The organism is Mangrovibacter sp. MFB070 (assembly GCF_000705335.1).
GTDB classification, from domain to species: domain Bacteria; phylum Pseudomonadota; class Gammaproteobacteria; order Enterobacterales; family Enterobacteriaceae; genus Mangrovibacter; species Mangrovibacter plantisponsor.
This window is the reverse complement of sequence record NZ_JJMI01000051.1, coordinates 1-57,671: the sequence shown is the minus strand read 5'-3', so window position 1 is coordinate 57,671 and position 57,671 is coordinate 1. Positions and strand designations below refer to the sequence as shown.

The window sequence follows — 57,671 nt, the reverse complement described above, 5'->3', positions numbered from 1 at the left end:
CGAATAACAATGCCAAACATCGGGGCGCATAACACGGCGGCATCACAGGCCTGTGGGTTTTGGCTTAAGAACAGCGCCGTTATCGCGCCTCCCATAGAGTGCGCCAGAACAAAACGTTTTTTCCACGGACCCGGAGCGACTTCCTGCTGCCAGAATGACGTTAAATCATCGACATAATCACTGAAATTCACCACATGGCCACGATGGGGATCGTCCAGCATCCGCCCGGATCGCCCCTGCCCGCGATGATCAATGATTAATACGTCAAACCCGCAATGAAACAGATCCCAAGCAACTTCAGCGTATTTCACGTAACTTTCAATACGCCCGGGGCAAATAACCACCACCTGGTGATGTTTTTTGCTACGGAAACGAACATAACGAATGGGCACGCCGCCAACACCTGCGAGCTCGCATTCTTCACGCTGTTGCCAGAAATCATTCAGCGGACCCACAGCAAAAGCAGCAAAAGCTTTTTCCCTTTCGGTCCACTCATTTTTGTGCTTTTTCATAGCAAGCATCAGCACCTTTCAGTAGTGGAATAGCACTTTTTTTGTGAGCCATAGCGCAACACCAGACAATGGCGTATTGTGACATAAAAGTGTGCAGATCAGGAATCCAGGATGAGTCTCGAGTGGTGGTTTACCTATTTTATTACAACGATCATTTTAAGTTTATCGCCAGGGTCTGGCGCAATTAATACCATGAGTACCGCCATGAGCCATGGTTACCGTGGTGCCGCAGCATCTATAGCGGGCCTGCAAACCGGGCTGGCGATTCATATTGTTCTGGTCGGCGTGGGTTTAGGGACGTTGTTCTCTCACTCGCTACTGGCGTTCGAAATTCTCAAATGGGCTGGTGCCGCTTACCTGGTGTGGTTGGGGATTCAGCAATGGCGGGCGGCAGGTGCGCTTGATCTGAAAACCCTGGCGCAACAACAACCACGGCGCAAATTGTTCCAGCGTGCGGTCTTTGTCAATCTGACCAACCCCAAAAGCATTGTCTTCCTGGCCGCACTGTTTCCACAATTTATTGTGCCGCACCAACCGCAGGTCATGCAGTATGTGGTGTTGGGTGTAACAACCGTCGCGGTGGATATTGTGGTGATGATTGGTTATGCCACACTGGCACAACGTATTGCAGGCTGGATTAAAGGGCCACGCCAGATGAAAGCGCTGAACAGAGTATTTGGTTCACTCTTTATGCTGGTGGGCGCACTGCTCGCCAGTGCGCGCCAGGCATAATTGCATGCTACACAGCGGGTGCTGGTTAGCGGGAAATAATCAGATGGATTCCGAACCCGGTAAACAAGGCACCTGCCATCCCGTCAATCCATTTAGCCAGCCGCTGGTAGCCTTGCCGCATTTTCGGTAACGCAAACAGGCTGGCGACCACAGCAAACCAGGCAAAGGTTTCTAACGCAATCAGGCAAAACAACCCAACGCGTTCTGGTGCGCCAACACTGTCACCAAGGAAGAGTGAGAAAACACTCCCGAAATAGATAATGGCTTTGGGGTTAGCCAGGTTGGTTAGCAGCCCTTTCAGGAAGCTACGACCAGCCTGAGCCAGCTCAACTTGCTGTGTTGGCTCATGCGCCACTGGTTTTTTAAATACACCCCGCAGCATCTGGAAACCCATCCAGCATAAATACAAACCACCACCCACCATAATAATGGTGTGCAACCAGGCCATTTTTTCCAGAATAAGATGCAGGCCAAGCAGCGCAACACCGGACCAGACCATTACGCCACAGGTAATACCCAGTACGCCCATAATGGCTTCACGGCGAGAGCGGCTGATAGCCGTTTGAGATACAAAAAAGAAATCCGGGCCAGGGCTTATCAGCGCTAAGAAATGCACCAGTGCCACTGTCAGAAAAAGCATTAACATAACTTGCTCGCAGGAGAATAATCGCAGGAGGTATTATCCTGGCACGTTTCTCTGCTGCCCGCTACCAGGTTTCCCGTTCGTCCAGATGTTCACGAATCAGGGTCATAAAAGGTTGCCCAAACCGTTCCAGTTTACGCATCCCCACGCCATTCACACTCAGCATTTCCCCCGGTGAAACGGGTAACTGTTCCGCCATTTCTATCAACGTTGCATCGTTAAAGACGACATACGGTGGAATATTTTCTTCATCGGCAATGGCTTTACGCAGCTTGCGTAATTTGGCAAACAACTTGCGGTCATAATTACCGCCAAAGGTTTTTTGGTGAGCACGCGGTTTCAGCACAGTAATACGAGGCACCGCCAGCATTAATGGCACCTCACCTCGCAATACTGGCCGGGCCGCTTCAGTCAGTTGCAGAGCAGAATGGTTGGCAATGTTTTGGGTGATAAACCCCATATGGATGAGCTGGCGAATTACGCTGACCCAATGTTCGTGGCTGTGTTCACGCCCAATACCATACACTGGCAGTTTATCGTGCTGCATATCGCGAATACGTTGATTGTTAGCGCCTCGCAATACTTCTACCACGTAACCCATCCCAAAACGCTGGTTAACACGATAAATGCAGGATAACGCTTTTTGCGCATCTACCAGGCCATCATAACGGCGTGGCGGATCCAGGCAAATGTCGCAGTTGCCACATGCTTCCTGGCGGCCTTCACCGAAATAGTTCAGCAGTACCAGGCGGCGGCAGGTTTGTGCCTCGGCAAAAGCTCCCATGGCGTTCAGCTTATGGCGTTCAATATCCTGCAACTGCCCGGCTGGTTTTTCATCCAGGCAACGGCGCAGCCAGGCCATATCTGCCGGGTCGTAAAACAGCATCGCTTCCGCAGGCAGCCCATCGCGCCCGGCACGCCCGGTTTCCTGGTAATACGACTCGATATTGCGCGGAATATCGAAATGGACAACAAACCGCACGTTGGGTTTATTAATCCCCATACCGAAGGCCACGGTAGCCACCACGATTTGCACATCATCGCGCTGGAACTTCTCCTGCACCTCTGCACGCACACTATTTTCCAGCCCGGCATGGTAGGCACGCGCGCTTATTCCCCGGCTTTGCAGGCGGGCTGCTGTGTCTTCCACTTTTGCCCGGCTGTTGCAGTAAATAATGCCTGACTTGCCCCGTTGTTCCTGGACATACCGCAGCAACTGGTCAAGAGGCTTGAACTTCTCCATTAACATGTAGCGGATATTCGGGCGGTCAAAACTGCTTACCTGGATGAGCGGGTCATCAAGCCCCAATAAACGCACAATATCAAGCCGGGTGGTGTCGTCTGCCGTGGCCGTCAACGCCATAAATGGCACACCAGGAAGACGCTGGCGCAGTTGCCCAAGGGCTGCATATTCCGGGCGGAAATCGTGCCCCCATTGGGAAATACAGTGGGCTTCATCAACTGCCAGCATGACTGGGTTCCAGCGAGCCAGCTGGTCGAGGAAGTTATCCATCATCAGGCGTTCTGGGGCGATATACAGCAGGCGTATTTGCCCGTTTCTGCACCCATCGATAACCTGTTGTTGGTCTTCACGGCTTAATGAGGAATTCAGGCAGGCGGCGGCAACCCCGTTGGCGCACAGCTGATCCACCTGATCTTTCATCAAAGAGATAAGCGGAGAAACAACCAGCGTCAACCCGCCAAGCACCAGCGCAGGGATTTGGTAACAGAGGGATTTTCCGCCGCCGGTCGGCATAACCACAAGACAATCGCGGCCCTGGAGTGCCGTATCAATAATGGTTTTCTGGCCCGGACGAAACTGTTGGTAGCCAAAGGTCTCCTGTAACACTTGTTGTGCCAGTGACTCCCGATTCATCATTTCCGCCTGCGCCACACTCACTCCATCCGGTTAAAATAAAACAGGCGCTATTTTCAGCGCCTGAGTGAGAAACTGCAATGCTTTAAAACAGATCATTGAGCATAACGCCCAAACCAACGCGTGTCTGGTTGAAGTTGTAGTCTATCAGGGATTCACCATAACCACTCCACACCTGAGCATAAGCCCGGACATGGCGGGTAATTGGGTAGCTCACGCCGAATTCAGCGCCACCATAACCGGTATTCCAGTTATATTGCCCTTTCACGCTCAAGACGGCATCGCCCCAGCTATATGCCACACGCGCCTGGTAGTAACCCATATATTTGGCGATATCCGGGTTATCATCAAGATTCCCCACCACATACCAGGGTTTCACTTCAACCATCCAGTCACCATTCTGCGCCATCAGGCGAGAATAAACGCGGTTCCAGCTGCGAGACGTAGGGTCTGAGCGCCCATTAGAATCATGGTTAAAACCCATTTCGACATCACGCAATGTCCAACCAGCAAATTGATAGTCTGTGGCAAAACCCAGGAACAATTGCGGTTCATAATTAGTTTCACGGAACGGTGAAGACTGGGACTGATTGGAAAGCTGCCACCAGGATTTCTGTGTATAAGATGCACCCAGCACAGAGTTATCACCAAGGATTCCGCGCCACAATGGGAAAGCCAGGCTCAACTGAAATTTCACTTCGTCTTTGCGGGCATGGTCGGCCCAGTCGTAGCTTTGTATCGCTTCTTTATTAATATCGCTGCTTTCTGTGTAGAGCACATAGTTGGTATCGTAAGGATACAGGGTAAATGGGTTATCATGTTCCTGTAACAGATTAGCAATAATACTGCCACGAACGGCTGGTGCATCATGCACCTCTTTCACCGTTGCTTCCTGTGCCCAGGCCGTGACCGGGAGCACACACATCATCATCAAAGCGGTAAAACTCTTGCGCATCAGCCTCATTCTCCTGAAGCAATTATTATTGGTGTGACCCATTCTACATATTTCATTGTCCGATACGCACTCTTCTGCTCTTAAACTGGTTTAAAACATAAACGATACATAAAATAAACATCTTGTTAACCAATGGTGAGCATCACTATGTCTGGCGTTATTCTTACCGCTGAAGAAGCATTGAAGTTGGTGGGTGATATTTTTGTATACCACATGCCATTTAACCGGGCTCTGGGGCTGGAGCTGGTAAAGTACGTACCTGATTATGCTGAACTTAGCTTTCAACACCAGGCTATGATGGTGGGGAACTGGGCACAAAATATTTTACATGGTGGCGTGATTGCATCCGCGCTGGACGTGGCCGCCGGTCTGGTCTGTGTCGGCAGTACACTCACACGGCATGACACCATCAGTGAGGAAGAGTTACGCCAGCGTCTGGGTAAAATGGGCACCATAGATTTACGTGTGGACTACCTGCGCCCGGGGCGTGGCACTCATTTTACCGCCAGCAGTTCACTACTGCGTGCAGGTAACAAAGTAGCGGTCGCCCGGGTTGAATTACATAACGAACAAAAAACCTATATTGCCAGTGCAACAGCGACTTACATGGTCGGGTAGCGGCTTTTTCTGATAAACTGCCTGTACACTTTTCCAACGCATATACACATTCACATGGACAGCAGGCAAGTACGCTTAGGGGTTATCCTCGCCCTGATCGCCTATTTTATTTGGGGGGTTGCCCCCGCATATTTCAAACTTATTCAGTTTGTCCCCGCCAATGAAATACTGACCCACCGTATCATTTGGTCTTTTTTCTTCATGGTAGCGTTGATTTCGCTGAGCCGTCAGTGGCGTCAAGTGCGAAAAATTATAGCTACGCCGCGGAAGATTTTTGGGCTTGCCGTTTCTGCCGTATTAATTGGTGGTAACTGGCTGCTATTTATTTGGGCGGTCAATAATAACCATATGCTGGAAGCCAGCCTGGGCTATTTTATTAACCCGCTGGTGAATATTCTGCTGGGTATGATCTTTCTCGGTGAGCGTTTTCGCCTGATGCAGTGGGTGGCCGTGTTACTGGCAGCCTGTGGCGTGCTGGTTCAACTTTGGACTTTCGGGTCGTTGCCCGTCATTGCGCTGGCGCTGGCGTTCAGTTTCGCGCTGTATGGCCTGGTGCGTAAGAAAATTGCCGTCGATGCCCAAACTGGCATGCTGATAGAAACCTTATGGCTGTTGCCGGTTGCCGCTATCTGGCTATTTGGTATTACAGATACGCCCACCAGCCATCTTGCCAACAACCCGTGGTCACTGAATTTATTGCTGATGGCTGCCGGTATTGTCACCACGGTGCCGTTATTATGCTTCACCGGGGCGGCCACCCGCCTGAGGTTATCCACCCTCGGCTTTTTTCAATATATTGGCCCAACACTCATGTTTTTATTAGCCGTAACATTCTATGGTGAAGTGCCCGGGAAAGATAAAATGGTTACTTTCGGATTTATCTGGATAGCCCTGTTTGTCTTTGTTCTGGATGCATTATATACCCAGAGAAAAGTCAGATAATCCTTATAAAACAAAATGCTGGCGTAGTATTCTTATTCATACATTACGCCAGCCATACACCAGCAATTCAATTCCCTCACCTACCTTTTTTAGTACAACCACTATCTTACTATCAGGCAACACTGTTTCTATAATCTCCATAAACTGAACTCACATGCACTATGCCAGGTAAGAATTAGCCTTTGCCGGTAAGAAAACAACTATGTCTTTCATCATCAATTTATTCAAACCGTCACATAGCACAACTATTCGGCGAATACCCTTTTTAATCATCAGTATTTTGTATTTCGTTCTTCAGGGCACACCGCTGATGTTTAATATGGGGAAATTCACCCTTATTTTTACGGCAGTATTACTGCTTTGGATTTATTGTAATACGGGTGCCATGCGCTGCCGGGATATTGGTATAAAAGGCCGCTACTTCGTGATTCTCTGGATGAGCATAGTCGTGATCGGGCAAGTTATGATTCGTATTTGGGGGGCAGATTGTGACTCTCCGGGTACCCGTTTTACTGCGGGTATGACTATTTTGACTGCATTCTTTCTGGCTCTTACTCCAGGCAAGATAACAACGAATTAACCAAACAATTAACCGCCATTTGGCAAGGGATAAAAGGTAATACGATGACTAACACAACATTGCCTGAAGAAAATTATGACTACCAGCAGGATCCGAAAGTAAAAGAAAAGTGGAAAAAACGCTTTGCATTTATTGATAAGTTAGGCGGAAAGTATAATGGCTTCCTGCAAACCAAAGAAAGTCGTGAGGAATTGAAAAAACTTCCGATTTGGCCACGAATTACAATGCAAATGAGTTTTCTGGCTTTTTTATTTGGACCAGTTTATCTGCTGATTTTAGGATTATGGAAAAAAGCCATAGTGTGTTTTCTAATCAGCTGTGTTGTTGCCATTATTGGTCTGATGATTCATTTCCGATTCCTTTCTTTCTTTTTCAACATGTATGTCGCATGCCAGACTATCTTCTGGTATTACGAATTCAAGGTAAAAAACAAGCACACCTGGAGTTTGTAACCATAAAAAAGCGCTGTTTTCACAGCGCTTTTTTTGCCTCTGAGCATTAACCGCTACAACCAGTTTTTCCGCTTAAAGTACAGGTACGGGGCCAGACCCGCCAGCATCATAAAGACGATGGCTCCAGGGTAACCAAAGCTCCAGTGCAATTCCGGCATAAACTCAAAGTTCATCCCATAACTGGAAGCAACCAGCGTGGGTGGCAGGAATACAACAGATACCACGGAGAAGATTTTGATTATCCGGTTCTGCTCGATATTGATAAACCCCATCGCAGCCTGCATCAGGAAGTTAACTTTCTGGAACAGGGATTCGTTGTGCGGCAACAGGGATTCGATATCGCGTAATACTTCCCGCGCCTGTTCAAGCTGCTCACCCGGTAAGCGAGCTTTACGTACCAGGAAATTCAGTGCCCGTTGGGTATCCATCAAGCACAGGCGAACTTTCCAGCCGGTATCTTCCAGCTCAGCCAGGGTGGAGAGCGCTTCGTCGTACTCATCACCCTGTTGCCCTTCCATAATCACACGGCTGAGCTTTTCCAGGTCGCTATAAATGTTTTCGATTTCATCAGCCAACTGCTCAATTTTGGTTTCGAACAAATCGAGCAACAACTCAAACGCATTGCCGTCAACCACTAACTGTGTACGGGCGCGCATGCGGTAGAGGCGAAATGCCGGTAACTCACGTTCACGTAGCGTAAACAGGCGGCCATTACGAATGGTAAAAGCCACGGTTGAGTTGCCCGCGTGATCGTCCGCATCTTCGTAGAAGAAAAATGAGTGGATATGTAAGCCATCTTCGTCTTCAAAAAAACGGGCAGATGCCTCAATATCTTCAAGCTCTGGTCGTGTCGCCAGGCTCTGGTCAAGTTCCGTTTGTACGCGTTGCCGCTCGTCTTCGTCCGGCTCAACCAGATCAACCCATATCGCGTTGCTCAGGTTTTCAGCCTCTTCCACTTCGAGACGGGACAACCGATTATTTTCCAGTTGAAATGCGCTCAACATGACCGGGACTCCCAATGCAAAAATATCGGACAGTTCGGTGGGCACACAGAAACGGGGGTTTCAAACCAAGAAACAGACTGGCTCAACGCGACGGGAAAAGATGTCGCTGACAACCGCGAAGGCTATCAGCAATGAGGATAGCCTTAGGAGTTGCACCCTGAAAACAGGTGAAAGAGCCAGCATCTACTGGGTGTGTCCAAGGCGAATGTCCTCTTAGCGTAATCGTGCGCGCATGTTACGCCAGCGAAAAAGCAGCGTCAACAAACAACAGAACACTCGCAATTAATTAATATCTGTTATTTGTTAAGGTTAGCAGACAGACCAGAAAATTTATTTTCCCACACGGAGTTACACCGTTTCTAGCCTGGCGTAAGCGGCGACCAGCCACTTAATGCCCTGCCCCTGGAATGCCACCTGCAGGCGGCTGTGCTCACCACTGCCTTCAAGGTTGACAATAGTGCCTTCACCAAATTTGGGATGGCGTACCCGCTGCCCCAGTTTATAGCCACTATCGTTTTGCTCAATGGGTGTACCCAGCCGCTGGTGGTTAACCGGGCGGGAAACCGTTGCCCGTAAACGCACTTCCTCCACGCAGTTTTCCGGCAGCTCGCCAATAAACCGGGAAGGGCGGTGATACACTTCTTTCCCGTACAGGCGGCGCGATTCTGCGTAAGTCAGCGTGAGCTTTTGCATGGCCCGCGTGACACCGACATAAGCCAGGCGGCGCTCTTCTTCCAGGCGGCCGCCTTCATCCAGCGACATCTGGCTGGGGAACATTCCTTCTTCCATCCCAACAATAAACACTTGTGGGAACTCCAGACCTTTCGCCGAATGCAGTGTCATCAGTTGTACTGCATCCTGCCAGGTGTCTGCCTGCCCTTCTCCTGCCTCCAGTGCGGCATGAGACAGGAAGGCCTGTAACGGCATTAGATCTTCGTCTTCGTCCTGGTAGCTGAACTGGCGTGTGGCTGTCACCAGTTCCTCAAGGTTTTCAATACGTGTCTGGCCTTTCTCGCCTTTTTCCTGCTCATACATCATCCACAAGCCAGAGTCTTTAATCACCCGGTCAGTCTGGACATGCAGGGGCATTTCTGCGGTATCGTGAGCCAGCGCATCAATCAGCTCCATAAAACGCTGCAGAGCGGATGCTGCACGCCCTGCCAGGGCTTTATCCTGCAACAGCTGGCGTGAAGCCTGCCATAGCGTGAGCTGGTTCTCTCTCGAAGTCTGGCGCACGACATCCAGCGTGCGGTCGCCTATTCCCCGGGTTGGTGTATTAACCACACGTTCAAATGCGGCATCATCATTGCGGTTACTCATCAGGCGCAGGTACGCCAGCGCATCTTTAATTTCCTGGCGTTCAAAGAAGCGCATCCCGCCATAAATCCGGTACGGCATACTGCCTTGCAGTAAAGCTTCTTCCAGTACACGTGACTGGGCGTTGCTACGATATAAGATGGCACACTGCTCCAGTGCGCCGCCATTGTCCTGCCAGGTTTTGATACGGTTAACAACAAACCGGGCTTCATCCAGTTCGTTGAAGGCACAGTACAGCGATATAGGTTCACCTTCGCTGCCATCAGTCCATAAATTTTTACCAAGCCGCCCGGTGTTATTATCAATCAGGGCGTTAGCTGCGTTCAGAATATTGCTGGTTGAACGGTAGTTTTGCTCAAGGCGAATGGTTTGCGCCCCCGGGAAATCCCGCAGAAAACGCTGAATATTTTCCACCTGAGCGCCACGCCAGCCATAAATTGACTGGTCGTCATCGCCCACAATCATCACATGGCTGGTATCACCCGCCAGCAGGCGAATCCAGGCATACTGAATGTTGTTGGTGTCCTGAAATTCGTCCACCAGAATATGCGTGAAGCGATCACGGTAGTGCTGGAGAATGTGGGGTTTGTTAAGCCAAAGTTCATGAGCGCGCAGCAGCAATTCAGCAAAATCCACCAGCCCGGCTCTGTCACAGGCTTCCTGGTAGGCCTGGTAAACTTTCAACCAGGTTTGCTCAACCGGGTTGCCATAGCTTTCTACGTGTTGTGGGCGCAGGCCTTCGTCTTTTTTACCGTTGATGTACCACATTGCCTGGCGGGCAGGCCACTGCTTTTCATCAAGGTTCATGGCTTTGATCAGGCGTTTGAGCAGGCGTAGCTGGTCTTCACTATCCAGAATTTGAAAATCCTGCGGTAAACCAGCGTCAAGGTGATGCGCCCGCAACAGACGGTGTGCGAGACCGTGGAAAGTCCCCACCCACATACCATTCTGCACACTACCCATCAACTGACCAATACGCTGGCGCATTTCCGCCGCCGCTTTATTGGTAAAGGTGACGGCCATAATGGAGTAAGGCGAGCTGTTCTCAACCGACATCAGCCAGGCGATACGATGCACCAGTACCCGAGTTTTCCCGCTCCCCGCACCTGCCAGAACCAGCAAATTACTGCGTGGTGCCGCAACGGCTTCACGCTGTTTATCATTAAGACTGTCGAGCAGGTAAGAAACGTCCATCAGCACCGCCAAATTGGGGAAAGGGGGGATCGTACCCCTGGAAATTTTTACAGCATTATATCAGCGCAGTGAGTGATGCCAACCGCGAAATTTCTACATGGGGTAGCAACCGGCTGTCTTTTGCCGTCATCAGGCTGGCCTGTTTCAGGTTAATCCAGCATGCCTGAACGCCACTTTGTACCGCACCTAACACATCAGTGGTGAGGTCATCGCCTACATGGAGCAATTCTCCGGGCTGAAGACCCAGTTTTTGTGCCGCCAGCCAGTACATATCGCCAAACGGTTTTGAGCGGCCATCCGGGCCGGCGCGCAATACAAACTGAAAGTATGGCTCAAGCCCGAAACGGGAGGGATCCGCATTACCATTAGTAATGGCGACTAACGGCCATTTCTCCGCCAGTTTTGCCAGTGTGGTATGAGTTTCCTGCGGTACCTCTATGCGGCTACGCCAGTGAGCAAACTCGCCCATCACCGCATCAGCGCCTTCACGCGCCTGGCTATCTGGTATCCCGGCGAGTTGCATCGTGCGTTCTATTGCCCGCCAGCGCCACTGCGTCACATCATGGTAGATTTCCGGTTCTTCTTCCCTTAAGGCGTCACGCACGCCAATAAAATCACTGGCGGTCAGTTGCGCCAGCGACGGATGGTACTGTTGAAGAAACTGAAGTGATGCCTGAGTAGTCTTTTGAATTACTGGATTGTTGTCATACAGCGTATCGTCCAGATCAAACGTCAGAGCGGCAATCCGGCTCAGTGGACGGTAAAAATGCATTACGATTTCCCCCGCCTGGCGCGTGGATGCGCAGCATCATACACCGAGGCTAAATGTTGAAAGTCGAGGTGGGTATAGATTTGGGTAGTGGATAAATTAGCGTGGCCCAGCAACTCCTGTACCGCGCGTAAATCACCACTGGACTCCAGCATATGTGTGGCAAATGAGTGGCGTAATTTATGAGGATGGACATGGCTGTTAAGACCCTGGCGCACACCCCATTCGGCAAAGCGTTTTTGCACATTACGAGCTGAAATACGCTTGCCCTGGCGGGATAAAAAGAGGGCGTCATCATCCGGGCCAAACAGCAGACGCAGCTCCAGCCAGTGTTCAACCCATTGCACCGCGCTACGGCCAACAGGTAGCCTGCGCTCTTTACTCCCTTTCCCCATCACCCACACTTCACCGCTGGCAAGGTCCAGGTGGCGGCAATCAATATTGACCAGTTCGGATAAACGCAGCCCGGCGCCATACATGATTTCCAGCATCGCTCTGTCACGCACGGCGAGTGGGTCATTAATATCAATATCCAGTAACCGGTTGATGTCATCCACATCAATATTCTTGGGTAAATGGCGTGGTGCTTTGGGGCTGGCAACACCCTTTGCCGGGTTGGCATCCAGTTCGCCCTGGGCAACCAGCCAGTCGAAAAAACTACGCAGGGCAGAAAGGCGTAATGCCATGCTGGCAGGCTGCAGACCATGCTTGCGGCTCAACACAGTAAAGCGTTTCACTTTGCTGCTGTCGCACTGAGCCCAGTGTTGTATGCCCATGTCCGCCGCCATGCTGATAATCACCTGCAACTGGCGGCCATAGTTGAGCAACGTCAGTGGGCTTAGCTGGCGTTCCACTTTCAGGTAACGCAAATATTGGTCAACACTCGCCTGCAAACCGCTCATAACCGCTCCACCCAACGTTCCAGTAACCCGGGTAATAATGTACTCAGTTCCTGCAAGAACTGGGTTCCCTGGCCTGCACTGTAGTGTTGCGGGTCACGGCTGGAGAATACCAGTACGCCTAAATCCCCCTGTTCTCCCAGCAATGACATGGCTACTGAGCCTACCGCTTTTTCTTGCGGCAACATCACCAGCAGTTCATTACCATTGAGGCCGCCAAGATAATGCGACTGGTCGCCGAACCGCTGCACACGCAATGGCTCAAACAGTTGCCGGCTCAACGCCAGGTGAGTAAAACAGGAAGGCGCGCCAATACGCCATTTATCCGGAAAGAGCCGTAACGTAGCACTGGCCAGTTTCATCTCTTTTGCCCAACGCGACAGGCGTTCAAGAAAAGACTGAAAATCCGGGGCGGATGCCAGACGGCTTTGTAGTTTCAGTAATCGGTAAAACAGCCCTTCATTTGCCATTGCCTGTTCAACCAGCAAACCCATACCGGTTTCCAGGTTATCAATCCGGTTCCGCGACCTGGCCATATGCCATTCAACCAGCGACACTGCTCCCCGTACCGGATGCGGAACACTGAGTTGTTCAACCAGTTGTGCGTTACGAATAAAAAAATCAGGATGACGACGCAGATAATCTCCGACCATCTCGTCTGTCAGCTCAGGCAAAATATCTTGCTGTTCTCCGACATTCTTCATAGATGTATAAACCCATCGTAGACATGAGTGGCAGGCCCGGTCATATACAAAGGATGCCCCGGGCCTTTCCAGGCAATATCTAACCGGCCACCGGGCAGGTCAACCCGTACTTGTTCAGCCAGTAAACCTTGTTGTATACCGACAGCAACCGCACCACAGGCCCCACTACCACATGCCTGGGTTTCACCCGCGCCGCGTTCATAAACCCGCAGGCGGATATGCTCAGGGTTAACCACTTCCATAAAGCCAACATTCACCCGTTCAGGGAACCGGTCATGACTTTCTACCAGCGGCCCCAGCAACTCCACTTCTGCTGTCGTAACACTTTCAACCTGAATCACACAATGGGGGTTGCCCATCGATACTGCGCCACAAAGTACCGTTTGCTCCGCAACGCGCATGATATAGGTTTTTTCCATTTTATTAGCACGGAAAGGAATACGGCCAGGTTCGAAGTCCGGTTCGCCCATATTCACCCGTACTAAATCATCGTCCGTCACTGTCAGAACCATACGCCCGTTGGCGGTACTGACAAAAATGTCGTTCTTGTTGGTCAGGCCTTTCAGACGCACAAAGCGGGCGAAACAACGCGCGCCGTTGCCACACTGCGCAACTTCACTACCATCCGCATTAAAAATACGGTAGTGAAAGTCCAGCTCAGGATCATAAGGCGGTTCCACAATCAGTAACTGATCAAACCCCACTCCCAAATGCCTGTCAGCCAGGCGGCGGATCATATCCGGAGAGAAGAAGACGTTTTGTGTTACTGCGTCAACCACCATGAAATCATTGCCAAGCCCATGCATTTTGGAAAACTGCATTTAGAACTCCCTTCCCCAGGTTATGCACTGGGGCGCTACTGGGTGACAACCTGCGTCGGGTCATCGCCATCTCCACGATCGTTTTGATCAGGTGTGGCTGATTGCGTCGACGATGCTGGTTCTTCAACATGTTCGGGTGTTTTGTTGTCTGCCGGAGGGAAATAAAGTGGGCCTTTTAAACCACATCCACTGAGGCTAAACATTGCCAGCGCCATGGCCAGCGGATAAACGAGTTTCTTCATTCTGCAGTGCCTGTATATCGTTATTGTTATCTATCATCGCAGGTGAACCCTGAAAAGCAATAGCCAGAGTCTGAGGAACAGATAATTCCCGCCAAAAACACTTGCTTACTCACGGGCCTGTGAGCGGTATTTCAATTTCCCGCGTTGTGCTTTTATACTGCCTGCACAGCCTTATAACGGGAAGCGAAACATGAACGATTCAGAATTCCACAGACTGGCCGACGAACTGTGGCTAACCATTGAAGAGCATTTTGATAACTGGGATGGCGACAGCGATATTGACTGCGAGATCAATGGCGGTGTGCTGACACTGAGTTTTGAAAATGGCAGCAAAATTATTATTAACCGCCAGGAACCCCTGCACCAGGTCTGGCTGGCAACCAAAAGCGGTGGCTACCACTTCAACCTGAAAGAAGATATCTGGGTGTGCGACCGTAGCGGGAAAACGTTCTGGGCCTTACTGGAAGAAGCCTGCTCTCAGCAAGCTGGTGAGCCGGTCCACTTCCAGTAATTATTGCTGATATTGTTGCAGTAGTGTCGCAGCGTTGCCGTCTGATGCCAGCGCTGCGGCCGCGGTAACAGACTGAGTACGGTACGGAATCACCTGAGCACGCCCTTCCCCGCTCACAATCTGGTAGAACTGTGGCAGGTTGAAGTTCACAAAGCTTGAGCCATAGGTGAAACGATCATGAGATGAGGAGTAGAACCGGCTGACATCCCGAACCAGCTCTTCAATACTGCCTTCGCAGTGATGGTAAACTTCAGCGCGGTTACCTTCATCCAGAATATAGATGTTGAACCCTTTGTCACTGTTGGTTTCTTCAAAGAAAAACTGAATAATCCCTTCACTGGCAAACCCGTCCACAACCGAAGGGAGCTGGACATGGTTGGTTTCAACCTGAACAGACAGCCCATGCAGTTTGTTATGAGAAATCGCCCCATAAAACTCGATGGCGTTTTCCAGTTTCTGCACAGACACATTCAGCCGTTCAAAGAACAACCCCCAGGTTTGCCCGGCAACACGCAACGCTTTAAAACGCCCCGGTTCAAGACGAGTGCTCGACAAGCGTAACTCAATACATTCAGAAACCAGTTGCAGAACGCGGGTACGAATTAACCCACGCAAGTGCTGGCTGTAGCAGAACACCTCAACGTTGTCTGGCGGTGCGGCATCCTGGTGCATTTTGCCCAAAATCGTTTTCAACGCTTCAATCATGGCCTGTTCGCCATTGAAATGCAGAGTACGCACTTCATTCCACGAGTTGCGATACAGCAAATCAATGCTGCCAATCAGGCATTTTTGTTCTTCACCGAAACTGAAGACATCCAGTTTACGGAAATCAAAATGCACCACCTGGTTGCGAAACGCCGTAGTCGGGTCATATTCCAGGTTGACAATAATCGCGAGATGGCGAATTTCACATGGGCTGTACAACGCTTTAGGCGTTGGTGCGGGCAGCCTGATAGGGAAATGATGAGATACATCCGACACCATTTCCTGCAATTTTGCCAGGTCACAGACACCATTGCCTTTAATGAACAGGCGAGTACGCGGTGTTAATAAACCATTGAAGTAGGCCCAGGCCACCAGCTTGTTCAGATAGCGGTTATATTCCAGTGGCTGATGGCTGATAATCGTGTCCATATGCGGCGCACGGTTATACAGATACCACCCTGAACGGTTTGCCCGGCCTGGCGGTACGTGAATAAAAGTCAGATTCGGTTCAGACAAATCTGGCGATATTTGTGGGTTCACCAGGGTGACTTTCCCGGGCAGAGCTTCAAACGCTGCGTAGAGCTTACGGGTGAGAACTCCAATATCTTGCGGGCTGGCACTGACACTCAAATTGTTGCGGCGGGCAAAACGAATCAGGTTGCGATAGCTTTGCATCATCGCATCCAGCAATTCATTATGGGCATTACGGACTTCGTCAATTTTCCAGTTAGCCCGGTTATCCAGCATCGCCAGGCGCTGTTCATCCCAGCCCCAGCTTTTCACTAACTGCCCGATAACTTCACGCCGCCAGCCAACACAAGCACGTTCCCGGCTGAGTTTTTCGCATACTTTCAAATAAAAACAGCGGCGAACCAGGTCAAGGCGAGTGGTATCGTCTATTGCCGTTAAATACTGGGTAACACGCTCCAGCATCATGCAATAGGCATCCAGCCCGAACGAGACAATTTCACCATCATGCAGGTGTTGTTTAATATCTTTGGCTAACAGACGTGTGTTGGGGTATTCCCAGGAATACGCTTCCAGCAACAGTGTTTTCAGCACGGCTTTATACGGGGAATCAATACTTTTATACAGCTGCCATAAACTGGCGCCAAAGTACTCTTCCGCAGACAGGGAGCTAAGCCCCCCCAGATCCAGCCACTCGTTAGGAGTCAGCACGCCTTGTGCATAGAGCTTCATAACATAGTCGTCATAGCTCTCTTCCTGTTCACAGGGCACCATATTCCACAGAATACGTTTCCCGGCCAGGCGCACTGCGGTGCGGTAAAATTCGTCCAGCAGTAAAATATGCTGTGTAGAACCGCAATCTTCGCCCCCCAGGCTTCCGCTCTCGTTATGCCGAAAACGGTTTTCATCAATCAGGAAGAAACTGACTTCCACACCTAATGATGCAGCCCAGCCTTCCAGTAACGCACACTTGCGCTGGAGCAAACGGCGCTCTTCGTTGTCCAGCCACGCCTGATGGCACACCCAAATATCCAGGTCAGACGAACAGCTTTGCCCAACCGATGAGGTGCTCCCCATAGAGTACACACCAGTAATGGGTAACTCACTGGTGTTTTCTTCTTGCGGGAAAGCGCCATATTTCAGCTCAAGGCTGTCGAGATAATGGCGTTGTGTGTCATCAGGGGTGTACAGACAAATTCCATGGGGAACGTTGCCATCAAGGTAGCCCGGCATTTGCGGATGATGGCAATGCAATAATGTAGGCAGCAGACTGTAAACCTGCTGAAAAGCGGGTCCCATTGCAGCCAGGGCGCGCTCCACGCGCAGTTGGTTTATGGCATCCAGTCTCTGTTTAAGAGTCTCAATATAGAGGTACAAGACGTATCGCCTGATTGGTTACAGTATTTCAAAAACGTAATCCGCATGCAGCCTTTAATGATTATAGAATGAACAGGCTGGCAATTGGTGAAAACGTGATCAATTTAACACCACGAGCATTGACCGTAAAGAAAGATGCGCTAAGTAAGTCTAGCATTCGGGCGCATCTTAATACACTTAAACTGACACTTTCAGGATAAACCCCGTTGAAACTGACACGCTTCCTCTAACAATGGTAGGATGATATTCAAGCGTTTTTTACGGTAACTAGCATGGTAGACAAAGTATTAAGAATTGCCACCCGGCAAAGCCCGCTTGCGCTGTGGCAAGCACAATATGTCAAACAACGTTTGCAGGCATACCACCCGGATTTGCAGGTTGAACTGGTTCCGATGGTCACTCGTGGTGATGTGTTGCTTGATACTCCCCTTGCAAAAGTGGGCGGTAAGGGCTTGTTTGTCAAAGAACTCGAGCTGGCGATGCTGGAGAATCGGGCTGATATCGCCGTTCACTCAATGAAAGATGTTCCGGTTGCCTTTCCTGAAGGCCTGGGGCTGGTCACCATTTGCGAACGGGAAGACCCACGCGATGCATTTGTATCCAACCACTACACCAGTCTGGACTCACTTCCGCAAGGCGCAGTCGTAGGAACATCCAGCCTGCGTCGCCAGTGCCAAATTGCGGCGCGCCGCCCTGACCTGCAAATTCGCTCATTACGCGGTAATGTCGGTACCCGGCTGGGTAAACTGGATAGCGGTGAATATGATGCCATTATTCTGGCTGTGGCTGGCTTAAAACGCCTTAAACTGGAAGACCGGGTTCGGGAAGCGCTCGCACCTGAAGTAAGCCTGCCTGCAGTTGGGCAAGGTGCGGTTGGTGTTGAATGCCGCCTCAATGATACATGGACTCGTGAGTTACTCGCACCATTGCATGATACCGATACCGCTATCCGGGTGACTGCCGAGCGGGCAATGAATACGCGCCTGGAAGGTGGTTGCCAGGTACCAATTGGCAGTTTTGCACTGCTGGAAAATGGCCAGTTATGGTTACGGGCACTGGTTGGCGCACCTGATGGTTCACAAATCATCGCGGGTGAACGCCGTGGTGAACCAGGACAAGCTGAAGCAATGGGTATTAGTCTTGCTGAAGAACTGCTGGCACGCGGTGCGCGCCAAATTCTTCACGACGTTTATCAAGGTGAAAAACCGCAATGAGTATTTTGGTCACTCGCCCATCGCCTGATGGGGAAGCGCTGGTTAGCCGTCTCCGGGCTCTCGGGCGAGAGGCCTGGCACTTTCCTTTGATTGAATTCGCCCGGGGGAATGCATTAAGCCAACTCCCGGCGCTACTGGGCGAGCTTGCACAGGGCGATTTGCTGTTTGCCGTTTCCCGGCATGCAGTGCAATTTGCCCAGGCAGAGCTTGCCGCAACCCGGTTAAGCTGGCCGGGCCATATCCAGGCATTTGCGGTTGGCCGCACTACTGCTCTGGCACTGCATACCGTGAGCGGGCTGCCAATTAGCTACCCACGAGATCGGGAAACCAGCGAAACCTTGCTACAATTACCTGAATTACAGAATGTTGCCGGGAAACGTGCGCTCATTTTGCGCGGCAATGGTGGACGGGAGTTGCTCACTGATACGCTGAGCGAGCGAGGTGCGGCAGTGACAGTCTGCGAATGTTACCAACGCCAACCCTGCCAGTATGATGGCCTTGAAGAGGCCTGGCGCTGGCAAAACCGTGGGATCCGCATACTGGTGGTGACAAGTGGCGAGATGCTCACGCAACTCACGAACACGATTCCCGAATTATATCGAACTAACTGGTTATTCCGCTGCCGGCTTGTTGTCGTCAGCGAGCGGCTGGCGCAGGTTGCCCGGGAATTGGGCTGGGAAGAAATCACTGTCGCCGAAAATGCTGATAACGATGCGCTTTTGCGCACCCTGCAATCACTTTATTAATGGGATGCCATAATGACGGAACAACATAACGACTCCGCCGCAACTGACGAAACCCGGGTGGAAGAATCCTCAGTATCACAAAACACCGGTACAACACGTCATGCGGAAGACAAGAAAAAACAGAGTGGCAGCGCAGGAATTGCGTTAGGCGTGGTTGCTATCGCCATTGCGCTGGCTTGCAGTGCCGGGGTATGGACCTGGGCCAAACATCAACTGGCAACGCAAACGTCAACCAGTGATACCGTAATTGATCAGTTAACCGCTTTGCAGCATCAGCAAACGCAGCAGAACGCCGCATTGCAAAAAACCGTTGAAGCACAGGCTGATGCACTCGCTCAGGCGCACAAACAACAACAGACCCAGGCAACCCAACTGTCTGAACTGGAACAAAAAGTGGCGACCATTTCTGGATCAGATGCCAAAACATGGATGCTGTCACAGGCAGACTTTCTGGTAAAACTGGCCGCGCGGAAGTTATGGAGCGACCAGGATGTCACTACCGCCGCCGCACTGCTGAAAAGCGCCGATGCCAGCCTGGCTGACATGAATGACCCCAGTTTGCTACCTGCCCGCCGTGCAATCACGCAAGATTTATCAACGTTGTCCGCCCTGACGCAAGTCGACTATGACGGCATTATTTTGCAGCTTAATCAGCTTACCAACCAAATTGATAATCTCCGCCTTGCTGATAACACCACGGATGACACACCAATGGACGACGACAGCAGTGAGCTGTCTGGCTCCTTCAGCCAGTGGCGTGAAAACCTGACGAAGAGCTGGCACAACTTTATGGACAGCTTTATCACCATACGCCGCAGGGATGAAACGGCAGTCCCACTGCTGGCACCAAACCAGGATGTTTACCTGCGTGAAAACTTGCGCTCACGTTTGTTAGTCGCTGCACAGGCGGTTCCCCGCCACCAGGACGAAGTGTATAAACAGGCGCTGGAAAATGTCTCGACCTGGGTACGCGCTTATTACGATACCAATGATGCGGCGACCAAAGCCTTTCTGCAAAGCCTGGACTCGCTGAGCCAGCAAGATATCAGCATGGATGTTCCGGACTCACTGCAAAGCCAGCCAATTCTGGAAAAATTAATGCAGACACGCGTGCGCAACTTATTGTCCCAACCTGGCGTTAGCGCGGATTCTGGCGACGCAACTACACAGCCGGTACAGGGAGAGTAATCATGCTGAAAGTCTTGTTGCTGTTTTTATTACTGATTGCAGGCATCGTGCTTGGCCCAATGCTCGCCGGGCATCAAGGGTACGTACTGATTCAGACAGACAATTACAACATTGAAACCAGTGTAACCGGGCTGGTTATCATGCTGGTTCTGCTAATGTTGGTGTTGTTCGCGGTTGAATGGCTGCTGCGTAAAGTATTCAGAACCGGTGCACGTACCCATGGCTGGTTTGTGGGCCGCAAACGCACACGCGCACGCAAGCAAACCCGCCAGGCGTTGCTAAAACTGGCCGAAGGGGATTACCAGCAAGTTGAGAAGCTGATGGCTAAAAATGCCGATCATGCAGAACAACCACTGGTGAACTACTTGCTGGCTGCTGAAGCCGCTCAACAGCGGGGCGATGAAATGCGCGCCAACCAGCACCTGGAACGGGCGGCTGAGCTGGCCGACAACGACCAGATCCCGGTAGATATTACCCGGGTTCGCTTGCAACTGGCCCGCAATGAAGATCACGCGGCCCGCCACGGCGTGGACAAGCTTCTGGATATTGCACCACGCCACCCGGAAGTATTACGCCTTGCTGAACAGGCTTACATCCGTACCGGCGCATGGAATGCCTTGCTGGATATCCTGCCTTCTATGGCAAAAGCCGGGGTTGCAGATGATGCACACCGCGAAGCGCTGCAAGCGCAGGCATGGCTTGGGTTAATTAACCAGGCAATGGCTGAGCAAGGCAGCGAAGGGTTAAATAACTGGTGGAAGAATCAGCCACGTAAAACCCGCCAGCAAACCTTGCTGCAGGTAGCGATGGCAAAACGCCTGATTGAGTGTAACGACCACACCAGTGCAGAAAAAATTATTCTGGCAGGTTTAAAACGCCAGTACGATGACCGGCTGGTAACACTGATGCCACAGCTTAAATCAGGCGATCCATCTGTGCTGGAAAAAGCATTGCGCCAGCAAATCAAACTGCAGGGTGACCGCCCATTACTGTGGCGCACGTTAGGTCAGTTGCTGATGCAGCACGCAGAATGGCAGGAAGCCAGCCTGGCGTTTCGTGCCGCCCTGAAACAGCGCCCGGACGCCGAGGATTATGCCTTGCTGGCAGATACTCTCGACCGCCTGAAAGAACCCGCAGAAGCGGCAACAATGCGCCGGGAAGGCCTGTTGTTGAGTGTTAACCCCAGCGACAAGCCAAACAGCTAACCTCACCTTTCTCCCATAAAAAAACACCTGCCCACTGGGCAGGTGTTAAATCAGGTCATATAACAACAAGCTTGGTGCTTCACTCAACGTTATGTCCATGGTGTCTGATGAGGGTGAAACCGACATCTGTCTTTGGACGATAAGCACCGCAAAGGCTCTGCATCATTCCTGGCATTATGAGGCATAAAGCGAACATAACAGGTGGAATGAGCATCTACCCGTATATTCTTGCACAAATGATGCCAAAGTTACAGTCAGATTATTCAGGCCTCAGGGCACGGGTGGCGGGCTTTCGCAGGGTAATGTAACGCGCCGTATCTCCCCAACAGACAAGAGATGTCGGGCACCAACGACAAGTACCATGCTGCCGGGAAACATACTTTAAAAATCATAACGTTAAATGTTACTGAATAGCGACAACAGCACGAAGGAAAGTCGCCAAACTGCGACAGAGAAAGGAAAACTGGCGTGAATGCCGAAAACTGCAATTTTAAATACAAAAAACCCCGCCGAAGCGGGGTTCTAAAATTGGTCGGCGAGAGAGGATTCGAACCTCCGACCCACTGGTCCCAAACCAGTTGCGCTACCAGGCTGCGCTACTCGCCGAAATACTGCTATTTTACTTTTTTTTAAAACCTAAGTTGTGGTGCGAGGGGAGGGACTTGAACCCTCACGTCCGTAAGGACACTAACACCTGAAGCTAGCGCGTCTACCAATTCCGCCACCTTCGCATTCCACTAAATAATGGGGTGGCTAATGGGACTCGAACCCACGACAACTGGAATCACAATCCAGGGCTCTACCAACTGAGCTATAGCCACCACTGTAAATCTTTCGCGGTCATTCTACCACCGCAGCTCAAAGCGCCTCACTAAATGGCGCGCCCGACAGGATTCGAACCTGAGACCTCTGCCTCCGGAGGGCAGCGCTCTATCCAGCTGAGCTACGGGCGCGTAGCGCCGTTGCGGAGGCGGATATTACGGACTTAGTGCTCACCTGTCTAGTGCTTTTTTTAAATAAAAAGCGCGTTTGGTTATGTTCTGTGCAACCTGTCGCTTATTTAGCTGGTTCCTGCACATTTTTAACCCGCTTATTCCGTAAAGCACACCAAATTAGTGAAATCAGCCCGAGAAAGACAATGCCCACAATCAATGAGACACGTGTTTCTGGGTTTAACCCCATGCCAACCAGGACACAAGCCAGAAAAGCCAGTGTCAGGTAGTTTGCCCACGGGAAAAGCATTGACCGGAACGGATGCGATGCCATTGCCTGCTGGTGAACCACTCTGAAACGCAACTGGCTCACCAGGATAACAAACCAGGGCAGCATTCCCGGTAACACACTGGCGCTGTAGACATAAACAAAGACACGCTGAGGCGATGGAATAACGTAATTCAGACCGGATCCAAGCAGCAGGATAACCACCGAGACCGCAACAGCAATAACCGGCACGCCATGGCGTGACACACGGGCCAGTTTAGCAGGTAACTGGCCATTCTTAGCCAGGGCATACAGCATGCGCCCACAGCTATACATACCACTATTACAACCCGAGAGCGCGGCAGTCAGCACTACTACATTAATAATCGCGGCGGCAGAAGTAATACCAATACGCGCGAAGGTCAGCACAAAGGGGCTGCCAGTGCCACCCACATCCTGCCAGGAAAACAGCGAAACAATGATAAAAATAGCGCCGACATAAAAAATCAGGATGCGCCAAAAGATTTTGCTGATTGCCCGGCGCAAGGTCACCTGCGGGTTTTGTGCCTCTCCTGCTGTAATCCCCACCAGCTCCACACCCTGGTAAGACGCCACTACAATACACAGTGCGGTTAAAAAGCCTTTCCAGCCCCCGGCAAAGAACCCGCCATGAGCGGTGAGGTTATGCAGCCCGACTGGTTGCCCATTGTGCCCAAAGCCAAAGAAAATCACCGCCAGGCCAACCACTATCATCACAATAATGGTGGTTACCTTAATCATCGCGAACCAGAACTCGATTTCGCCATACAAACGCACAGCGGCCAAATTAGCCACAGCGACTAACGCCACTGCTGTCAATGCGGGGATCCACTGTGGCAGTTCGGGGAACCAGAACTGGGTATAAACCCCGACAGCAGTGACTTCCGAAATCCCCACCGCCATCCACATAAACCAGTATGACCAGGCAGTTAAATACCCCCAGTATGGGCCGAGATAGCGGTGAGCATATACAGCAAATGAGCCTGCAACAGGTTCAAGGAAGAGCATCTCCCCCATTGAACGCATAATGAGAAAGACAAAGACCCCTGCGAGCAGGTATGCGAGCATAACAGAAGGCCCTGCCCATTTAAGGGTGCTGGAGGCCCCCATAAACAGCCCAACGCCGATTGTGCCCCCTAATGCGATAAGTTCGATGTGCCGCGCCTGTAAGCCGCGCTGCAGTGTGTTTGGTTGTGTTGCCATAGAAACGTTCCTGTACTTCAAAAGCTGCCCGGTTATGCCGGTTCTTGTGTTTTCCCGTGACAACCGCGTCCGGGAAGTTTAAAAGCGGGCAATACTTGATGAATTTTTCGGAAATAGCAAATTGAATAGCGGACAACCGCATTGCCATATGCGGCCAACACAGCCACAGGAAGGGAAAAACAACGGGGATGATTAGCTGGCGGCAAACAGGCCGCCAGCCTCACAGAACAACAATTAAAGCTGCCCTGAATAATACCAGCGTAAAAAACGCACTAAACGTAACTGGCGGCCAAGGCGGCTGGGCTGTGACAGCAAACGATACAGCCACTCGAGCCCCAGATTCTGCCAAAAACGGGGCGCCCGCTTAACATGGCCGGTAAAAACATCATAGGTGCCACCGACTCCCATATATAGCGCGTCCGGGTATACCTGGCGGCAGTCACGCATCACTCTTTCCTGCCTGGGCGACCCCATAGCAACCGTGACAAGCTCAGCGCCACTGTGTTTGACCCGTTCAAACACTGCGTGTTGCATCTCTGGCTTAAAATAGCCATCCTGCATACCCACAATATTCACATTCCAGCGAGCCTTTAATTTATTAGCGGTTTCCTGCAAGACTTCCGGTTTGCCCCCTAATAAAAACACCGCAGCCCCGGTACTCCCGGCCTTTTCCATCATGGCTTCCCACAAATCTGCACCCGCGACACGAGATACCTGAGCCTGCGGGTATTTTTTGCGAATAGCACGCACAACACTTATGCCGTCGGCATATTTATATTCAGCCAGGTCAACCAGTTCACGAATGGCATTATCGTCTTCGGTGACCAACACTTTTTCTGCATTGATGGCAATCAACGTGCCCTTGCATAACACGCCGCCGGGCCATAAAGATTCCAAAGCGTGAGCCATATTACGCCAGCCGAGAATATTCAGATGCCGGATACGGTATTCCGGCACCATCAACGTCGTTTTCATGATGTTTTGTCAGGAGTTTGAAGTGGTAGAAACCTGAGCCGCTGGGCGAAGTGGTGTTTTCACCAACCCGCTCACGTCAAATAGCCAGTAAAGCAGCTTAGCTGCGACCAGGCAGGCACCAAAGATAACCATAAAGAACACCACCCGCGAACCAAAGGCATCCAGCCCTTCGCGCGCAAGCACAATCATGTTAAAAATGGCCCCAAAGCAAAAACTGTGCAGTATCGCAGTAACATAGCGGTTTTCGCTGTTTTGCCCCAACGTATACAGCCAGTCAAACCATTTAATGATCCCCCCAACAGCTATTGCCCCCAGGGGAATAAAACCCACGCCGCCCATCACCAATAATGAGCCGATAAGGGTTGGGGATATTGCCAGCCCTGAATGGTTATTCAATACATCCCAGGTGAAGTAATTGGCAGTATTCAGTACCAGATGCGGGCGATCCGGCCACAGCCATGAAGGGATAAAAACATAAAAATCACGCCATAGCGGCGCCACTCCCTGGAAATGGATCTCACCATAGTGCTGTATCAGCAGCGCCAGGTTCTCCCAGGGTGAGAAGGTATCCCGTGTTAAATACAGGAAGGTATAGAATGCTTCAGCTCCGCGGACATCAAGCCCATAACGCTTCAGTGCCAGCCAGAACATACCAACGACACCAAGAACCCCTGCGCATGCCAGCATCCACAATGTTATCCAGCCGCGAATCAGCCCAATAAACAGGAAAATAGCAAATGCGATAATAATATTTGCCCGGGTACCACCCACAATCACATATGTCAGCAAGCCAAAACCGACCGTACTGATCAGGAAAAACAGCCAGGCGCGTTTGGTTTGGTACAGGGAATAAACCACCAGCATGGCAGGAATAAAGAAATAAAAGAAACGCTTAAGCGCCACACCCGACACTTCGCTTGAAAAGATTTGGCTGTAAGACTGCAAACGGAACAACAGGAAACCATTGTGGGCAAAGAAAATACCCAGCGTCACCAGCGAAATCACCATCAGCAACCCACAAGTAAGCTGGGTTTCTACACGGTTCATGCGGAAAAAAGGCTGAGTGGGGGCAGATGTCTTCTTCAGGCGGGTTTTATAAACCACGTAATAAATGGCATAAAAACTGGTGGAGGACAGTAACGCCTGCAGCAGAATACCCGGCGGCGCAACATCGGTATTAAAACGAAAATAGAGCGTACAGGTAAGCGGGAAGCCGAAATAAAACGTCAGCAAAAACAACAAAGAAAAAAAGACATTAAAGCTAAAACGCACCCGACGGAACTCCTGTAACGTCAGCGTGCCAATAAACAGGATGGATAGCAGCCAGACAATAAACAGGCCGCCAAACTCAACCAGACTCATGCCAAATCTCCCGAGGCAAGGTGAATAACGTGTTTCCAGCCCGCAATATAGGCAGGATTAAAAAATGCGATAGTGTTTTTATCTACCAGCGAGAGCTCGCGCTGTGCTTCACGAATCAGCGCCTCTGTCAGCGTATCATCGCTGAACAGGACTGGTACATGTTGTTCGGCCATATCCCGCCAGAAAGGGTTCTTGCGGCTCAGTACACAGGGTATTCCAGCCTGAATCAACAAGCATAGTGTACCAATCCCTTGCTGGCGTTCAAAAATGAAATAGCCCAGGTCGCACTGGCGTAACAGCGCAAGGTAATCATCAAATGCCAGCCTGTCCTGCAAAATCGTAATATTCCCGGCAGAAAACAGTGACTGCCCCGCTTCGGTAACAGTATCAATATAAGCCTGGTTATTGGGTGGGTACCCCATTGGCACCACCACCTGAACGGTATCACCAAATTGCTTATGCACCGCCTTTAGCGCGGCAATATGGGCATTGGTCGGGTCGCCAGAGTTCCCCACCAACACGGTGAGCGGCCCAGTTTTATGCGTGCGTTCCAGCGCATTAAGCGCCGGGTCCATACGGGTTGGGAAATAGAGCAACTCGCCAGGTACTCGTGGTGCACGCGACTGGAAATAATCCAGATCTCCCCGGGTTGCAAACACCCGCCCTACCCGGCGTTGCGCCAGGCGGCGTAACAGGTAAAACAACCGGTAACGAAGACTGCGCGATGTTTCATACAGATCAGCCCCCCAGATGTGCCACCAGGCCTGATGGCGCTTAATCGCCCCGAAAAGCAATGCCAGCCAGATTCCCGGGTTAAATTGCCCGTGGAAAAAGAAACGCAGTTCACGGCGTTGCTTTGCCTGTTGTTTTACTGCTTCACACAAGGCTTTTTTTGACGAGAAACACGTTATATCCAGCGCAGGGTACTGCGCTGCAATGCCAGGCTCAGACGAGACGACAAAAAAAGTACGGCTCGCAACTGAGACATCGGCAAGTTGTTCGCTAAAAAATGTGAGAACAGTTTGGTTATGGTGCGGGATATCCGAACCTAACACATGAATCAGAGTAGTCATTGTCTGCGCCAGATAAAAAATACGCTGCAACAAAGCGCGAAATAAACAAGATAAGTTGCCATATAGGCCTGCGCGGCACCCAGTGCACCATGGGCCGGAATAAGCCAGTGAGAAAAACCTGTTAGCAAGGCGAACTGGCTGACTTCCGTCAGCAAATAACAACGCAGTGAAGCTTTCGCAATAACCAGATAGCCAAAGACATAAGCACTGACCTTTAATACGTCCCCGGTCAGTTGCCAGGCAAACAAATCACGCATTGCGGCAAACTGGTGAGAAAACAGCAACCAGATAGCGAAATCCCGCAGTAACCAGACCATAAAACTGGCAAACATCACCGCCGGGATAACAAACCGGAATGCTTTACCTAACTCACGAGCAATATCGCTTTTTTCCGTTAGCCGCGACAAGGTCGGAAGTAAATAGACGCTAAATGATGCGGTAATAAACTGCAGGTAGGCATCTGAGATACTGGTTACCCCTTGCCAGATACCCACTGCTTCCCATGAGTAATGCGCGGCCAGCAAGTTACGCATCATTACCCAGGCAACAGGCAACGTGACAGTCGTCATCAGCGCCATGATAGTAAAACGTGCATACAGGCGGCTCTGCGCGCTATCCCAACGGGGTCGGAACCAGGCCAGCGGGATTCGCCCCCTGCGCCATAACACCCAGGACGCAGGTAAAGCAATCAGCGCCGGCACCAGCGCAATCCCCAATAACGCGCCGTGGTAACCGCCCAGCCGGTAGCAAACATAATAAGCTACAACGCCAACAACACTCCCGGCCATCAATGCCAGTGCATTCCCGGCTGCATCCCGAAAACCTTTGAGTACAGCCAGGACCAGGTTTGCCCAGGCTATGCCCATTTGTACCAGAGCCACCAGGCAAATCAGCCCCTGATAATCACCGGAACCAAACAAAGCAATACTGACGGGCCGGGCAGCCAAAACAAAGAAAACCGCGAGCAAAGCCGAAAAGCCAAGAACAATAGCCGATGCACTGCCTACCACTCGCTGTAATGCGGGGTTGTCCTGATGATGCTGAGCAACACTTCGTGTCACACCATTAAAAATCCCGGCCCCCGCCATTACACCTAATACAGTAACCAGTTGGCGAAAGTTCCCGGCAAGGCCGACACCGGAAGGGCCATATGAAACCGCCAGTAATTTAACGACTAATAAACCTGCAGCTATCTTGACCAGTGTGGACGCAGCGGTCCACACACTTGCTCTGGCTAATGACATCAGGAGAAGTAACTCAACAGCGTAGTAATAACCGTGCGCTGGTTAACTGGAGCCAGGTTATAGAATAAAGGCAACCGCAGCAGACGCTCACTTTCTGCTGTAGTGAAGCGGTCTTCTCCATTAAATTCGCCAAAACTCAGGCCTGCCGGGCTGGAATGCAACGGAATGTAATGGAAAACAGCCAGGATCTCTGCTTCTTTCAAAAACGCAATCAGCGCATTGCGATCATCCATATCGCGCAATTTGATGTAGAACATATGCGCATTATGGCGGCAGTCTGCCGGGATGGTGGGTAACTCAATGCGCCCCGCACGCGCCAGAGGCTCCAGAGCGCGGAAATAGTTGTTCCACAGAGCAACACGCTGTTCATTGACCCGGTCAGCCACTTCCAGTTGCGCCCACAGGTAAGCCGCTTGCAGGTCTGCCATCAGGTAACTTGAGCCAATATCGCGCCAGGTGTACTTATCTACCTGCCCACGGAAGAACTGGCTACGGTTGGTGCCTTTTTCACGAATGATTTCAGCGCGTTCAACCAGTGATGCATCGTTAATCAGCGTTGCACCACCTTCACCACCAGCAGTGTAGTTTTTGGTTTCATGGAAACTAAAGCAGCCAATATGGCCAATGGTCCCCAGTGCCCGGCCTTGCCAGCTCGACATTACGCCCTGAGCCGCATCTTCAATCACATAGAGATTATGTTGTTCTGCAAGACGCATAATGGTGCCCATTTCGCAGGCAACACCCGCGTAATGAACCGGCACAATCGCACGGGTTTTCTCGGTAATGGCAGCTTCAATTTTCGTTTCATCAATATTCATCGTATCCGGACGAATATCGACAAACACGATTTTTGCCCCACGCAGCACAAAGGCATTAGCCGTGGAGACAAAAGTAAATGAAGGCATTATCACTTCATCGCCCGGCTGAATATCAATCAGCATGGCGGCCATTTCCAGTGATGCAGTACAGGATGGCGTTAACAGGACTTTCTTACAGGAAAAGCGATGCTCCATCCATTGCTGGCAGCGGCGAGTAAACCCGCCATCACCACATAACTTCCCGCTTTCCATCGCAGATTGCATATATTCAAGTTCAGTTCCCACTATGGGTGGGGCATTAAAAGGAATCATCTTTTCTCACCTGTAGAGCCAGTACGCTGTGCCAACTGGCTGCGCACCACTTAAAACATAGCGGCGCAACGCGGGCAAATTGCCAAACTGCGTTGCGACATGTAAGCCTGTTATTTTTTGCTGCCAGCACCAGTTTTGTGCCAGCTCCATTAACACTGCGCCTGCGCCCTTCCCCCCCAACAGCCCAATTCTTGCCTGGTTGCCGGGTAACCGCCGTAACGTAACAAACCCTGAGATCAAACCTGTGGCATCGTAAGCCAGCAGGCAAACATCATCAAACGTGCCCCGCACTGCATTTTCCACCCACTGCCCATAAAAACGCCCGCTTTCGCCAGGCGCATACCATGGCGTACCAAAACGGCTGTGAGTGAACAATGTTGCAGCTAAAGTACGCAACGCAGGAATATCATGTTCCCTGGCAATAGGAAGTGCCTCAGACTGCCCGGCTGGAAGTAAACCAACGCTCAGCACAAAATCCATTTCTGCTTCTACCACCTGAAACCCCAGCGCCTGCAAAGCTGGCAGCCGCGCGGTGTCAGCAGCATCAATTTTTGCCTGAACCCGCGGCCAGTGCGCTAATTGCGCCACAGTAAGTGGCGCAGCAGAATCAGAAAAATGGATAATTCCCGAATGAATGTTGAAAAAGGTGCTTTCCCATTCAAGGGGTTCAACGCTTGCGTGAATAACCACGTAACAACTCCAGCAGGTATTGGCCGTACCCAGTCTTCGCCAGAGCCTGTGCTGCACGACGGACATCTTCGTCATCCAGCCAACCGTTACGCCAGGCTATCTCTTCAAGACAGGCAATTTTGAAACCCTGCCGCTTTTCTACTGTTTGCACAAAAGAGCTGGCTTCCAGCAGGCTGTCGTGAGTACCGGTATCCAGCCAGGCAAAACCACGGCCCAGCTTTTCCACTGACAGTTCACCCTGTTCCAGATACATTTGGTTAATTGAGGTAATTTCCAGCTCGCCACGCGGTGACGGCTTCACCTGGCGGGCATAGTCCACTACCTTGTTGTCATAGAAATACAACCCGGTGACTGCCCAGTTGGATTTTGGTTTTTGCGGCTTTTCTTCAATAGACAGCGCTCGAAAATTATCGTCAAAATCCACAACGCCAAAACGCTCAGGGTCCATCACCTGGTAGCCAAAGACTGTCGCGCCTTGCTTACGTGAAGCGGCATGATGCAGTTTGGGGCTGAACCCCTGGCCAAAAAAGATATTATCGCCAAGAACCAGGCAAGAGGCCTCGCCTTCGAGGAAGGTTTCACCAATCAGAAAAGCTTGTGCCAGCCCATCGGGGCTTGGCTGTTCAGCATAACTCAGGTGTACGCCAAACTCCTCACCGGAGCCTAACAAACGTTGAAAATAAGGTTTATCTTCCGGTGTTGTAATGATGAGAATGTCGCGAATTTTCGCCAGCATCAGCACAGACAACGGGTAGTAAATCATGGGTTTGTCGTACACAGGTAACAACTGCTTGGAGACGCCACGCGTAATGGGGTGCAGGCGTGTTCCCGTTCCCCCAGCCAGAATAATCCCCTTCATGAGTTACTCCTTCTCTTTACCAGCCAGACCCAAACGTTGGCCCTGATAGGAGCCATCCTGCACCTGTTGCCACCACGCTTTATTCGACAAATACCAGGTCACCGTTTTGCGCATCCCGCTGTCAAATGTCTCCTGGGGTAGCCAACCCAGTTCACGGGCAATTTTGCCAGCATCAATGGCATAACGCACATCGTGCCCGGGTCTGTCGGCCACAAATGTGATTAAGTCACGATAATGGCAGACACCCGCGGGTTTCTCAGGCACCAATTCTTCAAGGAGAGCGCAAACCGTTTCAACCACGTCCAGGTTAGTACGCTCGTTATGGCCGCCAATATTCCAGGTTTCACCGGTTTTACCTGTGGTTGCCACCAGGTACAGCGCCCTGGCATGGTCATCAACATACAGCCAGTCGCGTATTTGTTGCCCGTCGCCATACACCGGCAGCGGTTTTCCTGCCAGGCCATTAAGAATGGTCAGTGGTATAAGCTTTTCCGGGAAATGGTACGGCCCGTAGTTATTCGAACAGTTAGTCACGACAACAGGCAGGCCATAAGTCCGGGACCAGGCGCGAACTAAATGATCACTGGCAGCTTTGGACGCACTGTATGGGCTGCTGGGCGCATAAGGTGTTTGTTCGGTGAAGAAGCCGTTGCTGTCGTGCAGATCACCATAGACTTCATCGGTAGAAATATGGTGGAAACGGAATGCCTGCTTTTTAACTGGCTCCAGAGTTTGCCAGTAGTGGCGTGCTGCTTCCAGCAAGGTATAAGTGCCAACAATATTGGTATCGATAAACGCAGCCGGGCCATCAATAGAGCGGTCCACATGGCTTTCTGCAGCAAGGTGCATCACGATATCTGGCTGGTATGTATCCAGAATACGCGCCATCTCAGGCCCGTTGCCAATATCAGCCTGTTCAAATGCAAACCCCGGTAATGATGCAACCGGCGCCAGGGATGACAGGTTACCCGCATACGTCAGTTTATCCACCACCACCACGGAATCCCGGGTTTGTTCAAGGATATAACGCACCACGGCAGAGCCGATAAAACCGGCTCCTCCTGTCACCAATATTTTTCTCATCGCCAGACTCCTTTTGTATCCACCACCCAGCGCTGTTGAATTGCCTCCGGGGCAACCGCACGGAATGGGGCGTGATCCACTAACATAACCAGAATATCGGCATGTTTTAGTGCATCCTGAGTCTCTGTTAGTTGGCAATGAGCCAAACTGTCCGGTAACTGGTGAATATTAGGTTCCACCACCAGCGTTGTTCCACTATGCCACTCGGCAATTAACCGGGTGATTTCCATGGCCGGGCTTTCCCGCAAATCGTCGATATTGGGTTTAAATGCCAGACCAAAACAGGCAATAGTGAGTTCACTGGCTTTGCGGCCACTCTCTACCAGGCAATCGGCCAGCGTCGCTTTCACCCGTTCAATAACCCAGTGCGGTTTGTAGTCGTTCACTTCGCGTGCAGTGCGAATCAGGCGAGCCTGCTGGGGATTTTGTGAAACAATAAACCAGGGATCCACTGCAATACAGTGCCCACCAACGCCCGGGCCGGGTTGCAGAATGTTGACTCGCGGGTGGCGGTTGGCAAGGCGAATCAGTTCCCACACATTAATGCCCTGTTCGGCACAAATCAGTGACAGTTCGTTCGCAAATGCGATATTGACATCACGGAAACTGTTTTCAGTCAGTTTGCACATCTCGGCAGTGCGGGCATTGGTCACCACACACTCCCCTTCCAGAAAGATGTTATACAAGGCACTGGCACGAGCGGAGCAGGTTGGCGTCATCCCACCAATTACGCGGTCGTTCTTGATCAGTTCCACCATGACCTGGCCGGGTAACACGCGTTCAGGGCAATAGGCAATATTCACATCCGCCTTATCACCAGCTTGTTGTGGAAACGTGAGATCAGGGCGCAGCGCTGCCAGCCAGTGAGCCATTTGCTCGGTACTGCCTACCGGGGATGTAGATTCCAGAATAACCAGAGCCCCTTTTCTCAGTACCGGCGCAATGGATTCGGCCGCCGCTCTGACAAAACGCATATCTGGTGCGTGAGCATCTTTAAATGGTGTGGGAACCGCAATCAGGTAAGCATCCGCTTCAACTGGTGTCTGTGATGCCCGTAAATAACCATCCTGAACGGCCTGTTTCACCACGAGATCCAGTTCAGGTTCGACAATATGAATTTCCCCACGATTGATGGTCTCAACAGCATGCGCATTGATATCTACGCCAATAACCTGTTTTTGCCGTGAGGCAAATGCTGCCGCCGTGGGTAACCCAATATAGCCAAGACCAATCACGGATATGGTAGAAAAATTCATAATGTTACCTGGTTGTTTTTTAACGCGGTTAAAATACGCTGGCATGCCATGCCATCCCCATAAGGGTTATGCGCTTTGCTCATTTGCTGGTAAGCAGCATCCTGTGTCAGTAACTGTGTGACAGCAGCAACGATGTTGTTTTTATCCGTTCCCACTAACTTCACTGTTCCGGCGTCAATTGCTTCAGGGCGCTCAGTGGTATCGCGCATTACCAGGACAGGTTTACCCAGTGAAGGGGCTTCTTCCTGAATTCCCCCTGAATCAGTCAGGATGAGCCAGGCATGGTTCATCAGCCACACGAAAGGCAAATAATCCTGAGGTTCAATCAGTGCCACGTTTTCAACATGCCCCAAAATTCGGGTTACGGGTTCACTGACATTAGGGTTCAAATGCACGGGATAGACAATTTGCACATCGGGCCAGTTAGCGGCGATGTCGGCCAGCGCATGGCAAATTTGTTCAAACCCACGACCAAAGCTTTCCCGGCGGTGCCCGGTTACCAGGATCGTCTTTTTCTCTTTATTAAGGAATGGGTAATGCTTTTCCATGCGCTGGCGCAGAGCGCTGTCCTGCAAAGCACGGTCGCTGACAGACAGCAACGCATCGATCACTGTATTCCCCGTAACAAAAATATGCCGGTCTGACACGTTTTCATGCAGCAGGTTTTGGCGGGCATTGTCTGTGGGGGCAAAATGATAATGTGCCAGCCGCCCGGTCAGTGTCCGGTTCGCTTCTTCCGGCCATGGGGAATAGAGGTCTCCAGTGCGCAACCCGGCCTCAACATGGCCTACAGGGATTCGCTGGTAAAATGCCGCCAGGCTGGTGGCCATGGTTGTGGTGGTATCGCCATGCACCAAAACCACGTCTGGCTGATACGACATCAGGATGGGTTTTAACCCCTCCAGGATTCGACAGGTGATTTCAGTTAACCCCTGGCCCGGCTGCATGATATTTAAATCATAATCCGGAGTGATTGAGAAAAGGTGCAGCACCTGATCCAGCATCTCCCGATGCTGGGCAGTGACACAAACTTTTGACTCAAAAAAGGGGTCATTTCCCAGAGCATGGACCAAAGGAGCCATTTTGATAGCTTCAGGTCGTGTGCCAAAAACGGTTAAAACTTTCACGTTTATTCTCTTTCTTTGGGAGACTTTATAACGGCGGTTCGCTATGCCTTACGGCGGGCCAGAGCCACTCCGGCCCCAACCAACGCACCAATAAAGCCCCACATTACTAATAAGAAAACACGCCGCGGGCTGTCCCGTTTAACCGGTTCTTCCGGTGTTCTCAGGTAGCGGTATGTTTGAAAGTTGTCATCAAGTACCGGCCCCACTGCCAGCGTAGCCAACATGGCGCGATTCTGCTCGTAATCCATATTGTAATCAGGCCCGGTTGCTTCCAGGTTTTCCAGTTGCGCTTTGAGTAGTGGGCGCCCCAACATAAATAATTCAGAAGGCGGGAGTTCCTCCGCAGGTGTCTCAGCCTGGTTGTGAGTAATGTTTTGCTGTTCCGCTATCGCCAGTGCTGCCTGAATGTTATGCAGCTTGCGCTGATACACCGCTTTCGCCACTGCATCCTGGCGCTTAATTTGCGCCTGCATCTGTACGGTACGAGCGGCCCATGCACCTTTCAGCTCCCCATTAAGATGGTGAGCAGCCCGCTGGCTGGCAAAAGCAATGTACTGGCGTAACAGATTATTCGCTGATGGAGCATTCTCAGCCACCAGACGGGTGTTGTCGTTGGTGTTATGCGCTGGGTCTGCAGGTGTAAACTGGATATTGTTAATCAGTTCATCCAGCAATGCCGCGTTATTATGGCTGTTACTGGTCTGGCGCTGTTTGTAATAGTCGGTCTGCAACCAAAACGCCCGCCGGGTATCCCAGGAAGACAACTGCATCACGAATTCTTTATAGGCCTCGGCCATTGGTGAAGGCTGGTCGGGCGAAATCAGTGATGACTTAATATCCAGATTTTGCAAAAACTGCTGTTGGGAATAGAAGCTGTTCAGCATATTGACCGTTGGCTGGTCCGTAATTGCGGTGGCACTCCACTCTTGTTTGGCAAGAAAGCTGTAGACAAGCGCCAGCAACCCAAACAGCACGGCGACACCGGCAATCCATGTTTTCCCTGCCCACAGAGTGCGAAACAGTTCACGGATATCCAGTTGGTTATCCACCCCATATTGCTCATCAGTTGACTCTTGTCTCATTGTTTTCCCGAAAATTATTTGGTTAACGTTGGATTACGGTGAGAGCTACGACGAATACGCCGTTTGACACGTTTGATGAAACGCACCACTTTCCATGCGCGTTTTATACAGTAGCCGTACAGCAGAAACGCAGGCAGAAAACACATCAACATGCCCCATTCCGGCATCAGTTGGAAATATTCACACAGGACGCCGAAGGTGGCTAACAAAGCGGCCGCCAGGGTTATCAGGACAAATGCCTGCCGGGACGAAAAACCAGCCCGCATTATCAGGTGGTGAATATGCTGCCGGTCAGGTGAAAAGGGGCTCATGCCTTTCCGTAGCCGACGATACATAATGGCAACCATATCCATCAGCGGAATAGCGATTATCCACAACGCGGTAACCGGGTTAACCGGTGGGTTCTCTCCCTGTGTGGTTTCCAGCAATATCCAGATAATGGTAAAACCAATCAGGGTACTGCCCGCATCGCCCATAAATACTTTATACCGGCGGCCTAATACACCCAGGTTGAGCAGAATGTATGGCATGATGGCGGCAATCATGGCGAAGCACCACATCGCCAGGCTCACCTGGCCGTTAAACCACAGGATGATACCCAGCGCAGCGAAAGAGACGCTGGACAACCCACCCAGCAGGCCATCAATGCCATCAACCATGTTAAAGGCATTGATAGCAGCCCACACCGCGAATAAAGTCAGAAAATAACCGAAGGGGCCAAGTTCCATTTCCCACGCGCCAAACAAATGGCCCAGGCTGCTCAGATACAAATTGCCCATCACCATTATGACAATGGCGATAGCGGCCTGAACAAAAGCGCGGAACTTCACGCTGATGTCAAACCGGTCATCAAGTGCGCCGACCAGCACCAGAATACCCGAGCAGATCAGGTAAAGTTTTGCATGGGGAACGTAGTAAAGAGAATTGACGCTGGCGACAAGAAACGCCGCACAAATGCCGACATAGACAGAGATACCGCCGACTAAAGGGACGAGCCCCTGGTGCCGTTTACGGTAATTAGGACGGTCTACCAGACCAATCCGTTTTGCCATTTTTCTGGCAAAAAAGAGGAAAGCGAAAGTGAAGAAAAAGACATACAGGATGTCCGTACTCATACCGAGTAGATTCACGTTAAATAACTCTCTGCGCTACATGCACAAGCAAAGGGCACTATTGTAATACGCAAAAAATGTCGAAGGTATCCGAAATCCTCTTACTTCTTTTTGCTTCCACTGCCCGGATGTTACCAGCCTCGATTGCTGGCGATGGAATTATAGCAGATAAAGAAAAACGCCACGTCAATGCGTGGCGTTTCCCCGAGTTGACCTGAAATTATGAGCGTTTCATCATGTCGAAGAAATCATCATTGGTCTTCGTCATCGCCAGCTTGTTAATCAGGAACTCCATTGCGTCAATTTCACCCATCGGGTGGATAATTTTACGCAGGATCCACATTTTCTGCAGTTCTTCAGAAGTGGTCAACAGCTCTTCTTTACGGGTACCGGAACGGTTGTAGTCAATTGCCGGGAAGACGCGTTTTTCCGCAATCTTACGGGACAAGTGCAGTTCCATGTTACCGGTGCCTTTAAATTCTTCGTAGATAACCTCGTCCATTTTGGACCCGGTATCAATCAGCGCAGTTGCGATGATTGTCAGGCTTCCGCCTTCTTCAACGTTACGCGCAGCACCGAAGAAACGTTTCGGGCGATGCAATGCATTCGCATCCACACCACCAGTCAGGACTTTACCTGAAGCCGGTACCACGGTGTTATAAGCACGCGCCAGACGGGTAATGGAATCGAGAAGAATGATAACGTCTTTTTTATGTTCAACCAGGCGTTTTGCTTTCTCAATAACCATTTCAGCAACCTGAACGTGGCGGGAGGCTGGTTCGTCAAACGTAGACGCGACCACTTCGCCTTTTACCAGACGCTGCATTTCGGTTACTTCTTCCGGACGTTCGTCAATCAGCAGAACCATCAGCACGCAATCAGGGTGGTTATAAGCAATACTCTGAGCAATATTCTGCAGCAGCATTGTTTTACCCGCTTTTGGCGGTGCCACAATCAAACCACGCTGGCCACGGCCAATCGGGGATGCCAGATCCAGAACACGTGCGGTGAGGTCTTCTGTTGAGCCGTTACCACGCTCCATACGCAAACGTGAGTTGGCGTGCAGTGGAGTCAGGTTTTCAAACAGAATCTTGCTACGGGCGTTTTCTGGTTTGTCGTAGTTAACTTCGTTAACTTTCAGCAACGCGAAATAGCGTTCACCTTCTTTCGGCGGACGAATCTTACCTGAGATAGTGTCCCCGGTACGGAGGTTGAAACGGCGGATTTGGCTGGGAGAAACGTAGATGTCATCAGGACCGGCGAGGTAGGAGCTGTCTGCAGAGCGGAGGAAACCGAAACCATCCTGCAATATCTCCAGTACACCGTCACCAAAGATATCTTCCCCGCTTTTCGCATGCTGCTTGAGAATAGCGAAGATGATGTCCTGCTTGCGCATACGGGCAAGGTTTTCCAGCCCCATATTTTCGCCGAGAGTAATCAGCTCAGAAACCGGCGTATTCTTTAATTCGGTAAGATTCATAGTGGTGGGTTCTTAAACTCGGGGTAAATCTCGAACTTAGTATCATGAAATGGTATGGAAGGGTTCATCCATGCCTGTTAATAGTTGCCGCTTATGTCTGACCGCTGCCTGGTTGAGGAAAAACACAGAACTGATTCGATGAGACGGAATAAGGGGACAACCCTGAATAAATAACTTAGCTTACAAAAAACGTTTAATACAGAATTTGCAAGGCTTTAGGGGTATTACAAGATTCAAACGAAAGACATGTTCAAAAGAAGTTAGCCATAACTTAGCACGACAAATGCCGGGCGTCCAGCAGTCCACAACATTTATGGAAAACTGGATGCGCCGGCAAGGCAAAATTATGCCAGGTTCGCGTCCAGAAACTCTTTCAGCTGACCTTTAGACAATGCGCCAACTTTCGTTGCAGCGACTTCACCGTTTTTGAACAACAGCAGGGTCGGAATACCACGGATACCGTATTTCGGAGCCGTGCCTGGGTTCTGATCGATGTTCAGTTTGGCAACAGTCAGTTTGCCCTGATACTCATCAGCAACTTCATCCAGAATCGGGGCGATCATTTTGCAAGGACCACACCATTCTGCCCAAAAGTCAACCAGAACTAACCCATCAGCTTTTAGCACATCCGTGTCGAAACTGTCGTCGGTCAGGTGAATAATTTTATCGCTCATGTTTTACTCCACAAGATTATGCCTGGGTGGTTGGTGTAGCATTAACCAACACAAAGGTTGACTTTATTTCACCGGATACGCTTTCGTAAAGCAATAGTTAGCTGATATTCTATCACCCTTATGAGCAAAACACATTTAACCGAACAGAAGTTTTCCGACTTCGCCCTGCACCCTCAGGTGGTAGAAGCCCTTGAAAAAAAAGGGTTCTATAACTGCACGCCTATTCAGGCACTGGCACTTCCGCTGACTTTAGCCGGGCGGGATGTTGCGGGGCAGGCGCAAACCGGTACAGGCAAAACGATGGCGTTTTTAACGTCAACGTTTCATTTTTTACTCTCCCACCCTGCACCAGAAGGTCGCCAGACTAACCAGCCGCGCGCATTAATTATGGCGCCAACCCGTGAACTGGCGGTGCAAATTCACTCTGATGCGGAACCACTCGCTGCGGCAACTGGCCTCAAAATGGGCCTGGCTTATGGTGGCGATGGTTATGATAAACAGCTCAAAGTGCTGGAACAGGGTGTTGATATTCTGATTGGCACAACCGGTCGTCTTATCGACTACGCCAAACAGAATCACATCAATCTGGGCTCAATTCAGGTAGTGGTACTGGATGAAGCAGATCGCATGTACGATCTTGGCTTTATCAAAGATATACGTTGGCTGTTCCGCCGTATGCCGGCTGCCACGGAACGCCTCAACATGCTGTTCTCAGCAACCTTATCTTACCGGGTGCGTGAACTGGCATTTGAGCAAATGAACAATGCTGAATATGTTGAAGTGGAACCGGAACAGAAAACCGGCCACCGCATTAAAGAAGAACTGTTCTACCCGTCCAATGAAGAAAAAATGCGTTTGCTCCAGACACTGATTGAAGAAGAGTGGCCGGAACGCGCAATTATTTTCGCCAACACCAAACACCGTTGCGAAGAAATCTGGGGGCATCTTGCCGCCGATGGCCACCGTGTCGGTTTACTGACTGGCGACGTCGCGCAGAAAAAACGCCTGCGCATTCTGGACGAATTCACGCGTGGTGACCTGGACATTCTGGTAGCTACTGATGTTGCCGCTCGCGGTCTGCACATCCCGGCTGTTACCCATGTGTTCAATTATGATTTACCGGATGACTGCGAAGACTATGTGCATCGCATTGGCCGTACCGGGCGTGCTGGCGCCAGTGGGCACTCCATCAGCCTTGCCTGTGAAGAGTACGCGCTGAACCTGCCTGCGATTGAAACGTATATTGGGCACTCAATTCCGGTGAGCAAATACAACCCGGATGCACTGTTATCTGAGTTGCCGCCGCCAAAACGTTTAACCCGTCCGCGTCCAAACGGCCAACGCCGTGGTGGTGCGCCGCGTAACCGCCGTCGTCAGGGTTAATGACTATGCGCAGCCCAACCTCACTCTATGCCGCTATTGATCTGGGTTCCAACAGTTTCCATATGCTGGTCATACGCGAGGTGGCTGGCAGCATTCAAACGCTATCCCGCATCAAACGTAAAGTTCGTCTTGCTGCCGGCCTGAACAGCAACAATGCGCTTTCTCAGGAGGCGATGGAGCGGGGATGGCAATGCCTGAAGTTGTTCGCTGAACGCCTGCAGGATATTCCTGGGGCTCAAATCAGGGCTGTGGCCACCGCAACCTTGCGCCTGGCAACCAACGCCGGTGAATTTATTCACCAGGCCGAACAGATCCTGGGTTGCCCGGTTCAGGTTATTAGTGGTGAAGAAGAAGCCCGCCTGATTTACCAGGGTGTGGCACATACCACAGGTGGAGCAGATCAACGCCTGGTGGTGGATATTGGTGGTGCCAGTACTGAACTGGTTACTGGGAGCGGCGCGCAGGCCACATCGTTATTCAGTTTGTCGATGGGTTGTGTCACCTGGCTGGAACGGTATTTCACCGACAGAGTTCTTGCCAGGGAAAACTTTGATGCTGCAGAGCAGGCAGCCAGCGAAGTCCTCCAGCCAGTTATTGGTGAATTGCAACGCCATGGCTGGAAAGTTTGTGTCGGTGCTTCAGGCACGGTTCAGGCGCTTCAGGAAATCATGATGGCGCAGGGCATGGATGAGCGTATTACGCTAAACAAACTCCAGCAGTTAAAACAACGCGCCATTTTGTGTGGCCGCCTGGAGGAGTTGGAGATTGAAGGGCTGACTCTGGAACGCGCGCTGGTTTTTCCGAGTGGTCTTGCCATCCTGATTGCCATCTTTAAAGCACTGAACGTAGACTGTATGACGCTTGCTGGCGGCGCACTGCGTGAAGGCCTGGTATACGGTATGTTGCACCTTACCGTTGACCAGGATATCCGCCAGCGGACACTGCGTAACATTCAACGCCGCTTTATGATTGACGCAGAACAGGCAGATCGTGTCGCTGCACTGTCTGGCCAGTTTTTCGACCAGGTCGCAGCGCAATGGGCTTTAACCCCTTTAGATCGCGATTTACTGCACAGTGCCTGCCTGTTGCATGAAATTGGCTTAAGTGTGGATTTCAAACGTGCCCCACAACATGGTGCGTACCTGGTTCGCAACCTTGATTTGCCGGGCTTCACGCCAGCACAGAAAACCTTGCTGGCAACGCTGTTGCTTAACCAGACAAACCCGGTTGACCTTTCGGCCCTCAATCAACAAAACGCCATTGCCCCACGTGATGCAGAACGGTTATGTCGCCTGCTGCGCCTGGCTATTATTTTCGCCGGGCGGCGCCAGGATGAATCCCTCGCAGGAGTTAAGCTTGCGGTGAACCTGGATGCACTGGCAATACACCTGCCTGACGGCTGGCTGGCGGCACACCCGCTGTGTGCGGAGTTACTCGAGCAAGAAGAGCACTGGCAAAGCTATGTTCACTGGCAACTGGCACTTAACTAATTGCCTTTTTCACGCGCTTTTGCCAGTTGTGCTTTCAGGTGGGCCAGGTGACCCTGGCCTTTCTGCATACGTTCTTGTGCACTGACAACCTTCCGTTCCGTTTCCCACAGCAAGTCGTCCTGCGGCAGTTCCAGTAAAAAACGGCTCGGCTCAGGGCGAACCAATTCCCCAAATTGCCTGCGTTCCCGGCACAACGTAAAGAACAGCTCTTTTTGCGCACGAGTAATCCCTACATAGGCCAGACGACGTTCTTCGTCGATATTATCTTCATCAATACTGCTCTGGTGGGGTAATAACCCTTCTTCCATGCCAACCAGGAAAACATAAGGGAACTCAAGACCTTTTGATGCATGCAGTGTCATGAGCTGTACCTGGTCCTGCTCATCTTCGCTTTCGCCACGCTCCATCATGTCGCGCAGGGTGAAACGCGTGACCACCTGGGTCAATGTCATTGGCTCTTCGATATCAGAACCTTCGAGCATTTCCGTCATCCAGGTAAATAACTGGTTCACGTTTTTCATCCGCATTTCTGCAGCTTTTGGACTGGGTGAAGTTTCATATAACCAACTTTCGTAGTCCATACCATGGATCAGGTCGCGCACCGCCACTACTGGCTCACGCTCCACCTTACGCATCACATCATCCAGCCAGTGGGTAAAACGCCCCAGTGCTTCACGACCACGCCCTGACAGGGTTTGCTCCAGGCCGAGATCGAAACTGGCCGCAAACAGACTCTTGTTACGAACTGTTGCCCACTCACCCAACTTTTGTAATGTAGCCGGCCCAATTTCGCGCCGCGGCGTATTCACAATACGCAAAAAAGCGCTGTCATCATCCGGGTTGGTTAACACGCGCAAATACGCCAGCAAATCTTTGATTTCCGGGCGAGAGAAAAACGATGTGCCGCCAGAAATTTTGTAAGGAATACGGTTTTGCATCAGCAGCTTTTCGAATACCCGCGACTGATGGTTCCCACGGTATAAAATTGAGTAGTCTTTATATCCGGTCTTATTAATAAAATGGTGTGCAATAAGCTCCCCCACCACCCGCTCTGCTTCATGATCTTCGTTATTGGCGGTAATAACTTTCAGCTCCGGGCCGTAACCCAGCTCTGAAAACAGACGTTTTTCAAAAACGTGGGGGTTATTGGCAATGAGAATATTTGCAGCCTTCAGGATTCGCCCGGAAGAGCGGTAATTTTGCTCCAGCTTAATAACCTGAAGTGCCGGAAAGTCTTCGCTGAGCAGAACCAGGTTTTGTGGGCGGGCACCACGCCAGGAGTAAATTGACTGGTCATCATCGCCCACAACCGTAAAACGAGCACGGTTGCCTACCAGTAATTTAACCAGTTCATACTGGCTGGTGTTGGTATCCTGATATTCGTCCACCAGCAAATAACGAATACGGTTTTGCCAACGTTCCCGCACTTCTTCATTGCGTTTAAGTAACAGTGTTGGCAGTAAAATCAGGTCATCAAAATCAAGTACATTACAGGCTTTCAGATGGGTGTCGTACAGGCTGTAACAGTGTGCAAAAATGCGGTCACGTTCGCCCCGGGCCTGAGCCTGAACATCCGCCGGGCTCATCAGGGCATTTTTCCAGTTGGAGATAGTGGAAATCAGTTGCTGCAGAACCGTTTTATCTTCTTCAATCAGGCCCTGGGTAAGCTCTTTTAACAGCCCGGTCTGGTCGGTATCATCAAACAGCGAGAAATTCGCTTTCATGCCCAACGCAGCATACTCACGCTTAATAATTTCAAGGCCAAGCGTATGGAACGTTGAAATCATTAATCCCCGCGCTTCCTTACGCCCCAACGTTTGTGCCACACGCTCTTTCATTTCACGGGAAGCTTTATTGGTGAAGGTGACCGCCGCAATGTGCCGGGCCTGGTAACCACAGCCGCGGATCAGGTGAGCAATTTTATTCGTGATAACACGAGTCTTGCCAGAGCCTGCGCCCGCCAACACCAGGCAGGGACCTGTTACAAATTCGACGGCTTGTTGTTGGCTGGGATTTAAACGCATGGCTGAAGCTCACCTGGCTGATGGGGAAAAGGATTGTAGCAGAAAGCAGCGGCAGGATTTACCGCGAACTGGAAGGATAATGGTAAAGTAGCCCTAAGTATCTTACTCACCGGGGAAATAAATATGGCCCGCACGGCGGCAGCATTACACATTCTGGTCAGGACTGAGGCAAAAGCCCGGGAAGTCCTGGAAAAACTGGAGAAAGGGGCAAAATTCGACCAACTGGCTAAACGCTTTTCAACCTGCCCTTCTGGCCGCAACGGCGGGAATCTGGGTGAATTTGCCAAAGGAGCCATGGTTGGGCCGTTTGATAAAGCAGTCTTCAGTTGCCCACTGCTCAAGCCTTATGGCCCGGTAAAAACCCGCTTTGGCTACCATATTATTAAGGTGTTATACCGCCGGTAATATAACAACGCCCCGGCGGGTGCCGGGGCGTGACAGGCTACTCAGGCGCAACTGAATTAGCCAGCGACAGCGATACGTTTCATATCCGTCATGTAGCTACGCAGTTTCTTACCAACCACTTCGATTGGGTGGTTGCGGACCGCTTCGTTAACATCACGCAGCTGCGCGTTGTCAACGCTACCGGCAGCAATCGCTTTACCCAGGTCACCCGGTTGCAGAGTAGTCATAAACTCTTTCAGCAACGGAACCGCGGCATTGGCAAACAGGTAGTTACCGTACTCAGCAGTATCGGAAATTACCACGTTCATTTCATACAGGCGTTTACGTGCAATGGTGTTGGCAATCAGCGGAAGTTCATGCAGTGATTCGTAGTAAGCAGACTCTTCAATGATGCCTGAAGACACCATGGTTTCGAATGCCAGCTCAACCCCGGCTTTCACCATCGCAATCATCAGCACGCCATTGTCGAAGTACTCTTGTTCAGCGATTTTGCCTTCAAACTGCGGCGCAGTTTCAAATGCAGTTTGGCCGGTTTCTTCACGCCAGGTCAGCAGATTTTTATCGTCGTTAGCCCAGTCAGCCATCATCACGCGAGAGAACTCGCCAGAAATGATGTCATCCATATGTTTCTGGAACAGTGGAGCCATGATGGTTTTCATCTGCTCAGACAGTGCGAACGCACGCAGTTTCGCAGGGTTAGACAGGCGGTCCATCATCAGAGTGATACCACCCTGTTTCAGCGCTTCTGTCACTGTTTCCCAACCGAACTGAATCAGTTTTTCTGCGTATGCCGGGTCGGTGCCTTCGGCAACCAGTTTGTCAAAGCACAACAGCGAACCCGCCTGCAGCATACCGCACAGAATTGTCTGCTCGCCCATCAGGTCAGATTTCACTTCAGCAACGAAAGAAGACTCAAGGACACCAGCGCGATGGCCGCCAGTGCCTGCTGCCCAGGCTTTCGCGATTGCCATACCTTCACCTTTCGGGTCGTTTTCCGGGTGAACAGCAATCAGGGTTGGGACACCAAAACCACGTTTGTATTCTTCACGCACTTCAGTACCCGGGCATTTCGGCGCAACCATCACTACAGTGATGTCCTGACGAATTTTCTCACCTACTTCCACCACGTTGAAGCCGTGAGAATAGCCGAGTGCAGCACCTTGTTTCATCAGCGGCTGTACAGACTGAACAACTGAGGAGTGCTGTTTGTCCGGAGTCAGGTTAACCACCAGATCCGCCTGCGGGATCAAATCTTCGTAGGTCCCAACTTTAAAACCGTTTTCAGTCGCTTTACGCCATGAAGCACGTTTTTCAGCGATGGCAGCTGCACGCAGCGCATAAGACACATCCAGGCCGGAGTCACGCATGTTCAGACCCTGGTTCAGACCCTGAGCGCCACAGCCGACGATCACGATTTTTTTGCCTTTCAGAAAGCTGGCTTCATCAGCAAATTCATCGCGGCCCATAAAGCGGCATTTACCCAGTTGTGCCAGTTGCTGGCGCAGGTTCAGTGTATTGAAATAATTAGCCATCGTGTTGCTCCATCGGTGTGGTGTTGTGCGTTTTATTCTGATCGCGTGTGCTATAAGCATTGCGAATGATGCACTCACTATATGTCAGGAAATGCGTTGCTTAAATTGATATATTAACAACGTCACGTTGCGTTATATGCAACATCAACTTTCCGGGAGATAAGCGTATGGATTTACGCGATCTGAAAACGTTTTTACACCTGGCAGAAAGCCGCCATTTTGGCCGTAGCGCCCGGGCGATGCATGTCAGCCCCTCGACATTGTCACGCCAGATCCAACGCCTGGAAGAGGATTTGGGCCAGCCGCTGTTTATCCGTGACAACCGCACCGTGCAATTAACCGAAGCCGGTGAGGAGCTGCGCCAGTTTGCTCAGCAAACATTGTTGCAATACCAGCAGTTGCGCCATGCCATTGACCAGAAAGGGCCATCGTTATCGGGTGAGTTACACTTATTCTGCTCTGTCACGGCCGCATACAGCCATTTACCACCCATACTTGACCGCTTCCGGGCTGAGCACCCTTCCGTTGAAATTAAACTCACGACCGGCGACGCCGCAGATGCAGTAGAAAAAGTCGTGTCTGGCGAGGCAGATCTGGCCATTGCCGGTAAGCCGGAGCACCTCCCGGCAGCGGTGGCATTTTCTATTCTGGAACATCTTCCTGTTGCACTGATCGCACCGGCTTTGCCTTGCCCGGTACGTAATCAGGTGAGTGCCGAAGAGCCTGACTGGAGCACAATACCGTTCATTCTGCCCGACCAGGGGCCGGTACGCCGCCGTATTGAGTTATGGTTTCGCCGCCAGAAGGTGAGTAACCCGGCTATTTATGCCACGGTTGGCGGCCATGAAGCGATGGTCTCCATGGTTGCTCTGGGTTGTGGTGTTGCTCTTATCCCGGAAGTGGTACTGGATAACAGCCCGGAACCGGTTCGCAACAGGGTAATGATTCTGGACCGGAGCGATGAAAAAACGCCGTTCGAACTGGGTGTGTGTGTACAAAAAAAGCGGCTGCATGAGCCGCTTGTTGAAGCATTCTGGAAAATACTGCCAGGCAACTAACCCGCCAGGAAAAACCGAAAAGCCGGGTTATTGGTTTCGTTATGGCAATCATAGCCCAGCTCATGTAACCGGCTTTCAAAATCGGGTTCATGGCTGCCCAGTTCAAATGCCGCCAGCACACGACCAAAATCCGTTCCGTGGCTGCGGTAGTGGAACAGGGAAATATTCCAGTGGGTGCCTAATGTATGCAGGAATTTCAGCAACGCACCAGGTGATTCCGGGAATTCAAAGCTGTACAGGCGCTCCTGCAAAGGCTGAGAGGGGCGGCCACCAACCATATAGCGAACATGGAGTTTTGCCATTTCGTCATCTGACAAATCCACTACGCCATAACCGCCCTGCGTCAGGAGGTTAATTATCTCCTGGCGCTCTTCCAGACCCCGGCTGAGCCTGACACCAACAAAAATACAGGCTTCTTTGGCATCTGCGTAACGGTAGTTAAATTCAGTTACCGCACGCCCTCCGAGCAACTGGCAAAACTTAAGGAAGCTGCCTTTTGCTTCCGGAATAGTGACAGCCAGCAATGCTTCACGCTGCTCACCCAGCTCACAACGTTCAGAAACATAACGCAGACCATGGAAGTTTACGTTAGCTCCCGAAAGGATATGTGCCAGGCGCTCACCCCGGATACCATGCTGTTGCACGTACTTCTTCATCCCTGCCAGCGCCAGCGCACCAGAGGGTTCTGCCACGGCACGCACGTCTTCGAACAAATCTTTCATCGCGGCGCAAATGGCATCGCTGTCGACAGTGACAATATCATCGATATAAGCCTGACACAGGCGGAAGGTTTCATCGCCAATCCGCTTAACTGCCACACCTTCAGCAAACAGACCTACACGGGGTAAATCCACCGGATGCCCGGCATCCAGTGCCGCTTTCAGGCAGGCTGAATCTTCAGACTCAACAGCAATCACTTTAATTTGCGGCATCAGCTGTTTAATCAACACGGCGACGCCAGCAGCCAGACCGCCCCCACCAACCGGAACAAATATCCGGTCGATATGGGCATCCTGCTGCAGGAGTTCCATTGCCAGTGTGCCTTGCCCGGCAATGACAGCCGGGTGATCAAACGGAGGCACATAGGTGAAACCTTGCTGTTCAGAAAGCGCAATGGCCTTGGCTTTCGCCTCATCAAAGTTAGCACCGAACAACAGCACCTCACCGCCGAAACCACGCACTGCATCCACTTTGATGTCAGCAGTCGTCACTGGCATCACAATCAATGATTTGATCCCAAGACGCGTGGAGGATAACGCAACCCCTTGCGCATGATTACCCGCAGAGGCGGTAATCACACCATGGGACTTCTGCTCTTCCGTCAGGCTGGCGATCATGGCGTAAGCGCCACGCAGCTTAAAGCTGTGCACGGGTTGCCGGTCTTCACGTTTAACCAGAACCACGTTTTCCAGCCGGGCGGAGATTTTATCCATTTTCTGTAATGGCGTGACCTGAGCCACTTCATACACAGGGGCGCGCAGTACTGCGCGCAGATATTCTGCTCCCCCAGGAGTTGCTGACAGGGGCTGCGATTCAGACATGATCAGCCCCCCAGTTTGCTTTTATCACGAACAGCGCCTTTGTCGGCACTGGTGGCCAGGCTGGCATATGCACGTAACGCGAAGGAGACCTGGCGGTCACGGGCACGCGGTGTCCACGCCTGTGCGCCACGCGCTTCCTGTGCCTCACGGCGGGTAGCCAGCACCTGGTCAGTGACATCCAGTTGGATGCTGCGCTGAGGGATATCGATAGCAATCATATCGCCATCTTCAATCAACCCAATGTTCCCGCCATTCGCCGCTTCCGGAGAAACGTGCCCAATTGACAGACCAGAGGTGCCGCCAGAAAAACGCCCATCGGTAATCAGCGCGCAAGCCTTACCCAGCCCCATCGATTTCAGGAAACTGGTGGGATACAACATTTCCTGCATCCCCGGACCACCTTTAGGCCCTTCATAACGAATAACCACAACGTCACCCGCCACAACTTTACCGCCAAGAATAGCTTCTACGGCATCGTCCTGGCTTTCGTACACTTTAGCCGGGCCACGGAATACCAGACTGCCTTCATCCACACCCGCCGTTTTCACAATGCAGCCATTCTCAGCAAAGTTGCCATACAGCACAGCTAACCCGCCATCCTGGCTATAGGCATGTTCACGAGAACGAATGCAGCCATTTTCACGGTCGGTATCCAGGCTGTCCCAGCGGCAGGACTGTGAAAATGCCTGAGTGGTACGAATACCTGCAGGGCCTGCGGTATACATTGATTTTACGGCATCATCTTGTGTCGCCATCACATCATAAGCAGCCAGAGCGTCGCGCAGTGTGCCACCAAGAATGTTATTCACATCAGTGTGCAGCAGGCCAGCTCTGTCCAGCTCACCCAAAATACCCATTACACCACCTGCGCGGTGTACATCTTCCATATGATATTTCTGCGTACTGGGGGCCACTTTGCACAGTTGAGGTACTTTGCGGGATAACCGGTCGATGTCTTCCATGGTGAAATCAACTTCCGCTTCCTGCGCCGCCGCCAGTAAGTGCAATACGGTGTTAGTAGAACCACCCATCGCAATATCCAGCGTCATCGCATTCTCAAAAGCCGCTTTGCTGGCAATGTTACGCGGCAGCGCGCTTTCGTCATCCTGTTCGTAGTAACGCTTCGTCAGCGCGACAATACGTTTACCGGCGTTAACAAACAGCTCTTTACGATCAGAGTGGGTAGCCAGCAATGAACCATTACCTGGCTGAGATAACCCCAGTGCTTCGGTCAGGCAGTTCATTGAGTTGGCAGTAAACATGCCGGAACAGGAACCACAGGTCGGGCAGGCAGAACGTTCAACCTGCTCGCTTTGTTCATCGCTCACATTCGGGTTACCGCCCTGAATCATGGCATCAATCAAGTCCAGCTTGATGATTTGATCAGACAGCTTGGTTTTCCCGGCTTCCATCGGCCCACCGGAAACGAAAATAACGGGAATGTTCAGGCGCAAGGATGCCATTAACATCCCCGGGGTGATTTTGTCGCAGTTAGAGATACACACCATGGCATCGGCACAGTGTGCATTCACCATGTATTCGACAGAATCCGCGATAAGTTCGCGCGATGGCAGAGAATAAAGCATGCCCCCGTGCCCCATGGCGATACCGTCATCCACGGCAATGGTGTTGAATTCTTTAGCCACACCACCAGCCGCTTCGATTTGCTCAGCAACCAGTTTACCCAGGTCGCGCAAATGAACGTGGCCAGGAACAAATTGAGTAAAGGAGTTCACCACCGCAATAATCGGTTTGCCGAAATCTGAGTCGGTCATCCCGGTTGCGCGCCACAGTGCGCGGGCTCCAGCCATATTACGGCCATGAGTTGTGGTGGCAGAACGATACTTAGGCATGCTTTATTCACTCCAGTCTGTACATTTTCCCGGCCGGGGAACGGCTGGCCGGGACATTTTTTGTTGTGTTGTGCAATTACGGGTTAACGGGATCCAGCCAGCCCCATTTGTCTTCGGTTTCACCCGTAAACAGGCCAAAGAATGCCTGTTGAATACGTTTGGTGACCGGGCCACAACGGCCTGCGCCAATCTGGATACCATCAACACTACGTACCGGGGTAATTTCAGCTGCAGTACCCGACATAAACACTTCGTCAGCAAGGTACAGTGATTCGCGGGAAAGTACCTGCTCACGCACTTCAATACCCAGCTCTTTTGCCAGTTTAATAATGGCATCACGCGTAATACCTGGCAGTGCGGAAGAAGTGAATGGCGGAGTGAACAGAATGCCTTCTTTCACTTCAAACAAGTTTTCACCCGCACCTTCAGACAGGTAACCATTTACATCCAGTGCAATCCCTTCCTGGTAACCGTGGCGGCGTGCTTCGCTGCCGACCAACAGAGAGGAAAGGTAGTTACCACCAGCTTTTGCCGCAGTTGGGATGGTATTTGCAGCAGCACGGTTCCACGAAGAAACCATTGCATCAATACCCTGATCCAGTGCTTCCGGCCCCAGGTAAGCCCCCCACGGAAACGCAGCAATGATAACGTCGGTAGAATAACCATCTGGTGGATTCACGCCCATGCCAACATCGCCAACAAAAATCAGCGGACGAATATACGCGCTGGTCAGGTTGTTTTTACGCAGTACCTGGCGGCAGGCTTCCATCAGTTCATCAATGCTCTGAGAAACCGGGAAGCGATAGATTTTTGCTGAATCATGCAAACGCTGCATGTGTTCACGATGACGGAACACTACCGGCCCTTTGTGAGAATCATAGCAACGGATACCTTCAAACACAGAAGTACCGTAGTGGAGTGCGTGAGACATCACGTGCACTTTCGCTTCACCCCACGGAACCATCTCGCCATTGAACCAAATGTAGTCAGCTTTTTTCGTCGTCATTGTTCTTCCTTTTACGCTCATGCGCGTATTTGTTGTGATGTTGGCTGCTGGTAAGCGACATAAGCGACATCAACCAGCTTGCTTAATTGACTAAACAGTAATTCGACAGGCCGTAGGCTGGCAACGGTCAATTCGATATTAATTTCATCCGGGTTGGCAGATGATGCCATATTCATCGCACACACCTGAAAACCACGGTGACGCACAACGCGCAGAACACGCTCCAGCGTTTCCGGGCGAAAACGGGCCTGTACAGCTAACTGATGTTGCATCATGACAATTTCTCCAGCATTTGTGAGTTGCTGGCACCAGGTGGTACCAGAGGCCAGACGTTTTCGTATTCATCGATGGAAACGTGAAGCAGGTAAGGACCGTCGCTGTTCAGTAGCGCGTCTAAGGCCGCTTCGACCTGGTCTTTTCGGGTAATTCTCTGGCCGGGGATGCCGAAAGCGCTGGCCAGGGTGAGGAAATCGGGGTTATCGGTGAGAGTGGTTTCGCTATAGCGTTCAGAGAAGAATAATTGCTGCCATTGTCGAACCATTCCTAATCGCTGGTTATCCAGTAACACGATTTTTACAGGTAACTGTTTTCGTTTTATTGTTCCCAGCTCCTGAACGTTCATCATGAATGAACCATCACCAGAGATACAGATAACTGTGTCGTCAGGCCGCGCAACTTGCGCACCTACCGCGGCAGGTAACCCAAAGCCCATGGTACCCAGTCCACTTGATGTGATGAAGTTTTCAGGCCGGGTGAATGCCATGTGTTGCGCCGCCCACATCTGATGCTGGCCCACGTCCGTAGTCACTACACTCTCTGCTGGTTTACGTTCAGATAATTGTTTGAGCAACAACGGTGCATAGATAGCCTCGCCCGGGTGGTCATATCGCCATGGGTGTGTTTCTCGCAATACATTCACCTGGTGCTGCCAGTCGTGAATTTCCAGTGGCTGTTGCAAAGCAGGTAATACCTGGTTCAGGTCACCGCACAAAGAAACATGAGCCTGACGTAATTTGTTCATCTCTGCCGGATCAATATCTAAATGAATTACGCTGGCATGGGGAGCGAAGGTATTTAATTTCCCGGTGACGCGATCATCAAAACGGGCACCAACCGCAATCAACAAATCACACTCCTGCACCGCAAGATTTGCCGCTTTTGTTCCGTGCATGCCCAGCATACCGAGATAAAGTGGATCCGCCGGGTCCACTGCACCCAAACCTTTTAACGTGACAACCGCAGGGATGCCTGTGTGAGCCATAAACGCCCGTAAGGTTGGCACCGCCTGCGCCATGCCAACGCCACCACCGACATACAGCATCGGTTTGTGAGCAGACAGCATCATATCCCGCGCCTGGGCGATATCTGCCTCACTGTATTCGGCCGCAGGTTCCTCAACGCTTGCCAGCCAGGGTTCTGGTTCACCTTCAGCTAACTGAATGTCTTTGGGGATATCGACAAGTACAGGGCCTGGGCGGCCGCTATTGGCCAACTCAAAAGCTTCAGCAATAACACGAGGTAACTCATCCAGGGATTCAACCAGGAAGCTATGTTTGGTGCAGGCCAGTGATAAACCCAGAACATCCACTTCCTGAAACGCATCGGTACCAATTAACGGTGCCGCCACCTGGCCGGTGATTGCGACGACGGGCACGGAGTCCAGTAACGCATCAGCCAGGCCGGTTATCAGGTTAGTGGCGCCAGGCCCGGAAGTGGCGATACAGACTCCGGTTTTCCCCGTCGCACGGGCATATCCAATCGCAGCCATTGCAGCACCTTGCTCGTGCCGGCACAAAAGGTGGTCCACGCCGCCGTCATACAGTGCATCGTATACCGGCATGATTGCCCCGCCAGGGTAACCGAAAACGGTGTTAACCCCCTGTGCCTGCAAAGCATGTACCACCCAATGTGCGCCATTCATAGTTAGTTCCCCGTCTCACTATTACAGAAACAGGATTTTATGCTGTCGTGCATTCTCTGTTCCTCATTGTCATTGCGTCAGTTAATAAAAAACCCCCGGACCTTTCGGTGCGGGGGTTTTTCGAGATTCAGGCTTGATTTTTAAGCCATTCTTCGCCGATGTGCAGCCCCGCACGGTGGCATAATAATCACCACCACGCTAATCACGACAAGGCTAATCACTCGTAGAAGGGCTGTCATTTTATGTTCGATCTTGTGTCTCGTTCGAAGTAATGCCTAAAGAGTTACCATAGATATCTCACCTGTGACAAGATTTTTTTATGTTTTATTTTTGACGCTGATGGCAAATTTTCAACAAACATCTTGTTTTCAATGCAAAAAATAATGATTGAAATAATTTCACCCAAAATGACTGTGGCAGCACGTGGTAATAAAAAGTGATTCCTGCGCGCCAGGCTGAAAATTTTTGCAACGATGGCATCTTCCCCTGAATAGTCTTCATGGTTCGCCGCAGTAATGGTTAATCGCTATCGTGTGCCCGCTTGTGGGCAGGCACAATGCCCGGCAAGGAGGAACCATGTCACTATCCATCGTCTTCACTCGTGCAGCTCTGGGTATCACCGCGCCATTGATAACAGTGGAAGTACATATCAGCGCAGGGTTACCAGGGTTAACTATCGTCGGGCTACCAGAAACCACGGTTAAAGAAGCCCGGGACCGGGTTCGTTCAGCATTAATCAATAGCGGCTATACGTTTCCTGCCCGCAAGGTAACAATTAATTTGGCACCTGCAGATTTACCCAAAGAAGGTGGGCGATATGACCTGCCAATTGCTGTTGCTTTGCTGGCCGCGTCAGGCCAACTTTCAGCCAGCCGCCTGTCTGAATTCGAGTTTGTTGGCGAACTGGCTCTCACCGGGAATCTGAGAGGTGTACCCGGTGCAATTTCCTGTGCACGGGAAGCTCAGCGGTGTGGCAGGCAACTAATTGTTGCTCGCGATAATGCAGACGAAGTCGGCCTGATTGATCCTGAAAGTAGCCTGATCGCTGATCATTTGCAGCAGGTTTGCGCATTTCTGGAAAAACAACAAACACTGGACTCTCCCCCCGTTCTCGCGGAGACTCCTCCGGAACTGACAAACGACCTGGCCGATATTATTGGCCAGCAGCAAGGCAAAAGAGCACTTGAGATAACGGCAGCTGGCGGCCACAACTTGTTATTACTTGGCCCACCAGGCACAGGCAAAACTATGCTGGCATCACGGCTCAATGGCTTGTTACCGCCATTAAGCGATTCAGAGGCACTTGAAAGTGCGGCGATTACCAGCCTGGTTTCCCCTCTCATGCTACAAAGGAAATGGCGTCAAAGGCCATTCAGGGCGCCTCATCACAGCGCATCTCTCACATCTATGGTGGGGGGAGGCAGTATCCCCCTGCCTGGCGAGGTTTCCCTTGCACACAATGGCGTCTTGTTTCTGGATGAGTTGCCCGAATTTGAAAGGCGGGTGCTGGATGCACTACGGGAACCTGTTGAATCAGGGGAAATTCATTTATCGAGAACCCGGGCAAAATTAACTTACCCGGCACGTTTTCAACTTATTGCCGCCATGAACCCCAGCCCGACAGGTCACTATGAAGGCAGGCATAACCGCAGCACGCCAGATCAGGTCCTTAAATACCTTAGCCGGTTATCCGGCCCATTTCTCGACCGCTTTGATTTAACGCTGGAGATCCCACTGCTTCCGCCAGGCTCATTGAGTAAACCAGAGAGAGGTTCGGAAACCACTGAACAGGTGCGAGACAGAGTCTTACAGGCGAGGCAACACCAGCAATCACGCCAGCAAAAAATTAATGCGCATTTATCAAACCAGGAGATCCGCCAGTATTGCCCGTTACAACCGCAGGATGCGGTCTGGCTTGAGGAAACGCTGCATAAACTTGGGCTATCCATCAGGGCATGGCAACGCCTCACTAAGGTAGCAAGAACAATTGCTGATCTGGAGCAGGCTGCTGATATTAGCCGACCTCATCTGTTGGAAGCACTCAGTTATCGCGCAATGGACAGGCTACTATTACGCCTGCAAAGGCAGGTGGGCTAAACAATACAAACAACCAGGCGGAACAACAGGTGCGGACACGCGGATCAAGGCACTGCCTTGCAAAGGCGACAGACCTACACCTGGTGCAAAAAAAGGAGCCGAAGCTCCTTTTTATTAATCATCACTGTCTGAATAATCTTCCATGTTATCCATCTGCGGTTTACCGCCAGACAAAGTATGGAAGCGCTTTGGACGCTTAATGCGTGTGACATATTTAGCCCATACACGCTCTGCTTCAGTAGCAGGTGCTCGTTCGCCGCGGCACACAGCAACAAACTGTTTCTCTTCTTCCGTAACGGGCTCACGCTTGCCGATATCCAGCTCATTAAACGCATAACCAAAACGTTCCAGTATCTGCGCTTCCTTGATGGTGAAATCACCATGGCGTGAAAAACCACGTGGGTAGTATTTGTTGTCGAAAAACCGATTAGTCGTCGTAAAGCTTTCCGCCATCCTGCACGCTCCTAATTCTTTTGTCAGGCTATTTATGGCGCGGAGTATTAGTTACGCTTGACAGAGTGTAAAACAAAACATTTAAATCATAACGACAAAAATTTTTTTACGAGGTGAGTGTGGATACAGAATTGCTGAAAACATTTCTGGAAGTGAGCAAAACAAGACATTTTGGCAGAGCAGCTGAAGCACTCTATTTAACTCAATCAGCTGTGAGTTTTCGCATCAGGCAACTTGAAAATCAGTTGGGGGTAAACCTGTTTACCCGCCACCGTAATAATATTCGCCTGACCAGCGCTGGTGAGCGTTTATTACCCTATGCTGAAAATCTGATGAGTACCTGGCTCGCGGCAAAAAAAGATGTTGCTCATACTTCCAATCACAATGAAATATCAATTGGTGCAAGCGCAGCGCTCTGGGAGTGTATGCTTGGCCCCTGGCTTGCCAGCATTTATGCTTTACATCCTGGAATACAACTGGAAGCAAGAATTGCTCAGCGCCAGTCTCTGGTGAAACAAGTACACGAGCGGCAACTCGATCTGCTGGTGACGACAGAGCCACCTAAAATGGATGAGTTTGTCAGCCAGCAGTTGCTGACTTTTGAACTGAACCTCTTCTGTGCCACACCGTCGAAACACCACAGTGAACTGAACTATTTACGGCTGGAATGGGGGCCCGATTTCCAGCATCACGATGCAGAAAAAACTTCTGTAGAAGGCACGCCAGTGCTAACCACCACTTCAGCTAACATCACCCGTTCGCTGTTGAAAACACTGGACGGCTATACCTGGCTACCTGTCCTGTGGGCTCAAACCATGCCTGACCTGAGTGTGATAGCTCACAGCAAGCCAATCCAACGGCCGTTATATGCCATCTGGTTACAAAATAGTGATAAACAGCAGCAAATACATGATTTATTGAAAAATCCCTTTCCAGGTCATGAATGATCGGGTGATGAGAGATGTGAGTCATTTACTTACGAAAATTGCTCAGATGACGGCCATCGTATGTCTGAGCACACTAAACAAGGAAGTAAATAAGAAGAGATGGCAAATTTTGGGCAAAAAAAATCCTTAGCCTAAGCTAAGGATGATTTCTGGCAGGGGCGGAGGGACTCGAACCCCCAACACCCGGTTTTGGAGACCGGTGCTCTACCAATTGAACTACGCCCCTAAATAGGGTGGCGGAACGGACGGGACTCGAACCCGCGACCCCCTGCGTGACAGGCAGGTATTCTAACCAACTGAACTACCGCTCCACCGAATTTTTCTGCAACAGCCATTAAAATGGCTTATTACTTTTTCTTTCCACACCCGCGTAACGCGAATGTTTAAATTGAAGCCTGGCAGTTCCCTACTCTCGCATGGGGAGACCCCACACTACCATCGGCGCTACGGCGTTTCACTTCTGAGTTCGGCATGGGGTCAGGTGGGACCACCGCGCTCTTGCCGCCAGGCATATTCTGTTTTATTCACCGCCTCACGGCCATGAACATTATCCGTTAACAAGCTAAAAATTTCGTCTCTCACACCAAAACATCTTTGGCGTTGTAAGGTTAAGCCTCACGGTTCATTAGTACCGGTTAGCTCAACGCATCGCTGCGCTTACACACCCGGCCTATCAACGTCGTCGTCTTCAACGTTCC

52 protein-coding genes, 6 tRNA genes and 2 rRNA genes (1 of these 60 running past the window's edge) are annotated in these 57,671 nt (G+C 51.1%); 16 read left to right on the top strand and 44 right to left on the bottom strand.

What is annotated here, in order from left to right; genetic code table 11:
* Window positions 1-512, bottom strand: partial view of a lysophospholipase L2 gene (pldB, locus tag DT73_RS22415; RefSeq protein ID WP_036115571.1) — the 5' portion only. The gene continues 484 nt to the left of window position 1, outside the view; only the first 512 of its 996 coding nucleotides appear in the window; the start codon lies at window positions 510-512; the stop codon falls past the left edge of the window.
* Between the two features lie 111 nt (window positions 513-623).
* On the opposite strand from pldB, the gene rhtB reads away from it, so the two are divergent.
* A complete protein-coding gene (rhtB, locus tag DT73_RS22410; RefSeq protein WP_036115497.1) occupies window positions 624-1,244 on the top strand; it encodes a homoserine/homoserine lactone efflux protein in 621 nt (206 codons plus the stop codon).
* A 25-nt stretch (window positions 1,245-1,269) separates the two neighbouring features.
* On the opposite strand, the gene rhtC is transcribed toward rhtB, so the two are convergent.
* The 3 genes from rhtC to pldA all read right to left on the bottom strand — a co-directional run bounded on the left by rhtC (window position 1,270) and on the right by pldA (window position 4,718).
* Complete coding sequence (gene rhtC, locus DT73_RS22405; protein WP_036115495.1) at window positions 1,270-1,890, bottom strand: threonine export protein RhtC; 621 nt, start codon at window positions 1,888-1,890, stop codon at window positions 1,270-1,272.
* A 61-nt stretch (window positions 1,891-1,951) separates the two neighbouring features.
* The gene (recQ, locus tag DT73_RS22400; protein WP_036115492.1) at window positions 1,952-3,781 is read right to left on the bottom strand and encodes an ATP-dependent DNA helicase RecQ; all 1,830 of its coding nucleotides are present in this window, start codon (window positions 3,779-3,781) and stop codon (window positions 1,952-1,954) included.
* Window positions 3,782-3,848: 67 nt separating this feature from the next.
* Window positions 3,849-4,718, bottom strand: coding sequence for a phospholipase A (pldA, locus tag DT73_RS22395; protein ID WP_036115489.1), 870 nt, complete (start codon window positions 4,716-4,718; stop codon window positions 3,849-3,851).
* Window positions 4,719-4,865: 147 nt separating this feature from the next.
* Between pldA and DT73_RS22390 the strand changes: the two genes are divergently transcribed.
* From DT73_RS22390 to DT73_RS22375, 4 genes are all read left to right on the top strand, one after another.
* Entirely contained in the window at window positions 4,866-5,336 is a 471-nt protein-coding gene (locus DT73_RS22390; protein ID WP_036115485.1) for a thioesterase family protein, read from the top strand.
* Window positions 5,337-5,390: 54 nt separating this feature from the next.
* Entirely contained in the window at window positions 5,391-6,278 is an 888-nt protein-coding gene (gene rarD, locus DT73_RS22385; RefSeq protein WP_036115482.1) for an EamA family transporter RarD, read from the top strand.
* A 202-nt stretch (window positions 6,279-6,480) separates the two neighbouring features.
* Window positions 6,481-6,858: a hypothetical protein gene (locus DT73_RS22380; protein WP_036115479.1), complete on the top strand. Its 378-nt coding sequence runs from the start codon at window positions 6,481-6,483 to the stop codon at window positions 6,856-6,858.
* A 44-nt stretch (window positions 6,859-6,902) separates the two neighbouring features.
* The gene (locus tag DT73_RS22375) at window positions 6,903-7,310 is read left to right on the top strand and encodes a DUF2628 domain-containing protein (protein WP_036115476.1); all 408 of its coding nucleotides are present in this window, start codon (window positions 6,903-6,905) and stop codon (window positions 7,308-7,310) included.
* A gap of 53 nt (window positions 7,311-7,363) precedes the next feature.
* Here DT73_RS22375 and corA read toward each other — a convergent pair whose 3' ends face one another.
* The 7 genes from corA to DT73_RS22340 all read right to left on the bottom strand — a co-directional run bounded on the left by corA (window position 7,364) and on the right by DT73_RS22340 (window position 14,260).
* The gene (gene corA / locus DT73_RS22370) at window positions 7,364-8,314 is read right to left on the bottom strand and encodes a magnesium/cobalt transporter CorA (protein ID WP_036115568.1); all 951 of its coding nucleotides are present in this window, start codon (window positions 8,312-8,314) and stop codon (window positions 7,364-7,366) included.
* Window positions 8,315-8,662: 348 nt separating this feature from the next.
* Window positions 8,663-10,825 (bottom strand): DNA helicase II, encoded by a 2,163-nt coding sequence (gene uvrD / locus DT73_RS22365; RefSeq protein ID WP_036115471.1) that lies wholly within the window; start codon window positions 10,823-10,825, stop codon window positions 8,663-8,665.
* A 55-nt stretch (window positions 10,826-10,880) separates the two neighbouring features.
* A complete protein-coding gene (gene yigB, locus DT73_RS22360) occupies window positions 10,881-11,597 on the bottom strand; it encodes a 5-amino-6-(5-phospho-D-ribitylamino)uracil phosphatase YigB (protein WP_036115468.1) in 717 nt (238 codons plus the stop codon).
* Window positions 11,597-12,496, bottom strand: coding sequence for a tyrosine recombinase XerC (gene xerC / locus DT73_RS22355; protein ID WP_036115465.1), 900 nt, complete (start codon window positions 12,494-12,496; stop codon window positions 11,597-11,599). The genes yigB and xerC overlap by 1 nt, the downstream gene beginning before the upstream one ends.
* Window positions 12,493-13,197, bottom strand: a complete 705-nt coding sequence (locus DT73_RS22350) for a DUF484 domain-containing protein (RefSeq protein ID WP_036115463.1) — start codon at window positions 13,195-13,197, stop codon at window positions 12,493-12,495. The genes xerC and DT73_RS22350 overlap by 4 nt, the downstream gene beginning before the upstream one ends.
* A complete protein-coding gene (gene dapF / locus DT73_RS22345; RefSeq protein WP_036115461.1) occupies window positions 13,194-14,018 on the bottom strand; it encodes a diaminopimelate epimerase in 825 nt (274 codons plus the stop codon). The genes DT73_RS22350 and dapF overlap by 4 nt, the downstream gene beginning before the upstream one ends.
* Before the next feature lie 35 nt (window positions 14,019-14,053).
* A complete protein-coding gene (locus tag DT73_RS22340) occupies window positions 14,054-14,260 on the bottom strand; it encodes a lipoprotein (RefSeq protein WP_036115459.1) in 207 nt (68 codons plus the stop codon).
* A gap of 190 nt (window positions 14,261-14,450) precedes the next feature.
* On the opposite strand from DT73_RS22340, the gene cyaY reads away from it, so the two are divergent.
* The gene (gene cyaY / locus DT73_RS22335) at window positions 14,451-14,771 is read left to right on the top strand and encodes an iron donor protein CyaY (protein WP_036115456.1); all 321 of its coding nucleotides are present in this window, start codon (window positions 14,451-14,453) and stop codon (window positions 14,769-14,771) included.
* On the opposite strand, the gene cyaA is transcribed toward cyaY, so the two are convergent.
* Window positions 14,772-17,321 (bottom strand): class I adenylate cyclase, encoded by a 2,550-nt coding sequence (gene cyaA, locus DT73_RS22330; protein WP_036115454.1) that lies wholly within the window; start codon window positions 17,319-17,321, stop codon window positions 14,772-14,774.
* Between the two features lie 272 nt (window positions 17,322-17,593).
* On the opposite strand from cyaA, the gene hemC reads away from it, so the two are divergent.
* From hemC to hemY, 4 genes are read left to right on the top strand one after another with little or no spacing between them, the layout of a single operon-like run.
* Window positions 17,594-18,535 (top strand): hydroxymethylbilane synthase, encoded by a 942-nt coding sequence (hemC, locus tag DT73_RS22325; protein WP_036115452.1) that lies wholly within the window; start codon window positions 17,594-17,596, stop codon window positions 18,533-18,535.
* Window positions 18,532-19,281 carry a uroporphyrinogen-III synthase gene (gene hemD, locus DT73_RS22320; RefSeq protein WP_036115450.1) on the top strand — a complete coding sequence of 250 codons (750 nt, stop codon included), beginning with the start codon at window positions 18,532-18,534 and terminating at the stop codon, window positions 19,279-19,281. The genes hemC and hemD overlap by 4 nt, the downstream gene beginning before the upstream one ends.
* Window positions 19,282-19,293: 12 nt before the next feature.
* Window positions 19,294-20,469 (top strand): uroporphyrinogen-III C-methyltransferase, encoded by a 1,176-nt coding sequence (gene hemX / locus DT73_RS22315; RefSeq protein ID WP_051691520.1) that lies wholly within the window; start codon window positions 19,294-19,296, stop codon window positions 20,467-20,469.
* Window positions 20,470-20,471: 2 nt separating this feature from the next.
* On the top strand, window positions 20,472-21,674 hold the full coding sequence (gene hemY / locus DT73_RS22310) for a protoheme IX biogenesis protein HemY (protein WP_036115448.1): 1,203 nt from the start codon (window positions 20,472-20,474) through the stop codon (window positions 21,672-21,674).
* Window positions 21,675-22,203: 529 nt separating this feature from the next.
* Here hemY and DT73_RS22305 read toward each other — a convergent pair.
* From DT73_RS22305 to trxA, 19 genes are all read right to left on the bottom strand, one after another.
* Window positions 22,204-22,280, bottom strand: a tRNA-Pro gene (locus tag DT73_RS22305).
* Window positions 22,281-22,318: 38 nt separating this feature from the next.
* Window positions 22,319-22,405, bottom strand: a tRNA-Leu gene (locus tag DT73_RS22300).
* Between the two features lie 14 nt (window positions 22,406-22,419).
* Window positions 22,420-22,495: transfer RNA gene (locus DT73_RS22295), tRNA-His, on the bottom strand.
* Between the two features lie 55 nt (window positions 22,496-22,550).
* Window positions 22,551-22,627: transfer RNA gene (locus tag DT73_RS22290), tRNA-Arg, on the bottom strand.
* A gap of 103 nt (window positions 22,628-22,730) precedes the next feature.
* Window positions 22,731-24,116, bottom strand: coding sequence for an amino acid permease (locus tag DT73_RS22285; RefSeq protein WP_051691519.1), 1,386 nt, complete (start codon window positions 24,114-24,116; stop codon window positions 22,731-22,733).
* 234 nt (window positions 24,117-24,350) lie between these two features.
* A complete protein-coding gene (gene wecG, locus DT73_RS22280; RefSeq protein ID WP_036115447.1) occupies window positions 24,351-25,091 on the bottom strand; it encodes a lipopolysaccharide N-acetylmannosaminouronosyltransferase in 741 nt (246 codons plus the stop codon).
* Between the two features lie 9 nt (window positions 25,092-25,100).
* Complete coding sequence (wzyE, locus tag DT73_RS22275) at window positions 25,101-26,453, bottom strand: ECA oligosaccharide polymerase (RefSeq protein WP_036115444.1); 1,353 nt, start codon at window positions 26,451-26,453, stop codon at window positions 25,101-25,103.
* A complete protein-coding gene (locus DT73_RS22270; protein WP_036115438.1) occupies window positions 26,450-27,526 on the bottom strand; it encodes a TDP-N-acetylfucosamine:lipid II N-acetylfucosaminyltransferase in 1,077 nt (358 codons plus the stop codon). The genes wzyE and DT73_RS22270 overlap by 4 nt, the downstream gene beginning before the upstream one ends.
* Window positions 27,523-28,770: a lipid III flippase WzxE gene (wzxE, locus tag DT73_RS22265; RefSeq protein ID WP_036115435.1), complete on the bottom strand. Its 1,248-nt coding sequence runs from the start codon at window positions 28,768-28,770 to the stop codon at window positions 27,523-27,525. Before wzxE ends, DT73_RS22270 begins: the two co-directional genes overlap by 4 nt.
* Complete coding sequence (rffA, locus tag DT73_RS22260; protein ID WP_036115432.1) at window positions 28,770-29,900, bottom strand: dTDP-4-amino-4,6-dideoxygalactose transaminase; 1,131 nt, start codon at window positions 29,898-29,900, stop codon at window positions 28,770-28,772. The genes wzxE and rffA overlap by 1 nt, the downstream gene beginning before the upstream one ends.
* 6 nt (window positions 29,901-29,906) lie before the next feature.
* Window positions 29,907-30,590 carry a dTDP-4-amino-4,6-dideoxy-D-galactose acyltransferase gene (rffC, locus tag DT73_RS22255; protein ID WP_036115429.1) on the bottom strand — a complete coding sequence of 228 codons (684 nt, stop codon included), beginning with the start codon at window positions 30,588-30,590 and terminating at the stop codon, window positions 29,907-29,909.
* Complete coding sequence (gene rfbA, locus DT73_RS22250; protein ID WP_036115427.1) at window positions 30,568-31,449, bottom strand: glucose-1-phosphate thymidylyltransferase RfbA; 882 nt, start codon at window positions 31,447-31,449, stop codon at window positions 30,568-30,570. The genes rffC and rfbA overlap by 23 nt, the downstream gene beginning before the upstream one ends.
* A 3-nt stretch (window positions 31,450-31,452) precedes the next feature.
* Window positions 31,453-32,532 (bottom strand): dTDP-glucose 4,6-dehydratase, encoded by a 1,080-nt coding sequence (gene rffG / locus DT73_RS22245; RefSeq protein ID WP_036115424.1) that lies wholly within the window; start codon window positions 32,530-32,532, stop codon window positions 31,453-31,455.
* A complete protein-coding gene (wecC, locus tag DT73_RS22240) occupies window positions 32,529-33,788 on the bottom strand; it encodes a UDP-N-acetyl-D-mannosamine dehydrogenase (RefSeq protein WP_036115421.1) in 1,260 nt (419 codons plus the stop codon). Before wecC ends, rffG begins: the two co-directional genes overlap by 4 nt.
* Window positions 33,785-34,915 (bottom strand): non-hydrolyzing UDP-N-acetylglucosamine 2-epimerase, encoded by a 1,131-nt coding sequence (gene wecB / locus DT73_RS22235; protein ID WP_072007004.1) that lies wholly within the window; start codon window positions 34,913-34,915, stop codon window positions 33,785-33,787. Before wecB ends, wecC begins: the two co-directional genes overlap by 4 nt.
* A gap of 41 nt (window positions 34,916-34,956) precedes the next feature.
* Entirely contained in the window at window positions 34,957-35,997 is a 1,041-nt protein-coding gene (wzzE, locus tag DT73_RS22230) for an ECA polysaccharide chain length modulation protein (protein WP_036115413.1), read from the bottom strand.
* A 14-nt stretch (window positions 35,998-36,011) separates the two neighbouring features.
* Entirely contained in the window at window positions 36,012-37,127 is a 1,116-nt protein-coding gene (gene wecA / locus DT73_RS22225) for a UDP-N-acetylglucosamine--undecaprenyl-phosphate N-acetylglucosaminephosphotransferase (RefSeq protein WP_036115411.1), read from the bottom strand.
* Between the two features lie 202 nt (window positions 37,128-37,329).
* Entirely contained in the window at window positions 37,330-38,589 is a 1,260-nt protein-coding gene (rho, locus tag DT73_RS22220) for a transcription termination factor Rho (RefSeq protein WP_036115409.1), read from the bottom strand.
* Window positions 38,590-38,933: 344 nt separating this feature from the next.
* Window positions 38,934-39,263 carry a thioredoxin TrxA gene (gene trxA / locus DT73_RS22215; protein WP_036115406.1) on the bottom strand — a complete coding sequence of 110 codons (330 nt, stop codon included), beginning with the start codon at window positions 39,261-39,263 and terminating at the stop codon, window positions 38,934-38,936.
* Window positions 39,264-39,383: 120 nt separating this feature from the next.
* On the opposite strand from trxA, the gene rhlB reads away from it, so the two are divergent.
* Window positions 39,384-40,646: an ATP-dependent RNA helicase RhlB gene (gene rhlB, locus DT73_RS22210; RefSeq protein WP_036115404.1), complete on the top strand. Its 1,263-nt coding sequence runs from the start codon at window positions 39,384-39,386 to the stop codon at window positions 40,644-40,646.
* A gap of 5 nt (window positions 40,647-40,651) precedes the next feature.
* Window positions 40,652-42,136 carry a guanosine-5'-triphosphate,3'-diphosphate diphosphatase gene (gppA, locus tag DT73_RS22205; RefSeq protein WP_036115401.1) on the top strand — a complete coding sequence of 495 codons (1,485 nt, stop codon included), beginning with the start codon at window positions 40,652-40,654 and terminating at the stop codon, window positions 42,134-42,136.
* On the opposite strand, the gene rep is transcribed toward gppA, so the two are convergent.
* Window positions 42,133-44,160: a DNA helicase Rep gene (gene rep / locus DT73_RS22200; RefSeq protein ID WP_036115399.1), complete on the bottom strand. Its 2,028-nt coding sequence runs from the start codon at window positions 44,158-44,160 to the stop codon at window positions 42,133-42,135. The genes gppA and rep overlap by 4 nt on opposite strands.
* 123 nt (window positions 44,161-44,283) lie before the next feature.
* Between rep and ppiC the strand changes: the two genes are divergently transcribed.
* Window positions 44,284-44,565 carry a peptidylprolyl isomerase PpiC gene (gene ppiC, locus DT73_RS22195; RefSeq protein WP_036115396.1) on the top strand — a complete coding sequence of 94 codons (282 nt, stop codon included), beginning with the start codon at window positions 44,284-44,286 and terminating at the stop codon, window positions 44,563-44,565.
* 56 nt (window positions 44,566-44,621) lie between these two features.
* Here the strand turns inward: ppiC and ilvC are convergent, their stop codons facing one another.
* A complete protein-coding gene (gene ilvC / locus DT73_RS22190) occupies window positions 44,622-46,097 on the bottom strand; it encodes a ketol-acid reductoisomerase (RefSeq protein WP_036115392.1) in 1,476 nt (491 codons plus the stop codon).
* A gap of 167 nt (window positions 46,098-46,264) precedes the next feature.
* On the opposite strand from ilvC, the gene ilvY reads away from it, so the two are divergent.
* On the top strand, window positions 46,265-47,155 hold the full coding sequence (ilvY, locus tag DT73_RS22185) for an HTH-type transcriptional activator IlvY (RefSeq protein ID WP_036115389.1): 891 nt from the start codon (window positions 46,265-46,267) through the stop codon (window positions 47,153-47,155).
* Here the strand turns inward: ilvY and ilvA are convergent.
* From ilvA to ilvL, 6 genes are all read right to left on the bottom strand, one after another.
* Complete coding sequence (gene ilvA / locus DT73_RS22180; RefSeq protein ID WP_036115386.1) at window positions 47,152-48,696, bottom strand: threonine ammonia-lyase, biosynthetic; 1,545 nt, start codon at window positions 48,694-48,696, stop codon at window positions 47,152-47,154. The two genes, ilvY and ilvA, sit on opposite strands and share 4 nt — an antisense overlap.
* 2 nt (window positions 48,697-48,698) lie before the next feature.
* Entirely contained in the window at window positions 48,699-50,549 is a 1,851-nt protein-coding gene (ilvD, locus tag DT73_RS22175) for a dihydroxy-acid dehydratase (protein ID WP_036115383.1), read from the bottom strand.
* Between the two features lie 76 nt (window positions 50,550-50,625).
* The gene (locus DT73_RS22170; protein ID WP_036115379.1) at window positions 50,626-51,555 is read right to left on the bottom strand and encodes a branched-chain amino acid transaminase; all 930 of its coding nucleotides are present in this window, start codon (window positions 51,553-51,555) and stop codon (window positions 50,626-50,628) included.
* 17 nt (window positions 51,556-51,572) lie between these two features.
* Entirely contained in the window at window positions 51,573-51,830 is a 258-nt protein-coding gene (gene ilvM, locus DT73_RS22165; protein ID WP_036115376.1) for an acetolactate synthase 2 small subunit, read from the bottom strand.
* The gene (gene ilvG / locus DT73_RS22160) at window positions 51,827-53,476 is read right to left on the bottom strand and encodes an acetolactate synthase 2 catalytic subunit (RefSeq protein WP_036115373.1); all 1,650 of its coding nucleotides are present in this window, start codon (window positions 53,474-53,476) and stop codon (window positions 51,827-51,829) included. Before ilvG ends, ilvM begins: the two co-directional genes overlap by 4 nt.
* 140 nt (window positions 53,477-53,616) lie before the next feature.
* Window positions 53,617-53,715 carry an ilv operon leader peptide gene (gene ilvL / locus DT73_RS26320; protein ID WP_110027940.1) on the bottom strand — a complete coding sequence of 33 codons (99 nt, stop codon included), beginning with the start codon at window positions 53,713-53,715 and terminating at the stop codon, window positions 53,617-53,619.
* Window positions 53,716-54,052: 337 nt separating this feature from the next.
* On the opposite strand from ilvL, the gene DT73_RS22155 reads away from it, so the two are divergent.
* Window positions 54,053-55,573: a YifB family Mg chelatase-like AAA ATPase gene (locus DT73_RS22155; RefSeq protein WP_036115370.1), complete on the top strand. Its 1,521-nt coding sequence runs from the start codon at window positions 54,053-54,055 to the stop codon at window positions 55,571-55,573.
* Window positions 55,574-55,687: 114 nt separating this feature from the next.
* Here DT73_RS22155 and DT73_RS22150 read toward each other — a convergent pair whose 3' ends face one another.
* The gene (locus DT73_RS22150) at window positions 55,688-56,026 is read right to left on the bottom strand and encodes a DUF413 domain-containing protein (RefSeq protein WP_036115367.1); all 339 of its coding nucleotides are present in this window, start codon (window positions 56,024-56,026) and stop codon (window positions 55,688-55,690) included.
* Window positions 56,027-56,145: 119 nt separating this feature from the next.
* Between DT73_RS22150 and hdfR the strand changes: the two genes are divergently transcribed.
* On the top strand, window positions 56,146-56,973 hold the full coding sequence (gene hdfR, locus DT73_RS22145; RefSeq protein ID WP_036115364.1) for an HTH-type transcriptional regulator HdfR: 828 nt from the start codon (window positions 56,146-56,148) through the stop codon (window positions 56,971-56,973).
* 150 nt (window positions 56,974-57,123) lie between these two features.
* Here the strand turns inward: hdfR and DT73_RS22140 are convergent.
* From DT73_RS22140 to DT73_RS22125, 4 genes are all read right to left on the bottom strand, one after another.
* Window positions 57,124-57,199, bottom strand: a tRNA-Trp gene (locus tag DT73_RS22140).
* Window positions 57,200-57,207: 8 nt separating this feature from the next.
* Window positions 57,208-57,284, bottom strand: a tRNA-Asp gene (locus tag DT73_RS22135).
* Window positions 57,285-57,366: 82 nt separating this feature from the next.
* Window positions 57,367-57,482: ribosomal RNA gene (gene rrf / locus DT73_RS22130) — 5S ribosomal RNA — on the bottom strand.
* Between the two features lie 95 nt (window positions 57,483-57,577).
* A 23S ribosomal RNA gene (locus DT73_RS22125) occupies window positions 57,578-57,671 on the bottom strand; the annotation flags it as partial.

Excerpts from the sequence above, each read along its gene's own strand:
- rhtB (WP_036115497.1), top strand. The coding sequence starts at position 624 with ATGAGTCTCGAGTGGTGGTTTACCTATTTTATTACAACGATCATTTTA.
- rhtC (WP_036115495.1), bottom strand. The coding sequence starts at position 1,890 with ATGTTAATGCTTTTTCTGACAGTGGCACTGGTGCATTTCTTAGCGCTG.
- pldA (WP_036115489.1), bottom strand. The coding sequence starts at position 4,718 with ATGCGCAAGAGTTTTACCGCTTTGATGATGATGTGTGTGCTCCCGGTC.
- DT73_RS22390 (WP_036115485.1), top strand. The coding sequence starts at position 4,866 with ATGTCTGGCGTTATTCTTACCGCTGAAGAAGCATTGAAGTTGGTGGGT.
- rarD (WP_036115482.1), top strand. The coding sequence starts at position 5,391 with ATGGACAGCAGGCAAGTACGCTTAGGGGTTATCCTCGCCCTGATCGCC.
- DT73_RS22380 (WP_036115479.1), top strand. The coding sequence starts at position 6,481 with ATGTCTTTCATCATCAATTTATTCAAACCGTCACATAGCACAACTATT.
- DT73_RS22375 (WP_036115476.1), top strand. The coding sequence starts at position 6,903 with ATGACTAACACAACATTGCCTGAAGAAAATTATGACTACCAGCAGGAT.
- corA (WP_036115568.1), bottom strand. The coding sequence starts at position 8,314 with ATGTTGAGCGCATTTCAACTGGAAAATAATCGGTTGTCCCGTCTCGAA.
- uvrD (WP_036115471.1), bottom strand. The coding sequence starts at position 10,825 with ATGGACGTTTCTTACCTGCTCGACAGTCTTAATGATAAACAGCGTGAA.
- yigB (WP_036115468.1), bottom strand. The coding sequence starts at position 11,597 with ATGCATTTTTACCGTCCACTGAGCCGGATTGCCGCTCTGACGTTTGAT.
- xerC (WP_036115465.1), bottom strand. The coding sequence starts at position 12,496 with ATGAGCGGTTTGCAGGCGAGTGTTGACCAATATTTGCGTTACCTGAAA.
- DT73_RS22350 (WP_036115463.1), bottom strand. The coding sequence starts at position 13,197 with ATGAAGAATGTCGGAGAACAGCAAGATATTTTGCCTGAGCTGACAGAC.
- dapF (WP_036115461.1), bottom strand. The coding sequence starts at position 14,018 with ATGCAGTTTTCCAAAATGCATGGGCTTGGCAATGATTTCATGGTGGTT.
- DT73_RS22340 (WP_036115459.1), bottom strand. The coding sequence starts at position 14,260 with ATGAAGAAACTCGTTTATCCGCTGGCCATGGCGCTGGCAATGTTTAGC.
- cyaY (WP_036115456.1), top strand. The coding sequence starts at position 14,451 with ATGAACGATTCAGAATTCCACAGACTGGCCGACGAACTGTGGCTAACC.
- hemC (WP_036115452.1), top strand. The coding sequence starts at position 17,594 with ATGGTAGACAAAGTATTAAGAATTGCCACCCGGCAAAGCCCGCTTGCG.
- hemD (WP_036115450.1), top strand. The coding sequence starts at position 18,532 with ATGAGTATTTTGGTCACTCGCCCATCGCCTGATGGGGAAGCGCTGGTT.
- hemX (WP_051691520.1), top strand. The coding sequence starts at position 19,294 with ATGACGGAACAACATAACGACTCCGCCGCAACTGACGAAACCCGGGTG.
- hemY (WP_036115448.1), top strand. The coding sequence starts at position 20,472 with ATGCTGAAAGTCTTGTTGCTGTTTTTATTACTGATTGCAGGCATCGTG.
- DT73_RS22285 (WP_051691519.1), bottom strand. The coding sequence starts at position 24,116 with ATGGCAACACAACCAAACACACTGCAGCGCGGCTTACAGGCGCGGCAC.
- wecG (WP_036115447.1), bottom strand. The coding sequence starts at position 25,091 with ATGAAAACGACGTTGATGGTGCCGGAATACCGTATCCGGCATCTGAAT.
- wzyE (WP_036115444.1), bottom strand. The coding sequence starts at position 26,453 with ATGAGTCTGGTTGAGTTTGGCGGCCTGTTTATTGTCTGGCTGCTATCC.
- DT73_RS22270 (WP_036115438.1), bottom strand. The coding sequence starts at position 27,526 with ATGACTACTCTGATTCATGTGTTAGGTTCGGATATCCCGCACCATAAC.
- wzxE (WP_036115435.1), bottom strand. The coding sequence starts at position 28,770 with ATGTCATTAGCCAGAGCAAGTGTGTGGACCGCTGCGTCCACACTGGTC.
- rffA (WP_036115432.1), bottom strand. The coding sequence starts at position 29,900 with ATGATTCCTTTTAATGCCCCACCCATAGTGGGAACTGAACTTGAATAT.
- rfbA (WP_036115427.1), bottom strand. The coding sequence starts at position 31,449 with ATGAAGGGGATTATTCTGGCTGGGGGAACGGGAACACGCCTGCACCCC.
- rffG (WP_036115424.1), bottom strand. The coding sequence starts at position 32,532 with ATGAGAAAAATATTGGTGACAGGAGGAGCCGGTTTTATCGGCTCTGCC.
- wecC (WP_036115421.1), bottom strand. The coding sequence starts at position 33,788 with ATGAATTTTTCTACCATATCCGTGATTGGTCTTGGCTATATTGGGTTA.
- wzzE (WP_036115413.1), bottom strand. The coding sequence starts at position 35,997 with ATGAGACAAGAGTCAACTGATGAGCAATATGGGGTGGATAACCAACTG.
- rho (WP_036115409.1), bottom strand. The coding sequence starts at position 38,589 with ATGAATCTTACCGAATTAAAGAATACGCCGGTTTCTGAGCTGATTACT.
- trxA (WP_036115406.1), bottom strand. The coding sequence starts at position 39,263 with ATGAGCGATAAAATTATTCACCTGACCGACGACAGTTTCGACACGGAT.
- rhlB (WP_036115404.1), top strand. The coding sequence starts at position 39,384 with ATGAGCAAAACACATTTAACCGAACAGAAGTTTTCCGACTTCGCCCTG.
- gppA (WP_036115401.1), top strand. The coding sequence starts at position 40,652 with ATGCGCAGCCCAACCTCACTCTATGCCGCTATTGATCTGGGTTCCAAC.
- rep (WP_036115399.1), bottom strand. The coding sequence starts at position 44,160 with ATGCGTTTAAATCCCAGCCAACAACAAGCCGTCGAATTTGTAACAGGT.
- ppiC (WP_036115396.1), top strand. The coding sequence starts at position 44,284 with ATGGCCCGCACGGCGGCAGCATTACACATTCTGGTCAGGACTGAGGCA.
- ilvC (WP_036115392.1), bottom strand. The coding sequence starts at position 46,097 with ATGGCTAATTATTTCAATACACTGAACCTGCGCCAGCAACTGGCACAA.
- ilvY (WP_036115389.1), top strand. The coding sequence starts at position 46,265 with ATGGATTTACGCGATCTGAAAACGTTTTTACACCTGGCAGAAAGCCGC.
- ilvA (WP_036115386.1), bottom strand. The coding sequence starts at position 48,696 with ATGTCTGAATCGCAGCCCCTGTCAGCAACTCCTGGGGGAGCAGAATAT.
- ilvD (WP_036115383.1), bottom strand. The coding sequence starts at position 50,549 with ATGCCTAAGTATCGTTCTGCCACCACAACTCATGGCCGTAATATGGCT.
- DT73_RS22170 (WP_036115379.1), bottom strand. The coding sequence starts at position 51,555 with ATGACGACGAAAAAAGCTGACTACATTTGGTTCAATGGCGAGATGGTT.
- ilvM (WP_036115376.1), bottom strand. The coding sequence starts at position 51,830 with ATGATGCAACATCAGTTAGCTGTACAGGCCCGTTTTCGCCCGGAAACG.
- ilvG (WP_036115373.1), bottom strand. The coding sequence starts at position 53,476 with ATGAATGGCGCACATTGGGTGGTACATGCTTTGCAGGCACAGGGGGTT.
- ilvL (WP_110027940.1), bottom strand. The coding sequence starts at position 53,715 with ATGACAGCCCTTCTACGAGTGATTAGCCTTGTCGTGATTAGCGTGGTG.
- DT73_RS22155 (WP_036115370.1), top strand. The coding sequence starts at position 54,053 with ATGTCACTATCCATCGTCTTCACTCGTGCAGCTCTGGGTATCACCGCG.
- DT73_RS22150 (WP_036115367.1), bottom strand. The coding sequence starts at position 56,026 with ATGGCGGAAAGCTTTACGACGACTAATCGGTTTTTCGACAACAAATAC.